The 57,032-nt window shown below is 65.2% G+C and carries 54 protein-coding genes and 2 tRNA genes (2 of these 56 cut by a window edge); 20 read left to right on the forward strand and 36 right to left on the reverse strand.

Going from position 1 to position 57,032, the window contains the following annotated elements; translation table 11 throughout:
* Positions 1-238: the 3' portion of an enoyl-CoA hydratase/isomerase family protein gene (locus CH305_RS24260; RefSeq protein ID WP_094705078.1), read on the forward strand. Its footprint begins 557 nt before the window's first position; the window shows 238 of its 795 coding nt (coding positions 558-795); its start codon lies off the left edge, out of view; it ends in the stop codon at positions 236-238.
* A 5-nt stretch (positions 239-243) separates the two neighbouring features.
* Here CH305_RS24260 and CH305_RS24265 read toward each other — a convergent pair whose 3' ends face one another.
* The 3 genes from CH305_RS24265 to CH305_RS24275 are packed head-to-tail and all read right to left on the reverse strand — an operon-like array spanning position 244 to position 2,504.
* Positions 244-936: a uracil-DNA glycosylase gene (locus CH305_RS24265; RefSeq protein ID WP_094618669.1), complete on the reverse strand. Its 693-nt coding sequence runs from the start codon at positions 934-936 to the stop codon at positions 244-246.
* Complete coding sequence (locus CH305_RS24270) at positions 933-1,457, reverse strand: gamma carbonic anhydrase family protein (protein ID WP_094705080.1); 525 nt, start codon at positions 1,455-1,457, stop codon at positions 933-935. The genes CH305_RS24265 and CH305_RS24270 overlap by 4 nt, the downstream gene beginning before the upstream one ends.
* Before the next feature lie 39 nt (positions 1,458-1,496).
* Complete coding sequence (locus CH305_RS24275) at positions 1,497-2,504, reverse strand: thiamine-phosphate kinase (protein ID WP_094705318.1); 1,008 nt, start codon at positions 2,502-2,504, stop codon at positions 1,497-1,499.
* A 172-nt stretch (positions 2,505-2,676) separates the two neighbouring features.
* On the opposite strand from CH305_RS24275, the gene CH305_RS24280 reads away from it, so the two are divergent.
* Both CH305_RS24280 and CH305_RS24285 read left to right on the forward strand, forming a co-directional pair.
* On the forward strand, positions 2,677-2,925 hold the full coding sequence (locus CH305_RS24280) for an Lrp/AsnC ligand binding domain-containing protein (protein WP_032377015.1): 249 nt from the start codon (positions 2,677-2,679) through the stop codon (positions 2,923-2,925).
* 3 nt (positions 2,926-2,928) lie between these two features.
* Positions 2,929-3,540 carry a DUF3515 domain-containing protein gene (locus CH305_RS24285; RefSeq protein WP_032377014.1) on the forward strand — a complete coding sequence of 204 codons (612 nt, stop codon included), beginning with the start codon at positions 2,929-2,931 and terminating at the stop codon, positions 3,538-3,540.
* A gap of 9 nt (positions 3,541-3,549) precedes the next feature.
* Here CH305_RS24285 and CH305_RS24290 read toward each other — a convergent pair whose 3' ends face one another.
* Together CH305_RS24290 and CH305_RS24295 are read right to left on the reverse strand one after the other, a co-directional pair.
* Positions 3,550-4,656, reverse strand: a complete 1,107-nt coding sequence (locus CH305_RS24290; RefSeq protein ID WP_032403163.1) for a D-alanine--D-alanine ligase family protein — start codon at positions 4,654-4,656, stop codon at positions 3,550-3,552.
* Between the two features lie 73 nt (positions 4,657-4,729).
* Entirely contained in the window at positions 4,730-5,728 is a 999-nt protein-coding gene (locus CH305_RS24295) for an NAD(P)H-dependent glycerol-3-phosphate dehydrogenase (RefSeq protein ID WP_032403162.1), read from the reverse strand.
* Between the two features lie 122 nt (positions 5,729-5,850).
* Here CH305_RS24295 and cofC point away from each other — a divergent pair, with 122 nt between their 5' ends.
* The 3 genes from cofC to CH305_RS24310 all read left to right on the forward strand — a co-directional run bounded on the left by cofC (position 5,851) and on the right by CH305_RS24310 (position 9,834).
* Positions 5,851-6,621, forward strand: coding sequence for a 2-phospho-L-lactate guanylyltransferase (gene cofC, locus CH305_RS24300; RefSeq protein ID WP_094705082.1), 771 nt, complete (start codon positions 5,851-5,853; stop codon positions 6,619-6,621).
* Between the two features lie 157 nt (positions 6,622-6,778).
* Positions 6,779-8,899 (forward strand): RNA degradosome polyphosphate kinase, encoded by a 2,121-nt coding sequence (locus tag CH305_RS24305; RefSeq protein ID WP_230592509.1) that lies wholly within the window; start codon positions 6,779-6,781, stop codon positions 8,897-8,899.
* Positions 8,899-9,834, forward strand: coding sequence for an NUDIX hydrolase (locus CH305_RS24310; RefSeq protein WP_037155617.1), 936 nt, complete (start codon positions 8,899-8,901; stop codon positions 9,832-9,834). The genes CH305_RS24305 and CH305_RS24310 overlap by 1 nt, the downstream gene beginning before the upstream one ends.
* Before the next feature lie 92 nt (positions 9,835-9,926).
* Here CH305_RS24310 and CH305_RS24315 read toward each other — a convergent pair whose 3' ends face one another.
* From CH305_RS24315 to leuC, 3 genes are all read right to left on the reverse strand, one after another.
* Complete coding sequence (locus tag CH305_RS24315; RefSeq protein ID WP_032377009.1) at positions 9,927-10,613, reverse strand: HU family DNA-binding protein; 687 nt, start codon at positions 10,611-10,613, stop codon at positions 9,927-9,929.
* A gap of 150 nt (positions 10,614-10,763) precedes the next feature.
* Complete coding sequence (gene leuD, locus CH305_RS24320; RefSeq protein ID WP_037155620.1) at positions 10,764-11,381, reverse strand: 3-isopropylmalate dehydratase small subunit; 618 nt, start codon at positions 11,379-11,381, stop codon at positions 10,764-10,766.
* Positions 11,382-11,426: 45 nt separating this feature from the next.
* On the reverse strand, positions 11,427-12,851 hold the full coding sequence (gene leuC / locus CH305_RS24325; RefSeq protein WP_032403158.1) for a 3-isopropylmalate dehydratase large subunit: 1,425 nt from the start codon (positions 12,849-12,851) through the stop codon (positions 11,427-11,429).
* Positions 12,852-12,995: 144 nt separating this feature from the next.
* Here leuC and CH305_RS24330 point away from each other — a divergent pair, with 144 nt between their 5' ends.
* The gene (locus CH305_RS24330) at positions 12,996-13,724 is read left to right on the forward strand and encodes an IclR family transcriptional regulator (protein ID WP_032403157.1); all 729 of its coding nucleotides are present in this window, start codon (positions 12,996-12,998) and stop codon (positions 13,722-13,724) included.
* Between the two features lie 117 nt (positions 13,725-13,841).
* Positions 13,842-14,009 (forward strand): DUF5302 domain-containing protein, encoded by a 168-nt coding sequence (locus tag CH305_RS29195; RefSeq protein ID WP_165430210.1) that lies wholly within the window; start codon positions 13,842-13,844, stop codon positions 14,007-14,009.
* Between the two features lie 62 nt (positions 14,010-14,071).
* On the opposite strand, the gene CH305_RS24340 is transcribed toward CH305_RS29195, so the two are convergent.
* Positions 14,072-14,144 (reverse strand) — tRNA-Glu (locus CH305_RS24340).
* Between the two features lie 90 nt (positions 14,145-14,234).
* Positions 14,235-14,306: transfer RNA gene (locus CH305_RS24345), tRNA-Gln, on the reverse strand.
* Between the two features lie 245 nt (positions 14,307-14,551).
* Between CH305_RS24345 and CH305_RS24350 the strand changes: the two genes are divergently transcribed.
* Entirely contained in the window at positions 14,552-16,117 is a 1,566-nt protein-coding gene (locus tag CH305_RS24350) for a bifunctional 3'-5' exonuclease/DNA polymerase (RefSeq protein WP_094705084.1), read from the forward strand.
* Here CH305_RS24350 and CH305_RS24355 read toward each other — a convergent pair.
* From CH305_RS24355 to CH305_RS24365, 3 genes are read right to left on the reverse strand one after another with little or no spacing between them, the layout of a single operon-like run.
* Positions 16,075-17,079 carry a YihY/virulence factor BrkB family protein gene (locus CH305_RS24355; RefSeq protein WP_037155627.1) on the reverse strand — a complete coding sequence of 335 codons (1,005 nt, stop codon included), beginning with the start codon at positions 17,077-17,079 and terminating at the stop codon, positions 16,075-16,077. The two genes, CH305_RS24350 and CH305_RS24355, sit on opposite strands and share 43 nt — an antisense overlap.
* Positions 17,080-17,125: 46 nt before the next feature.
* Complete coding sequence (gltX, locus tag CH305_RS24360) at positions 17,126-18,601, reverse strand: glutamate--tRNA ligase (protein ID WP_094705086.1); 1,476 nt, start codon at positions 18,599-18,601, stop codon at positions 17,126-17,128.
* 7 nt (positions 18,602-18,608) lie between these two features.
* Entirely contained in the window at positions 18,609-19,382 is a 774-nt protein-coding gene (locus CH305_RS24365) for a fumarylacetoacetate hydrolase family protein (RefSeq protein ID WP_032377001.1), read from the reverse strand.
* Positions 19,383-19,418: 36 nt separating this feature from the next.
* On the opposite strand from CH305_RS24365, the gene CH305_RS24370 reads away from it, so the two are divergent.
* On the forward strand, positions 19,419-20,750 hold the full coding sequence (locus tag CH305_RS24370) for an MFS transporter (RefSeq protein ID WP_373454580.1): 1,332 nt from the start codon (positions 19,419-19,421) through the stop codon (positions 20,748-20,750).
* An 80-nt stretch (positions 20,751-20,830) separates the two neighbouring features.
* On the opposite strand, the gene CH305_RS24375 is transcribed toward CH305_RS24370, so the two are convergent.
* The 5 genes from CH305_RS24375 to CH305_RS24395 all read right to left on the reverse strand — a co-directional run bounded on the left by CH305_RS24375 (position 20,831) and on the right by CH305_RS24395 (position 27,190).
* Positions 20,831-21,841, reverse strand: a complete 1,011-nt coding sequence (locus CH305_RS24375) for a 3-isopropylmalate dehydrogenase (protein WP_094610567.1) — start codon at positions 21,839-21,841, stop codon at positions 20,831-20,833.
* Positions 21,842-21,884: 43 nt separating this feature from the next.
* A complete protein-coding gene (gene serA, locus CH305_RS24380; protein ID WP_032403151.1) occupies positions 21,885-23,480 on the reverse strand; it encodes a phosphoglycerate dehydrogenase in 1,596 nt (531 codons plus the stop codon).
* Positions 23,481-23,667: 187 nt separating this feature from the next.
* The gene (gene ilvC / locus CH305_RS24385; protein ID WP_170944858.1) at positions 23,668-24,669 is read right to left on the reverse strand and encodes a ketol-acid reductoisomerase; all 1,002 of its coding nucleotides are present in this window, start codon (positions 24,667-24,669) and stop codon (positions 23,668-23,670) included.
* Positions 24,670-24,731: 62 nt separating this feature from the next.
* Entirely contained in the window at positions 24,732-25,235 is a 504-nt protein-coding gene (ilvN, locus tag CH305_RS24390; RefSeq protein ID WP_008717436.1) for an acetolactate synthase small subunit, read from the reverse strand.
* Positions 25,232-27,190, reverse strand: coding sequence for an acetolactate synthase large subunit (locus CH305_RS24395; RefSeq protein ID WP_032376997.1), 1,959 nt, complete (start codon positions 27,188-27,190; stop codon positions 25,232-25,234). The genes ilvN and CH305_RS24395 overlap by 4 nt, the downstream gene beginning before the upstream one ends.
* 365 nt (positions 27,191-27,555) lie before the next feature.
* Between CH305_RS24395 and CH305_RS24400 the strand changes: the two genes are divergently transcribed.
* Both CH305_RS24400 and ilvD read left to right on the forward strand, forming a co-directional pair.
* Positions 27,556-27,981 (forward strand): PH domain-containing protein, encoded by a 426-nt coding sequence (locus CH305_RS24400; RefSeq protein WP_032403586.1) that lies wholly within the window; start codon positions 27,556-27,558, stop codon positions 27,979-27,981.
* A 59-nt stretch (positions 27,982-28,040) separates the two neighbouring features.
* Positions 28,041-29,882 carry a dihydroxy-acid dehydratase gene (gene ilvD, locus CH305_RS24405; protein ID WP_032403150.1) on the forward strand — a complete coding sequence of 614 codons (1,842 nt, stop codon included), beginning with the start codon at positions 28,041-28,043 and terminating at the stop codon, positions 29,880-29,882.
* A 67-nt stretch (positions 29,883-29,949) separates the two neighbouring features.
* On the opposite strand, the gene CH305_RS24410 is transcribed toward ilvD, so the two are convergent.
* On the reverse strand, positions 29,950-30,975 hold the full coding sequence (locus CH305_RS24410; RefSeq protein WP_256983979.1) for a DoxX family protein: 1,026 nt from the start codon (positions 30,973-30,975) through the stop codon (positions 29,950-29,952).
* Positions 30,976-31,058: 83 nt separating this feature from the next.
* On the opposite strand from CH305_RS24410, the gene CH305_RS24415 reads away from it, so the two are divergent.
* Complete coding sequence (locus CH305_RS24415) at positions 31,059-32,207, forward strand: sorbosone dehydrogenase family protein (RefSeq protein WP_094610569.1); 1,149 nt, start codon at positions 31,059-31,061, stop codon at positions 32,205-32,207.
* Between the two features lie 56 nt (positions 32,208-32,263).
* Here CH305_RS24415 and gatB read toward each other — a convergent pair whose 3' ends face one another.
* Positions 32,264-33,775: an Asp-tRNA(Asn)/Glu-tRNA(Gln) amidotransferase subunit GatB gene (gatB, locus tag CH305_RS24420; RefSeq protein WP_094705088.1), complete on the reverse strand. Its 1,512-nt coding sequence runs from the start codon at positions 33,773-33,775 to the stop codon at positions 32,264-32,266.
* A gap of 94 nt (positions 33,776-33,869) precedes the next feature.
* Here gatB and CH305_RS24425 point away from each other — a divergent pair, with 94 nt between their 5' ends.
* A complete protein-coding gene (locus tag CH305_RS24425) occupies positions 33,870-34,334 on the forward strand; it encodes an acyl-CoA thioesterase (RefSeq protein WP_256983987.1) in 465 nt (154 codons plus the stop codon).
* Positions 34,335-34,352: 18 nt separating this feature from the next.
* Here CH305_RS24425 and CH305_RS24430 read toward each other — a convergent pair whose 3' ends face one another.
* From CH305_RS24430 to CH305_RS24440, 3 genes are all read right to left on the reverse strand, one after another.
* Complete coding sequence (locus CH305_RS24430; RefSeq protein WP_032376991.1) at positions 34,353-35,384, reverse strand: ATP-dependent 6-phosphofructokinase; 1,032 nt, start codon at positions 35,382-35,384, stop codon at positions 34,353-34,355.
* A 101-nt stretch (positions 35,385-35,485) separates the two neighbouring features.
* The gene (locus CH305_RS24435) at positions 35,486-36,148 is read right to left on the reverse strand and encodes a response regulator transcription factor (protein ID WP_032376990.1); all 663 of its coding nucleotides are present in this window, start codon (positions 36,146-36,148) and stop codon (positions 35,486-35,488) included.
* Between the two features lie 10 nt (positions 36,149-36,158).
* Positions 36,159-37,394 (reverse strand): sensor histidine kinase, encoded by a 1,236-nt coding sequence (locus CH305_RS24440; RefSeq protein ID WP_371828258.1) that lies wholly within the window; start codon positions 37,392-37,394, stop codon positions 36,159-36,161.
* 165 nt (positions 37,395-37,559) lie between these two features.
* Between CH305_RS24440 and CH305_RS24445 the strand changes: the two genes are divergently transcribed.
* Entirely contained in the window at positions 37,560-38,207 is a 648-nt protein-coding gene (locus tag CH305_RS24445; protein WP_141215885.1) for a hypothetical protein, read from the forward strand.
* The gene (locus CH305_RS24450) at positions 38,204-39,604 is read left to right on the forward strand and encodes an alpha/beta-hydrolase family protein (protein ID WP_094705092.1); all 1,401 of its coding nucleotides are present in this window, start codon (positions 38,204-38,206) and stop codon (positions 39,602-39,604) included. Before CH305_RS24445 ends, CH305_RS24450 begins: the two co-directional genes overlap by 4 nt.
* Before the next feature lie 59 nt (positions 39,605-39,663).
* Here CH305_RS24450 and CH305_RS24455 read toward each other — a convergent pair whose 3' ends face one another.
* From CH305_RS24455 to gatC, 3 genes are read right to left on the reverse strand one after another with little or no spacing between them, the layout of a single operon-like run.
* Positions 39,664-40,746 carry an esterase family protein gene (locus tag CH305_RS24455; RefSeq protein WP_094705094.1) on the reverse strand — a complete coding sequence of 361 codons (1,083 nt, stop codon included), beginning with the start codon at positions 40,744-40,746 and terminating at the stop codon, positions 39,664-39,666.
* A 6-nt stretch (positions 40,747-40,752) separates the two neighbouring features.
* Positions 40,753-42,225: an Asp-tRNA(Asn)/Glu-tRNA(Gln) amidotransferase subunit GatA gene (gatA, locus tag CH305_RS24460; RefSeq protein WP_032403144.1), complete on the reverse strand. Its 1,473-nt coding sequence runs from the start codon at positions 42,223-42,225 to the stop codon at positions 40,753-40,755.
* The gene (gene gatC / locus CH305_RS24465) at positions 42,222-42,521 is read right to left on the reverse strand and encodes an Asp-tRNA(Asn)/Glu-tRNA(Gln) amidotransferase subunit GatC (RefSeq protein ID WP_032378172.1); all 300 of its coding nucleotides are present in this window, start codon (positions 42,519-42,521) and stop codon (positions 42,222-42,224) included. Before gatC ends, gatA begins: the two co-directional genes overlap by 4 nt.
* A gap of 306 nt (positions 42,522-42,827) precedes the next feature.
* Here gatC and CH305_RS24470 point away from each other — a divergent pair, with 306 nt between their 5' ends.
* Entirely contained in the window at positions 42,828-43,478 is a 651-nt protein-coding gene (locus CH305_RS24470; protein WP_032376988.1) for an amino acid-binding protein, read from the forward strand.
* A gap of 15 nt (positions 43,479-43,493) precedes the next feature.
* Here the strand turns inward: CH305_RS24470 and ligA are convergent, their stop codons facing one another.
* The 10 genes from ligA to CH305_RS24520 form a co-directional block, all read right to left on the reverse strand.
* Positions 43,494-45,545 carry an NAD-dependent DNA ligase LigA gene (ligA, locus tag CH305_RS24475; protein ID WP_373454585.1) on the reverse strand — a complete coding sequence of 684 codons (2,052 nt, stop codon included), beginning with the start codon at positions 45,543-45,545 and terminating at the stop codon, positions 43,494-43,496.
* Positions 45,546-45,705: 160 nt separating this feature from the next.
* Positions 45,706-45,888 carry a hypothetical protein gene (locus CH305_RS24480; RefSeq protein ID WP_032378171.1) on the reverse strand — a complete coding sequence of 61 codons (183 nt, stop codon included), beginning with the start codon at positions 45,886-45,888 and terminating at the stop codon, positions 45,706-45,708.
* A gap of 66 nt (positions 45,889-45,954) precedes the next feature.
* Complete coding sequence (locus tag CH305_RS24485) at positions 45,955-47,142, reverse strand: diguanylate cyclase (RefSeq protein ID WP_052058833.1); 1,188 nt, start codon at positions 47,140-47,142, stop codon at positions 45,955-45,957.
* A 133-nt stretch (positions 47,143-47,275) separates the two neighbouring features.
* Positions 47,276-48,295, reverse strand: a complete 1,020-nt coding sequence (locus CH305_RS24490) for a methionine synthase (RefSeq protein WP_032376986.1) — start codon at positions 48,293-48,295, stop codon at positions 47,276-47,278.
* A complete protein-coding gene (mnmA, locus tag CH305_RS24495) occupies positions 48,292-49,380 on the reverse strand; it encodes a tRNA 2-thiouridine(34) synthase MnmA (RefSeq protein WP_037155651.1) in 1,089 nt (362 codons plus the stop codon). Before mnmA ends, CH305_RS24490 begins: the two co-directional genes overlap by 4 nt.
* Entirely contained in the window at positions 49,380-50,618 is a 1,239-nt protein-coding gene (locus tag CH305_RS24500) for a cysteine desulfurase family protein (RefSeq protein WP_052058834.1), read from the reverse strand. The genes mnmA and CH305_RS24500 overlap by 1 nt, the downstream gene beginning before the upstream one ends.
* Before the next feature lie 83 nt (positions 50,619-50,701).
* On the reverse strand, positions 50,702-51,613 hold the full coding sequence (locus tag CH305_RS24505; protein ID WP_256983980.1) for a 1-acyl-sn-glycerol-3-phosphate acyltransferase: 912 nt from the start codon (positions 51,611-51,613) through the stop codon (positions 50,702-50,704).
* A complete protein-coding gene (locus tag CH305_RS24510) occupies positions 51,610-52,428 on the reverse strand; it encodes a GNAT family N-acetyltransferase (RefSeq protein WP_032403138.1) in 819 nt (272 codons plus the stop codon). The genes CH305_RS24505 and CH305_RS24510 overlap by 4 nt, the downstream gene beginning before the upstream one ends.
* A 148-nt stretch (positions 52,429-52,576) precedes the next feature.
* Entirely contained in the window at positions 52,577-53,533 is a 957-nt protein-coding gene (locus CH305_RS24515) for an electron transfer flavoprotein subunit alpha/FixB family protein (RefSeq protein ID WP_037174086.1), read from the reverse strand.
* A gap of 42 nt (positions 53,534-53,575) precedes the next feature.
* Complete coding sequence (locus CH305_RS24520; protein ID WP_032376980.1) at positions 53,576-54,376, reverse strand: electron transfer flavoprotein subunit beta/FixA family protein; 801 nt, start codon at positions 54,374-54,376, stop codon at positions 53,576-53,578.
* Between the two features lie 220 nt (positions 54,377-54,596).
* Between CH305_RS24520 and CH305_RS24525 the strand changes: the two genes are divergently transcribed.
* The 3 genes in view from CH305_RS24525 to CH305_RS24535 are tightly spaced (at most 23 nt apart) and all read left to right on the forward strand, a layout consistent with a single transcriptional unit that may run on beyond the window.
* Positions 54,597-55,385 carry a bifunctional 2-polyprenyl-6-hydroxyphenol methylase/3-demethylubiquinol 3-O-methyltransferase UbiG gene (locus CH305_RS24525; protein WP_080734605.1) on the forward strand — a complete coding sequence of 263 codons (789 nt, stop codon included), beginning with the start codon at positions 54,597-54,599 and terminating at the stop codon, positions 55,383-55,385.
* Positions 55,386-55,408: 23 nt separating this feature from the next.
* A complete protein-coding gene (locus CH305_RS24530) occupies positions 55,409-56,941 on the forward strand; it encodes a glycoside hydrolase family 57 protein (RefSeq protein WP_094705326.1) in 1,533 nt (510 codons plus the stop codon).
* Positions 56,938-57,032 carry the 5' end (the start) of a glycosyltransferase family 4 protein gene (locus CH305_RS24535; protein ID WP_094705098.1) on the forward strand. The gene runs 1,153 nt beyond the window's last position, so only the first 95 of its 1,248 coding nucleotides appear in the window; its start codon is at positions 56,938-56,940; its stop codon lies off the right edge, out of view. Before CH305_RS24530 ends, CH305_RS24535 begins: the two co-directional genes overlap by 4 nt.

A 57,032-nucleotide genomic window follows, 5' to 3' on the forward strand; every position in this document is an offset into this window, starting at 1 on the left:
CCGCCTCGTGGGCGACGACATCGTGGACAGCGAGGCCGAGCGCCTGGCTCGAACCCTCGCCAACGGGCCGACATCAGCGTACAAGGGAATCAAATCGCTGCTACAGGCGTCCGAATCCGCAACTCTGACAGAGCATTTGGATGCCGAAGCCGCATCGATTTCGGCGGCCGCATCCTCGCCGGCCGGACGAGAAGGCGTCGACGCGTTCGTGGAGAAGCGTCGTCCCGACTTCTCCTGATCCGATCACGGCAACGTCCAGTCGATCGGCTCGTCTCCCCCCTCGACCAACAACTCGTTGACTCGACTGAAGGGCTTGGACCCGAAGAACCCGCGTGACGCGGACAGCGGTGACGGGTGCGCAGATTCGATGTACGGCACAGATCCGAGCATCGGCTTCAGAGTCGCAGCGTCGCGTCCCCACAGAATCGCGACGAGACCCGGCGCGTCGGGATTCTCGGCTCGCGCGACGAGAGCCCGAATAGCCTGCTCCGTCACCGCTTCCCACCCCTTCTTCCGGTGCGATGCGGCCTGCGAAGGTTCGACGGTGAGCACCCTGTTGAGCAGCATCACGCCACGGTCCGACCACGGTGTGAGATCTCCGTTGCTGGGCGTGGGTAACCCCAGGTCGTCGGAGTACTCCTTGAAGATGTTGCTCAAGCTGCGCGGCACGGGCTTTACTTCCGGTGCGACGGAAAAGCTCAGTCCCACTGCATGTCCCGGTGTCGGATACGGATCCTGACCGACGATGAGGACCCGGACACGGTCGAAGGGATAGCGAAACGCGCGCAGAACGTTCTCTCCCGCAGGCAGGTAGTGCCGACCGGCGGCAAGCTCTTCCCGCAGAAAGTCGCCCATCGCGGCAACATTCGACTCGACGGGCGAAAGAGCATCCGCCCACCCCGATTCGACGCTCTCGGCGAGCGGCCGGGGCGTCATCGGTCGATCCGGCGCAGCGCGCCACGGTAGTACGCGGCATTGGCCGAGTACATCTGTACGTTGATGTCCACATGCCCTTCGGGGACCTGGTACCCCTCCCGGATCTTCGCGGGAACACCGAGCGCCATGGAACGTTCGGGAACGACGAACTTGAACGGCACCACTGCTCCCGCCCCGACGATCGAACCCGCCCCGATCTTCGAGCCGTTCAGCACCACCGAGCCCGAGGCGATGAGGCAGTTGTCTCCGATGACCGCACCTTCGACGTGTGCATTGTGCCCGAGTACGCATCCGGAGCCGATCACCGTCGCGTCGATCGGTGTGCAGTGCACCACGGTCCCGTCCTGGACGTTGGTCCCCGCGCCGATGGTGATGGTGCCGTAATCCGCCCGCAGAACTGCGGTGGGCCACACGGACGATCCGGCCGCGAGGGTCACCGCTCCGATGACGACCGCGTCGGGGTGGACGTAGGCGTCGGGATGAATGTCGGGTTCACGATCACCGAGTGCGTAGATAGCCATCTCAGCAACTTAGCCGACTCGATCGGACGTCGGCCGCGTTCACTCGCTCTCGAAGCTCGTCCACCCCGATCTACCCGAATGAACGCGTCCGTCGACCGTCACCCGACTCGCCCGGTCGTCAACGACGTGCTCGACACGGCCGATCACCGTCCATTCCGCCGGAACGGCACTGTGATCGCCGAACGTTCCTACGAGAGCATGGTCCTCACCGCCCGTGAGTACCCAATCCAGCGGATCGACTCCCATTACCGTTGCTGCCGAACGCAATTCGACTGGAATTTCCAACAGCTCGGGATCGATGTCCATTCGGACGTTCGACGCATCGGCTATGTGGCCCAGATCGGACAGCAATCCATCGGAGACGTCGGTGAGTGACGTCGCGCCGGCCTCGGCGGCCCCGACCCCGGCGCGGTACGGCGGGACGGGAACTCGGTGTGCGTCGAGCACAGCGTCGTGGCCCGTTCTGTCCGTGTCCGCAAGCAGTAGAGCCAGTCCGGCGGCCGACCAGCCGAGCCGCCCCGCGTAAGCGATCACGTCACCGACACGCGCGCCCGATCGCAGCACCGGCGCCCTGCCCTGCAGATCACCGAGGGCGGTGACCGAGATCACCAGCTCTGGTGACTGCACCACATCGCCACCGACGATGGCCGATCCCGCGGCCACCGCCTCGAGCCACATGCCCTCGTTGAGGCCGTCGGTCACACGCACCGGCGTATCGGCCGGGCATCCGAGAGAGACGAGAAAACCCGAGCACCGAGCGCCCATCGCGGCGATGTCCGCGCCGTTCTGCGCGATCGCCTTGCGGCCGATCTGCACCGGACTGGACCAGTCCAGCCGAAAATGCCTGCCGTGCACCAACATATCCGTCGATGCCGCGATTCTTCCGTCGGGCGCGGCGACGACGGCCGCGTCGTCACCGGGCCCGACGATGGTCGACGGAGGTTGCACGCGGTCTGCGACGGCGCGGGAGATCACCTCGAACTCGCCGAGCTGCGCGACGGTGGGTTCGGTGTCTGCGGCCGACTCGGTGCCGGGGTCGTCGATGATGTTCCTCCTCGAGAACGCGGTGCGTGCGCGACGGACTCGCGCGGAGCGCGTGGCCCGCCTGCGGTACCTTTCAGAGGCGGCCGGGACAGCTCCGACGCTGCAGGTTACGTGCACAGAGAACGTAGTCGACCCAACTTACAGTCGAGAAGTCCGGCAGGGAAAGGGACCACCGATGGTGCAAGCATTCGTTCTCGTTCAGACCGAGGTGGGCCGCGCGAGGGCCGTCGCGCAGCAGATCGAGGCCGTCGACGGAGTGGTCTCCGCGGAGGCCGTCGTCGGACCCTACGACGTCATCGTGCGCGCCGACGGTGCATCCGACGCCGAGGTCGCCGAGATCGTCTCCCGCATCCAGAAGGTGGACGCCATCACTCGGACTCTCACCTGTCCGGTCGCTCCGCAGCCGACCGCATCGGTCGGATAGCTCGTGAGCTCGACCGACGCAGGCAACGACGCCCACGACGACAACACCGACGGCAAGACCGACACCGACGGCACCCGCGAACAACGACACCCCGCCGTGATAGCCACCGCGATCGCGTTGCCGGTTGCGCTGGTGGTCGGAGTTCTGGTCGCCGCGATTGCGGTGAACCGTTCGCCGGTCCACGATCCGGTCGCGTTGGGCCCGGTCGACTCCCCGGACGCCACGAGTGCGCAATGTGCGTCGTTGCTCGACGCCCTGCCCGAGGACCTGGGCGACTACACCGCAGCCGAGCTGGCCGACCCTGCGCCTGCCGGGGTTCGCGCGTGGGTCTCGGCCGAGGAGAACGCCGAGCCGGTCGTGCTGCGCTGCGGCCTGACCCGTCCGGTCGGGTTCGACGTGGCTGCGCCGCTTCAGGTCATCGACGGCGTCCAATGGTTCGAAGTGTCCGGGGAGGACGACGGAATCGACGCCAGCACATGGTTCGTCGTCGATCGAGGTGTCTACATCGCCCTGACCATTCCGGGTGATTCCGGTCCGACGCCCCTGCAGGATGCGTCATCGGCAGTGTCGAACGCACTACCCCAGCAAGCCCTCGATCCGGCTCCGTTGCAGTAGCGGACGGAACTAGCGCAACCCCGTCCCGCGGGCGAGCGCAGTGTCGATCAGGGTGGTGATCAGCGTCGGGTAGTCGACACCGGATTCCGCCCACATCTTGGGGTACATCGAGATGGAGGTGAATCCGGGCATCGTGTTGATCTCGTTGATGACCGGGCCGTCTTCGGTGACGAAGAAGTCCACTCGCGCCAGCCCCTGACAGTCCAGCGCCCGGAAAGCGGCAACGGCGAGTTCGCGGATGCGGTCGCTGGTCGCATCGTCGAGAGCAGCCGGGATGTCGAACTCGCTGACATCGTCGAGGTACTTGGTGTCGAAGTCGTAGAACGCGTGATCGTCGACCTCCGCATCCGGAATGCGGATTTCGGCAATGGCGCTCGCGCGCACGGTTCCGTCCGGAAATTCGAGGACCCCGCACTCGACCTCACGGCCGTGGATCATTCCTTCGACGATCACTTTGGGGTCGTGTTCACGCGCGACGGCTATCGCGGCGTCCAATTGATCCCAACCGGTGATCCGGGAGATACCGATCGACGATCCGCCTCTGGCCGGTTTGACGAACGCGGGCAACCCGATCCGGTCCCGCTCGACTGTGGTGAGGTTGTCGGCACCGCGGCGAAGTACGACCTGGCGACCGATCGGAAGCCCTTCGGCACCGAGCAGTTTCTTGGTGAATTCCTTGTCCATTCCGGCCGCGCTGGCCAACACCCCTGGCCCGACGTACGGGACGCCCGCCAACTCGAGCAGGCCCTGCAGCGTTCCATCCTCGCCGTACGGCCCGTGCAGTACCGGGAACACCACGTCGACAGATGTGAAGACCGTTGCGCCGTCTCCCTCGCCGAGAGCGATCAGCGCACCGGCGTGGCCCGGGTCGGTACTGAGGGTCAGTGCCGCACCGGCCTTGTCCACGGTGGGCAGCACCCGGTCGTGAATCGTCAGTGCACCGGCATCGGAGGAGCCGAGAACCCAGGCACCGTCCGGGGTGATGCCCACCGGGACCACCTCGTACTTGGCCGGATCGAGATTCTGCAGCACGCTACCTGCCGATACACAGGACACGGCGTGCTCGCTGCTGCGGCCACCGAAGACGACGGCGACTTTGATGCGGGGAGTACTCACGATGAGAAACCGTACCGTCGCTACCCGCTCGGCGCGGATTCGCCCTGTCGGTCGCGAGCGCGCGAACTTTGCCTCACTCGGGCTTGATACGTCGTCCCAACAGGTGACCGACCGCGTCCGGAACGGACATGCCCCCGTGACACACCCGGTGCACCGCATCGGTCAGCGGCATCTCCACGTCGTAGCTCTCGGCTAGCGCACGCACCGACGTGCAGGACTTCACACCCTCGGCAACCTGTCCGTGCGCTGCTTCCTGCGCGCTTTCGAGGGAACCACCCGAACCGAGGCGCTCACCGAACGTGCGGTTGCGCGAGAGGGGCGACGAACACGTGGCGACGAGGTCGCCTACGCCGGCCAGACCGGACAACGTCGACGGCTTGGCACCGAGTGCTACGCCGAGTCGGATGATCTCGGCCAAACCCCTGGTCATGATCGATGCGAGTGTGTTCTCTCCGTATCCGACGCCACTGGCCATCCCGCACGCGAGGGCGATGACGTTCTTGCAGGCTCCACCGATCTCGGCCCCGATGACATCGGAGTTCGTGTACGGCCGGAAGTAACCGGTGGCGCAGGACTTCTGGATCTCGAGGGCACGCTGGGAGTCCGAGCATGCGATGACGGTCGCGGCAGGCTGCCCCTCGGCGATCGGGCGCGCAAGGTTGGGCCCGGACAGACACGCCACCCGACTCGGATCTGCTCCGGTGACCTGAGCGATCACCTGGCTCATGCGCATGAGCGTGCCGGTCTCGATTCCCTTGGCCAACGACAGCAGTGTTGCGTGCGGCGGGATCGAGTCGGTCCACTCCCCCAGGTTGGCCCGCAGACTCTGCGACGGCACGGCCAACACCACGATGTCGGCTCCGTCGAGAGCACGAGCGGGATCGCTCGATGCGTGAATCGACGAGGGCAGCTCGATCCCCGGAAGGTAGTCCTTGTTCTCGTGGCCGTCGGTGATGGATGCAGCGAGCTCGTCACGGCGGGCCCACATCGTGACGTCGGTCCCGGCATCGGCCAGCACTTTGGCGAATGCCGTTCCCCACGACCCCGAACCCATCACCGCTGCTCTGCTCATGCCGCCAACCCCTCACCTGCTTGCCGATGCCCTCGTTCTTCGCGCGGCATCACCCTAACTCGCACACCGGCTCGGGCGGTCGGAGTCGGCACAGATCCGCGACGCTGGCAGGATCGAGCACCATGGGTGCACACCGATTCGACGACGGCGACCGAGTGGCCGCGTCGTCCGACCCTGCCCGCCGCGTTGTCGCCGTCCTCATCGCGGTGAAGGATCTCGCGGCGGCGAAGTCGCGGTTGGCGGCGGACTTCTCGGGTTCCGAGCGAACAAGTTTGGTGCTCGCGATGCTCAGCGACACCGTGGCCGCCGCAGACGCCGTATCGGTGGTGGATTCGGTCACGGTGGTCACCCCTGATCCCCTCGTCGCAGAGACCGCCCGCAGAATCGGCGCGCGAGTGTTCGACGAGCCGGTCGGCGATCCCGCACAGCCACCGGACGCACGTCTCAACCACGCGTTCGCGTCCGCGGCGGCCGTGTTGCGACGCGCAGAGGTCGTCGGCCGGCGACGAGAGCACGATGACGACGCCCGGATCGACATCATTGCGCTGCAAGCCGACCTCCCGGCCATGCGTCCCGCCGAACTCGCTCAGGCATACGCTGTTGCGCCTCGCGGAGGCCGATCACTGGTGGTCGATCACCACGGCACCGGTACCGCCGCGTTGATCCTCAAGGACTCCCCCGGCGAGCTCGCACCACTGTTCGGGGTGGATTCCGCACGCCGCCATGCCGAGTCAGGCGCACAGAAGCTCGACGGCACCTGGCCGGGTCTGCGGCTCGACGTCGACACTGCGGTGGACGTCCGCAGTGCACACCGGCTCGGGGTCGGACCCGCAACGGCTGCCGTCCTGCGCGCGCTCGGTTGGAGTGACGACGCATCGGCGACAACTGCGTGACCGAGTTTCGCCCATCGGAGTTTCACCCACGCCGGGTATGAGGGATGATCGTCCGGTGAGCAGAGACGACGCGCAGCCGGCCAACGAAGATCCGTCGAGGGAGACTGGGGAAGGCACCGGTTCGGAGCCGGTCTGGAGCGCTCCGATCGCAGCGACGATGCCGAGCATCCCCTCCGCGCTACCGGCCGCCACACCGGAGTCGGTGGACATCACCACCGTGCTCCCCGAAAATCGCTATCTCAATCGGGAATTGAGCTGGCTCGACTTCAATTCACGTGTCCTCGCTCTGGCGGAGGACTCGTCGCTCCCCCTGCTGGAACGGGCAAAGTTTCTCGCGATCTACGCGTCGAACCTCGACGAGTTCTACATGGTTCGAGTGGCCGGTCTCAAACGTCGCGACGAAACCGGTCTTTCGGTTCGATCCGCGGACGGTATGACTCCGCGCGAACAGCTCGCGGTGATCGGCCAGCGAACCCAGGAGCTCGCGCTCAAACATGCGCGAGTACTGCTGGATTCGATTCTGCCGGAGCTCACCGCAGAAGGCATCGCGATCATCCGGTGGTCGGATCTGGACAGCGACGAACGTGCCCGGCTCTCGGACTACTTCACCGAACAGGTCTTCCCAGTGCTCACACCACTGGCCGTCGACCCCGCTCACCCGTTCCCCTACATCAGCGGCCTGAGCCTCAATCTCGCTGTGACGGTTAAGGATTACTCCACAACCGGTGAGCATTTCGCTCGCGTGAAGGTCCCCGACAACGTCGATCGCTTCGTGCGGGTCAAGCGCGGCGAAGGCTCGCACCGCATCGACGCGTTTCTGTCGATGGAGGAGTTGATCTCGGCGCACCTCGACGTACTCTTCCCCGGCATGCAGGTCGTCGAGTCTCACGCGTTCCGCATCACGCGCAACGCCGATTTCGAGGTCGAGGAAGACCGCGACGAGGATCTGCTTCAGGCGCTCGAGCGCGAGCTGGCCCGTAGGCGTTTCGGCTCACCGGTCCGCCTCGAGATCGCCGACGACATGACCGAGCACATGCTCGAATTGCTGCTGCGTGAACTCGATGTCGACCCCGGCGACGTCATCCAGGTACCCGGACTGCTCGATCTGTCGTGCCTGTGGCAGGTCTACAGCGTCGACCGTCCCAATCTGAAGGACGCACCCTTCGTTCCGGCGACCCACCCGGCGTTCGGCGAGCGCGAGACCCCCAAGAGCGTCTTCTCGACGCTGCGCGACGGCGATGTCCTGGTGCATCATCCGTACGATTCGTTCTCCACCAGCGTCCAACGCTTCATCGAGCAGGCAGCGGCCGACCCGCAGGTGCTCGCCATCAAGCAGACGTTGTATCGCACGTCGGGAGATTCCCCGATCGTCAATGCGCTCGTCGATGCAGCCGGTGCGGGCAAACAGGTGGTTGCACTGGTCGAGATCAAGGCACGTTTCGACGAGCAGGCCAACATCGAATGGGCGCGCAAGCTGGAAAAGGCAGGCGTGCACGTGGTGTACGGGCTCGTCGGCCTCAAGACGCACTGCAAGACCTGTCTCGTGGTGCGCCGAGAGGGGTCGGTCATTCGCCGGTACTGCCACATCGGAACCGGTAACTACAACCCCAAGACAGCGCGCATCTACGAGGACGTCGGTTTGTTCACGTCGTCCCCGGAGATCGGTGCCGACCTCACCGATCTGTTCAACTCGCTCACCGGATACTCACGAAAGTCCAAGTACCGCAACCTACTCGTGGCACCGTACGGAGTGCGCCGCGGCATCGTCGAACGCATCGAGGCCGAGGTCGAACACCTCAAGCAGGGACGTGCGGCGGGGATTCGTCTCAAGGCGAACGCGTTGGTCGACGAGCAGGTCATCGATGCGCTCTACCGCGCGTCCATCGCAGGCGTTCCGGTCAAGGTGGTGGTTCGCGGTATCTGCGCGCTCAAGCCGGGAGTTCCAGGACTGTCGGAGAACATCGAGGTTCGCTCCATCCTGGGCAGGTTCCTCGAGCACTCGCGAGTTCTGCATTTTCAGGGTGCGGACGAGTTCTGGATCGGCAGTGCGGACATGATGCACCGCAACCTCGATCGCCGAGTCGAGGTGATGGCTCAGGTCAAGGACACACGACTGGCGAACCAGCTGAGCGAGATCTTCGATTCCGCCCTCGATCCCACCACGCGCTGTTGGGAGTTGGGACCGGACGGCGGCTGGGTCGCTTCACCCGCGCAGGGTGAGACAGTCCGTGAGCATCAGGTGGAGTTGATGCGTAGCCGGAGGAATCAGGCGTCCTGATGGGAACCTCCGATGGCTCCCCTCGCGCCAACATTTTTGCGGCCGGCTCTGTTCTGTGGCGACGATCTCCGCGCAGCGACGGTTCCGTCGAGATCGCGTTGGTACACAGGCCGAAGTACGACGACTGGTCGTTCCCCAAGGGAAAGCTCGATCCCGGTGAGACCGCTGTCGATGCGGCAGTCCGAGAAGTCAAGGAAGAGACCGGATTCGACTCGCGACTGGGGCGGTCACTGTCCTACGTCACGTACCCGATCCCGGGCCACCGTCGGATGAAGAAGGTCCTCTACTGGGCGGCGGAGGCAACCGGCGGCGAGTTCGTCCCCAACGAAGAGGTGGACGAGGTGCGCTGGATAGCACCCGCAGACATCGGCCGCGAACTCTCGTATCCCATGGACCACAAGATTCTTCGCCGGTTCGTGGCGAAACCTGCCGACACCTCGACGGTTCTGTTGGTCCGTCACGGTAGCGCCGGCTCGCGCTCGCGGTACAAGGGCAACGACGTGGATCGCCCGCTCGACAAGACCGGACGACGTCAGGCCGAGTCACTGGTCTCGCTGCTTCGGGCATTCGGGGGCGACGCGGTGTACGCGGCCGACCGTGCCCGGTGTGTTCAGACGGTCGCTCCGTTCGCAGAATCGTTGGGAGCGGAGATCGTCCCGGAGCACCTGCTGTCCGAGGAGGGGTATGCCGATGACCCGCGCAAGGGGCGTCATCGCGCTCGCGACATAGCCGAACTGCCCGGCACGCCCGTTGTCTGCAGCCAGGGCAAGGTGATCCCCGACCTGATGCGCTGGTGGGCCGAAAAGGACGGAATCACGTTGCCAGCCAACAGGAATCGAAAAGGCAGCGTGTGGGTGCTCTCGCGTCACGACGGCAGGCTCGTTGCGGCCGACCACATTGCCAGCCCCCTACCCACCCTCATTTCCGGCACCTAGGGGACGCAACACGAACGACAATAAGGCCCCCGACTCGGATATCGAATCGGGGGCCTTACTTGCGTTCGTGCGAGAGGTGAAGCCTGCGGGCTCTACTTCTTCGCTGCGCGCTTTGCGGGAGCCTTCTTGGCCGGAGCCTTCTTCGCTGGAGCCTTCTTGGCTACGGTCTTCTTGGCTGCCGTCTTGGCCGGAGCCTTCTTGGCGGGTGCAGCCGTCGTGGCAGCCTTACGAGCAGTTGTCTTGGCCGGAGCCTTCTTTGCAACTGTCTTGCGCGCGGTGGTCTTCGCGGGAGCTGCCTTCTTGGCGGCGGTCTTCGCGGGAGCTGCCTTCTTGGCGGCGGTCTTCGCGGGAGCTGCCTTCTTGGCAGCAGCGGTGGTTGCCTTGCGGGCGGTCGTCTTCACGGCTGCCTTCTTCGCAGCCGTCTTCTTTGCCGCCGCAGTCTTCTTGGCCGGAGCCGCTGCGGAACCGCGCTTGACGGCGGGACCGGTGGCAGGCAACTTCTGTCCGCCTGCGATGACTGCCTTGAACTGCGCACCCGGACGGAACGCCGGAACGTTGGTCGGCTTGACGCGAACGGTCTCGCCGGTGCGGGGGTTGCGCGCGACACGCGCTGCGCGACGACGCTGCTCGAACACGCCGAAGCCTGTGATCGTGACACTCTCGCCGCGGTGCACTGCACGCACGATGGTGTCGACGATGTTCTCGACAGCCTCTGTGGCGCTCCGCCTGTCAGACCCCAACTTCTCGGTCAGGGCGTCGATCAGCTCTGCCTTGTTCATGGAATTTCCTCCGCTATATGGTGGCCCATCGTCGGACCGACTACTACAACGGTAAACCCCAAGTCGTCAAGAGTCTATGCGCCACGCCAATTTTCATTTTGGTGTCGCGGAATGATTCACGGCCGCATAGCGTGTCGGACCCCCACCCGGTCAGCTTTCGGTCGGGGTCTCGATCCGCGCTGGGAGCGTCAGGGGTTTGTATGAAGGCCTTGACTTTTCATACTCCGCAATGGCCTCTACCTGGCGTAATGTCAATCCGATGTCGTCCAGACCTTCCAGCAGACGCCACCGGGTGTAGTCGTCAATCGCGAAGCGCACCACCAAAGTTCCAGCCGTTACGGTCTTGTCGACGAGGTCGACAATTATTTCCAGACCGGGCTGTTCTTCTAAGGCTTTCCACAGCAATTCGACGTCCGACTGTTCCACTTCGGCCGCCAGCAGCCCGGCTTTGCCCGAGTTCCCACGGAAGATATCGGCGAATCGGGACGCGATCACAACCCTGAAACCGAAGTCCGACAGCGCCCAGACGGCATGTTCGCGTGACGATCCCGTACCGAAATCGGGTCCGGCTACGAGTACCGAGCCCCGGTTGTACGGCTCGAGATTCAGGATGAAGTCCGGATCCGAGCGCCACGCGGCGAACAACCCGTCCTCGAATCCGGTGCGCGTCACCCGCTTGAGGTAGACCGCGGGGATTATCTGATCGGTGTCGACGTTGGACCGCCGAAGCGGAACTCCGATACCGGTGTGCCGGGTGAAAGCTTCCATCGAATTGTCTCCTATGGGTTCGATCGATCCGAGCGAGGACGCGTTCTACGCGAGATCCGCCGGAGAGGACAGGGTTCCGCGAATTGCGGTAGCAGCAGCAACCAGAGGCGAGACGAGATGAGTACGACCGCCTTTGCCCTGCCTGCCCTCGAAATTGCGGTTCGAGGTCGACGCCGATCGCTCACCCGCCACCAGTTGGTCCGGATTCATCCCGAGGCACATGGAACATCCAGCCTGGCGCCATTCGGCCCCTGCGGCAGTGAAGATGTCGCCGAGGCCTTCCTCCTCCGCCTGCGCTCGCACCCGCATGGAGCCGGGTACCACCAACATTCGCACTCCCTCGGCAACTCGGTGTCCCTCGAGAACCGACGCAACGGCACGCAGATCCTCGATCCGGCCATTGGTGCAGGAACCGACGAACACGGTGTCGACGGCGATCTCACGGATCGGCGTGCCGGCTTCGAGACCCATGTACTGCAGGGCCTTCTGCGCCGACAATCGCTCGCCCTCGTCGGTCATCGACTCCGGATCGGGCACCGTACTTCCCAGCGGCGCACCCTGACCCGGATTCGTGCCCCACGTGACGAACGGCGTCAACGTATCGGCATCGATGTGGACCTCGTTGTCGAACACTGCATCCGGATCCGTCGCCAGCTCGTTCCACGACGCCACTGCTGCATCCCAGTCGGCTCCCTGCGGTGCGTGCGGGCGACCCTTCAGGTATTCGTAGGTGATGTCGTCGGGTGCGATCATTCCTGCCCTCGCACCGGCTTCGATCGACATGTTGCAGATGGTCATTCGCGCTTCCATCGACAGCTTTCGGATGGCCTCACCGCGGTACTCGAGGACGTAACCCTGCCCGCCGCCGGTACCGATCTGGGCAATGACAGCAAGAATCAGGTCCTTGCTCGTCACGCCGGGTGCCAGTTCACCGTCGACGGTGATCGCCATCGTCTTGAACGGACGCAGAGAAAGAGTCTGTGTGGCCATCACGTGCTCGACCTCGCTCGTACCGATGCCCATGGCGATCGAGCCGAAGGCCCCGTGCGTCGACGTGTGACTGTCCCCGCACACGACGGTCATACCGGGCTGGGTCAAACCCAGCTGGGGTCCGATGATGTGCACGATGCCCTGATCGAGATCGCCCATCGGGTACAGCCGCACTCCGAATTCCTCGCAGTTTCGGCGAAGGGTGTCCACCTGGGTACGCGAGACGAGATCTGCGATGGGGGCGAAGATATCGGCCGTGGGGACATTGTGATCCTCGGTCGCGATCGTCAGATCGGGGCGGCGAAGCCCGCGGCCGGCCAACCGTAGACCGTCGAACGCCTGCGGACTGGTCACCTCGTGCACGAGGTGAAGATCGATGTAGATCAGATCGGGCTCACGAGCGCCGCCTTCTCCTCCGCCTCGGACCACCACGTGCTGGTCCCATACCTTCTCCGCCAAAGTCTTCGGTGTTTCGGACATCGGTGTCGTCGACCTCGCCTTCCTGTCGTCGCGTGGGCGAACTTCGCTGGTTCACCTCGCGTCTCGTCTCGACATCATGCCTCTCGGCACGCAGGAGATCTCACAGTTGTGCAATCTCAGCATTCGGGAGGCTAATATCGTTCTATGAGACAGCATAGCCTGGCCGGCCTCGTCGACAAATCGAGTGGCATCGGTGTACTCGACAAGGCAATGGCGGTGCTGCACGCGGTGGCCGAGAAGCCCTGCAATCTCGGAGATCTGTGCGCTCGCACCGCCCTCCCCCGCGCCACCGCTCACCGACTCGCGGTCGGCCTGGAGACCCACCGACTACTCGTTCGAGATGCCGACGGCCTGTGGCACACCGGGCCGGGCCTCGGGGAACTCGCAGCGAGCGCGTCCGACGCATTGCTCGACGCCGCCGCCTCCGTGCTCCCACGCCTGCGCGAAATCACCGGTGAAAGTGTGCAGATCTATCGGCGGGAAGGAACGGTACGTGTCTGCGTGGCGTCCATGGAGCCCCCGACAGGCCTTCGAGACACAGTGCTCGTCGGTGCGCGGCTGCCGATGACAGCCGGTTCCGGTGCCAAAGTTCTTCTGGCATGGGCAGACTCGCACACTCAAAGAACCGTTCTGCCCGACGCAGAATTCGGCGAGCGCGTCCTCATCGAGGTACGACGCCGCGGCTGGGCGCAGAGCGCGGGCGAGCGCGAACCAGGCGTCGCCAGCGTGGCGGCGCCGGTTCGCGACGGCAACGACACTGTGGTGGCGGCGATCTCGGTATCGGGACCCATCGATCGAATCGGACGCAAGCCCGGTGCGCGCTGGGCCGCGGATCTTCTCGCAGCAGCCGACGCGCTGCACAAGCGTCTCTGACCGATGCTCTCCGGCCACGGTCGGACAGCCGAAAAATTGGCTGAGCGCGCGGCGAGAATGGAGTACCTTCGTCTCGAGCGGCCCCACCGGCCGGTCGTCTACTGCGAGGAGTCACCCATGCCCGAATCCGGCAGTGAAGAATTGAAGAAGAAGTTCCGCGAGGTCCTGGAGCAGAAGAACAGCAAGGCCCACAATTCCGTCGAGCACAAAGACGGTGGACCGAAGGTCAACAGCACCCACGGACCGGCCGACCATCAGAAGATGTTCCGTCGCAAGAGCGTGTGAAGCATCCGGTCCGAAACGACAACACCCTCTCGATCCGAGGATCGAGAGGGTGTTGTCAGTTGTAGCCCCGACGGGATTCGAACCCGCGCTACCGCCTTGAGAGGGCGGCGTCCTAGGCCGCTAGACGACGGGGCCAGGAACTTCACCTGCATTGTTTCGAGCTTGTGAGTGCCGAGTCAGCTTAACTGCCTCGGCACCGGCGACAAAATCGCCACTACCTGCTCGCTGGGGTACCAGGACTCGAACCTAGAATGGCGGTACCAGAAACCGCTGTGTTGCCAATTACACCATACCCCAATGGACTTGAATCGAACTGCTCACCGACATCGGTGTGCACTGCGTTTCGAGCCGGGATAGAGACTATCAAAGGTGCATACCCATTCTCCAAATCGGCTGCTCAGAGCATCCAAAACAACGCTGCGGACCCGCTCCGACAGCGCTCGACCGGCGTCTGTCGCCGATGCACGAGCCCGCACTGCCCCTCGGGTCGCACGTACAGCAGACTTGGTCTCCGTGGCCGCTCGCACACATCGCACAGTCCGATGAAGGTCGTGCTCGTACCTCGCGGCGAGCAGGCGGTACTGACGTATCTCGACGACGACTGTGCGATCCGAGGCGTACCCACCGTGGTCGAGGATCCGGCTGCAGCAGTTGCCGATCTCGAGGCGTCCGAACGGCCGAGATGGGTATGGGAGGACACCAGCCGGATCTACCCTCGTCTCCTCGAACGTGGGATACGCGTGCGCCGTTGCCACGATCTCGCTCTGGTCGGTGCGATTCTGGCGATGCGAACCGGCTCCGCAGCTGCCCCATCCGCACCCGCAGACCTGCGACCGGGACTGTTCGACGCGGATCCGCACTCCGACCCTGCAGCAGTGGTCACCGAGTACCAGCGTCAGTTCGAGCACATCGGTGCCGACCGCGCACTGCACCTACTGGCGGCGGCGGAATCGGCCGGAGGTCTGGCCGCTGCGGAGATGACCCACAGCGGATTGCCGTTCTCGGCAGCGGCGCACCGGCGTCATCTCGAGTCGATGCTCGGGGCCCGTCCGGTCGATGGTTCCCTTCCCCCGGCTCTGGTTCGCCTGGAAAGCGAGATCTCGTCGACGTTCGGCCGACGCGTCAATCCTTCGTCTCCGGTGGAGGTGGTGGCCGCGTTCGCACGCTCCGGAATCGAACTGACATCCACTCGCGCCCACGTCATCCGCGAGATCGATCACCCTGCCGTCCCCCTGCTGTTGCGCCATCGCGATCTCTCCAAATTGCACAGTACGAATGGGTGGACTTGGCTGGACTCGTGGGTGCGGGGCGATCGGTTCCGGCCGGTCTACGTTCCCGGTGCCGTGGTCTCGGGCCGGTGGGCAAGCCGCGGCGGGGGCGGCCTACAGATTCCGAAACCGTTGCGAGCCAGCGTGATCGCCGATCCCGGACATACGTTCGTCGCCGCCGACGCCGGACAACTCGAACCCCGCATTCTCGCGGCGATGTCCGGCGACCCCCGCATGGTTGCCGCTGCCGGTACCGCTGATCTGTACGCACCCGTGGCAGCTGAGTCGTTCGAGGGTGATCGCGGCAAGGCCAAGGTCGCCGTTCTCGGAGTTCTGTACGGCGCGACGTCGGGTGAGGCTCGCGGTCTGCTGACACGGCTGCGGGCCAGGTTCCCCGGTGCGGTGGGACTCGTCGAAGAAGCCGCCCGCGCCGGCGAACGGGGTGAGGTCGTCCGCTCGTGGTTGGGGCGGGCCTGCCCACCGCCGTCGGCGCAGTGGTGGTCCGGTGGTGACGCGCACGCGCGCGGACGATTCACCCGTAACTTCGTGGTACAGGCCACCGCTGCCGAATGGGCGTTGTGCTTGTTGGCCGATCTGCGCGGACGGTTGCGGGACGAGATCGGAGCCGGAAGTAGCGAGCTGGTGTTCTTTCAGCACGACGAAGTGGTGGTGCACTGCCCGACGGTCGATGCAGACCGGGTGTCGGAAGCCGTTGCAGCGGCGGCATTGTCGGCTACCCGGTTGATGTTCGGCGATACGGCCGTGAGGTTTCCGATGGAGACGAGAATCGACCGCTTCTACGGCGTTTCGGCTTCCGAGTCGGAGTCGGAGGCCGACTGAGCACTCGGTGGGTCCTCGAACGTCACCTCGATTTCCTCGAATGCGGTGCTGCGCTGCGCTTCTGCCTGTCCGGTAAAGGTGAGCTTGTCACCCTCGGTCAGTTCCACGTCGTCGGTGAAGGGTGCCAGAAGGGCTCGTGGGAAGAGTCGATCGACGCGAACGACGTTGATCTCGATGCACATCACCACGGACAACGAGGTGACGTACAGAAACGCGAGCAGTCCGAGTACCACGGCGAACACTCCGTTGGTGACGGTCGCATTGCTCACCACGTACTTCACGTAGACGCTGCCGAAACTCTGCAGCAATTGCCAGATGATGCCCGCCGCGATGGCACCCGGCAGGACGTCTCGGATGGACAGGGGCCTGGCGGTCGCCAAGCGGAAGGCAACGACGAACACCGCGACGTACAGGAGGGTGGCCACGGTGAACACGATCGGGCCGGCCTCGGGACCGAAATATCCTGCGGCACTGAGCACATTGACAGCCGTGATCGTGAGGGTCGCGATCCCGACAGTACCGAGCAGGCCCAACCCGCGCACGCGGGCGCGAATCGGATCGGGGCGCACGTTCTTGGGCACTGCCCACGCGGTGTTGGTCGCGTTCTGTAGTGCCACCGACACACCGAGCCCGCCGTAGAGGGATCCGAGTCCACCGACGACCAAACCCACGACACCGCCGCTGATTCGATCCGGCTGACCGAGTTCGTCACCGATCACCGGAATCTGCCCCAGCGCCGAATCGAGGATCTGCTGCTGCAGTTCCGGGCTACCGACCAACACGATGCCCAGAACCGTGGAGAACAACAGGAGCGCGGGAAAAAGCGAGACGAAGGCGTAGTAAGTGATCAGGGCGGCAAGATACCCGCCCTGATCGTCGACGAACTTGTACACCACCGCAATGGGATATCCGAGAACCGGCCGCCTGCGCTGCAGTCGGTCGAGTCGATCGGCGACGCTCATGTGTCGAAATCTCCGACCGAGCGTGACGGCCAGCGACGAACCGCCGTCACGCGATACGAGTGCGTGCGGCAGCCAAGCGAGCGAGGGTCCTCTCGCGGCCGAGCAGTTCCATGGACTCGTAGAGCGGCGGACTGATGTGCGACCCTGTCACTCCGACTCGAACCGGAGCAAAGGCCTTGCGCGGCTTGAGCTCCAGCTTCTCGATCAACGCGTCCTTGAGAGTCGCCTCCAGGTCCGCCGTGGTCCAAGTCTGCAACGCCGTCAGTGCCTCGACAGTGGCGTCGAGAACGGGTGCGGCATCGGGGCCGAGGTTCTTGGCTGCAGCAGCGGGATCGATCTCGAAGTCCGCCTCGTCGACGAACAAGAATTTCAGCAGTCCCCATGCGTCCGACAGCACGACGATGCGGGTCTGCACCAGATCGGCCGCGACGGCGAAGATCTTCTCGTCGACCGGCTCGGTGAGATGGCCTCGAGCGACGAGGTATTCGCGCAAGCGCACCGCGAAATCGTCCGCTGCCAGCATCCTGATGTGCTCGGCGTTGATCGCGTCGGCCTTCTTCTGGTCGAAGCGCGCCGGGTTGGAATTGACCGACGAGATCTCGAACGCCGCCACCATCTCGTCGAGCGAGAAAACATCGTGGTCGTCCGAGATGCCCCAACCGAGAAGGGCGAGGTAGTTCAGCAACCCCTCGGGGATGAATCCCCGATCGCGGTGGATGAAGAGATCGGCTTCGGGGTCACGCTTGGACAGCTTCTTGTTGCCCTGGCCCATCACGAACGGCAGATGCCCGAACTCCGGGGTCCGATCGGCCACGCCGATTCGGATCAGCGCCTCGTAGAGGGCGAGCTGACGAGGAGTCGACGACAGGAGGTCTTCCCCGCGCAGCACATGGGTGATCTTCATCAGTGCGTCGTCGACGGGATTGACCAACGTGTACAGCGGAACTCCGTTACCGCGGGTCAACGCGAAGTCCGGTACGGTTCCCGCCTTGAACGTGGTCTCCCCGCGTACGAGGTCGTTCCAACTCAGATCGTGATCGGGCATACGCAGCCGGACGACGGCTCCACGCCCCTCGTCCAGAAAGCCCTGCCGCTGTTCCGGAGTCAGATCGCGGTCGAAGTTGTCGTAGCCGAGTTTGGGGTCGCGCCCGGCCGCCTTGTGGCGAGCTTCGACTTCCTCGGGCGTGGAAAACGATTCGTAGGCTTCACCGGCGTCGAGCAACTGGCGAACGACGGCCGTGTGCTGATCTCGACGCAAAGACTGACGGTAGGGCTCGTACGGACCGCCCACCTCGGGACCCTCGTCCCAGTCGAGACCGAGCCAGCGCAATGCGTCGAGCAGGGCGGCGTAGGACTCCTCGGAGTCGCGCGCGGCGTCCGTGTCCTCGATGCGAAAGACGAAAGTTCCACCGTGATGCCGGGCGAACGCCCAGTTGAACAGTGCTGTTCGGATCAGTCCGACGTGCGGGGTACCGGTGGGAGACGGGCAGAATCGAACGCGAACGTCTGCTGGAGTGGTCATCGTTGCCCTATTTCTTCGCTGCGACAGGATTGGTCAGGGTACCGATTCCCTCGACGGTGATCGACACACTGTCACCGTCGACGATGGGTCCCACTCCCTCGGGGGTTCCAGTGAGAATGACGTCACCGGGGAGCAGCGTCATCACCGCGGACACCCACTCGATGATCTTCGGAATGTCGTGCAGCAGAAGCGAAGTGCGGCTCCGCTGCTTGACGACACCGTCGACCTCGGTCTTGATCTCCAGATCGGAGGGATCGAGCGAGGTCTCGATCCACGGCCCCAGTGGGCAGAAGGTGTCGTGCCCCTTGGCGCGAGTCCACTGCCCGTCGTTCTTCTGGTGGTCACGGGCCGAGACGTCGTTGGCCACGGTATATCCGAGCACCACCTCGTACGCCTTCGACGCGGGAACATCCTTGCAGGGACGACCGATCACAATGGCCAGTTCACCCTCGTAGTGCACCTCGTTCGAAGACGACGGCAGCACGATGGCCGCACCCGGGCCGACGATGGAGGTGTTCGGCTTGATGAAGATCACGGGGTCCTTCGGTGCCTCACCGCCCATCTCGGCCGCGTGAGCGGCGTAGTTCTTGCCGATGGCGATGACCTTGCTGGCAAGGATGGGCGCGAGCAGTCGGACGTCGGCCAGTGGCCACGACCGACCCGTGAACGTGGGTGTGCCGAAGGGATGTTCGGCGATTTCCTTCGCAGTCTGCGAGTCACCGTCACCTTCGATACTCACGAATGCCACACCATCAGGACTTGCAATTCGACCGAGACGCATGCCGGAAGTCTATCGACCGTCGTTCTCCTCACGTCGATGCCGTCCGATCCGTGGATCGTTCGCCGGTGTAAAGTCTTCGACAAGTTCCACATCTCAAGATGTCCAGTCCACATAGTGGGAAGCTCAGAGAACAGAGAGAGCCGAATGAACACCACCGAGCAGTTGGCCGGCATCGGCGAAGCACGGCGCTGGTTCATGCTCGTACTCGGAATGCTTGCGCAGACTGCAGGTGCCGTCTTCATCAACGGTGCTGCCTTTCTCATACCTTCGCTGCACGACGACCGAGGACTCGGCCTTGCCACGGCAGGATTCGTCGTTGCGATGCCCACCGTCGGCATCATGTTGACCCTCATCGCATGGGGCGTGCTCGTCGACCGGATCGGCGAGCGTCTCGTCCTGGTGATCGGGCTCGGGCTCACTGCCGCCGCGAGTGTCGCTGCAGTGGTCAGCACCTCCATTCCGGTGCTGGCCGTTCTTCTACTGATCGGCGGTATGGCAGCCGCCAGTGCGAACAGCGCGAGCGGACGAGTCGTGGTGGGATGGTTCCCGCCGCATCGCCGTGGATTGGCGATGGGTATCAGGCAGATGTCGGTGCCGCTGGGCGTGGCCGTTGCCGCACTGGCCATCCCACCCATCGCCCGGGACCACGGCGTCGGAGCGGCATTGCTCGTACCCGCCGCCGTGTGCGCAACAGCCGCAGTCCTGTGTCTCGCGGTCGTCGACCCCCCACGTCCGAATCGCACCGATGCGGCGGAGCAGGGTTTGCTCGACAATCCGTACCGAGGCAGCAGACAACTGTGGCGCATTCACGCCACGTCGATCCTGTTGGTGGTCCCGCAGTACGTGGTCTGGACTTACGCGCTCGTCTGGCTGATGACCGACCGAGGATGGACGGCAGCAGCAGCGGGCGTCCTCGTCACGGTGACGCAAATTCTCGGCGCACTGGGCCGGATGAGCGTCGGCGCACTGTCCGATCGGGTCGGCAGCCGCATGCGGCCCCTGCGGTGGGTCGCGGTGACTGCCGCCGTCAGCATGCTCGGACTCGGGGTGGCCGACTGGTTCGACTCCCCCGTCGCGATCGTCATGCTCGTCGTCGCGTCGGTCGCCACCGTTGCCCCGAACGGTCTTGCCTTCACCGCTGTTGCCGAGATATCAGGGCCGTATTGGAGCGGACGCGCCCTCGGCGTGCAGAACACGAGTCAGTATGTGTTCGCGTCGGCCGTGCCGCCGGTGTTCGGGGCACTGGCGGCGGTCAGCTTTCCCATCGCATTCCTGGTGTCGGCGATCTTCCCCGCACTCTCCGTGCCGATCGTCCCCGACGATCCACGTCCCGAGGTTGCCGACGAGAAGGCCGACAGCACCGGCTGATCCAGCACGGCGCTATACCCGAGAAACACGACATGCCACGGTGGCCGGTCGGCCTACCGTGGCATGTCGTGTCGGTCCAGTTACAGGCGAGCGGCGATTCGTGCGCCGATGTCCTTCGTGGACGCGGTGGTGGTTCCTCGCTCGGCGAGGTCCGCTGCGACAGCGGCTTCCACACGCGCCGCTCCTGCCGCGTCGCCGAGATGATCGAGCAGCAGCGACACCGACAGGATGGCAGCGGTCGGATCGGCCTTCTGCTGCCCTGCGATGTCGGGAGCACTGCCGTGCACCGGCTCGAACATGCTCGGATTGGTACCGGTCGCATCGATGTTTCCGCTTGCGGCCAAACCGATTCCGCCGGTCACCGCCGCCGAGAGGTCGGTCACGATATCGCCGAACAGGTTGTCGGTGACGATCACATCGAACCGACCGGGATCGGTGACGAGGTGAATCATGGCGGCATCGATGTGCTGATACGCGACCTCGACGTCCGGAAATTCCGTGGCGACCTCGTCGACCGTGCGAGCCCACAGGCTGCCTGCGAAGGTCAGCACATTGGTCTTGTGCAGCAGCGTCAGATGCTTCCTCCGAGTGAGCGCTCGCTCGAAGCCGTTGCGCACCACCCGCTCCACGCCGTAGCGCGTGTTGACGCTGACCTCGGTAGCGACCTCGTTCGGCGTACCGACCCGAAGCGCACCACCGTTTCCGGTGTAGGGCCCCTCGGTGCCCTCGCGCACGACGACGACGTCGATCTCCTTGTCGCCGGCCAGCGGGCCGACAACTCCGGGATACAGCTTGGCCGGACGCAGATTGATGTGGTGATCGAGCGCGAATCGAGCGCGCAGAAGCAGCCCGCGTTCGAGCACACCACTGGGTACCGACGGATCACCGATGGCTCCCAACAGGATTGCGTCGTGCTCACGCAGTTCCGCCAACACCGAGTCCGGTAGCAGCTCCCCGGTGGCGTTGTAGCGGCGCGCACCGAGGTCGTACTCGGTCTTCTCGGTACCGGGCGCGACCACGTCGAGCACGGCAAGCGCCTCGGCGACGACCTCGGGTCCGATTCCGTCCCCGGCGATGACGGCCAGCTTCATCTCACTCCTCGTAGTTCGTGTTGGTCCGATCGGCTACGAGCGATCAGGACAGGTCGACCAGCTCGATGGTGGATGCACCGACCGCACCGGCGATGCTCGCACTGAGCTCGGCCGGAACGTCCTTGTCGACGCGCAACAGAATCGTTGCGCCGTCACCCTCGGAGTCCTGGCTCAGCGCAGCGGCCTGAATGTCGATTCCGGCGTCGCCGAGCAGCGTGCCGATCCGGCCGAGACTGCCGGGCTGATCCGCGTAGTTCACGATGAGGTTCTTGCCTTCGGCGCGCAGATCGAAGTTGCGACCGTTGATGTTGACGATCTTCTCGACCTGCGTCGTCCCGGTGAGAGTTCCGGCGACGTTCAGGACCGTTCCGTCGCCGTACACGGCCCGGACGTCGACGACGCTGCGGTGGTTCTCACTTTCGGACGCCGTGGTGACCTCGGCGGTGACGCCACGCTCCTCGGCGAGCGACGGAGCGTTGACGAACGTGACCGAGTCCTCGATGACCGCAGAGAACAAGCCCCGCAACGCCGACAGCTTGAGGATCTCGACGTCCTCGGCGGCCAGTTCGCCGCGTACGTCGACCGAGAGCGACGTGGGAAGCTCGGTGGACAGTGCGCCCAGCAGTACGCCCTGCTTGCGCACGATCTCGAGCCACGGCGAGACCTCTTCGCCGACGGCCCCACCCTTGACGTTGACCGCGTCGGGCACGAATTCACCTGCAAGAGCGAGCAACACGGACTTGGCCACATCGGTGCCTGCGCGGTCCTGGGCCTCGGTGGTCGACGCGCCGAGGTGCGGGGTCACGACGACCTGGGGCAGCTCGAACAACGGGCTGTCGGTGCACGGCTCGGAGGCGTAGACGTCGATACCGGCGGCGAAGACATGACCGCTGGTGATGGCGTCGGCCAGCGCCTGCTCGTCGACCAGACCACCGCGAGCGGCGTTGACGACGATGACACCCGGCTTGGTCTTGGCGAGGGCTTCCTTGCCGATGATGCCCTTGGTCTCGGGCGTCTTCGGGAGGTGAACCGAGAACATGTCTGCGCGCTCGAGCAGCTCGTCCAAGCTCACCAGTTCGATGCCGAGCTGCGCCGCGCGGGCAGCGGAGACGTAGGGGTCGTAGGCGATGATGTGGGTTTCGAATGCGGCGAGACGCTGCGCGAACAACTGACCGATGCGGCCGAGGCCCACGACACCGACGGTCTTGCCGAAGATCTCGACACCGTTGAACTTGCTGCGCTTCCACTCGTGCTGACGCAGGGTGGCGTCGGCAGCGGGAATCTGACGCGCGGCCGCGAGGAGCAACGTGACTGCGTGCTCGGCGGCGGTGTGAATGTTGGAGGTCGGTGCGTTGACGACGAGGACGCCGCGCTCGGTGGCTGCGGGTACGTCGACGTTGTCCAGGCCGACGCCGGCGCGGGCGACGATCTTGAGATTGGTCCCGGCAGCGAGCACCTCGGCGTCGACCGTGGTCGCGGAACGCACGAGGATCGCGTCGGCCTCGGGAACCGCGGCGAGCAACGCGGGACGATCCGGGCCGTCGACCCAACGGACCTCGACGCCGTCACCCAGTGCCTCGACGGTGGACTGCGCAAGTTTGTCGGCGATCAGAACGACAGGACGGCCTGGCTGGCTCACGTGAAGAACTCCCTAAGTCGGTTCGAGACTGTTGTCGGTGAAAATTCGGAGCTGGTGCAGCAGAAACAGTTTAGTGGCCGGCGACGTCGAGCTGCGACGCCACCGTCGGGCACGCACCGAAGGGCACCGCCACCTTGTGTAGCGGTGCCCTTCGATCAGTGTGCGTGCGAACGCGATTCGGCGAGAATCATGCCGTTTCGGTGATCGGACGATCGACCCAGCTCATCAGGTCGCGCAGCTTCTTGCCGGTGACCTCGATGGGGTGCTCGGCGTTGGCCTTGCGCAGGCCTTCGAGCTCGGTGTTGCCGTTCTCGACGTTGGCGACCAGGCGACGAGTGAACTCACCCGACTGGATGTCGGCCAGAATTGCCTTCATGCGCTCCTTGGTACCTGCGTCGATGACGCGAGGTCCCGAGAGGTAGCCGCCGAACTCCGCGGTGTCGGACACCGAGTAGTTCATGCGAGCGATGCCGCCCTCGTACATGAGGTCGACGATGAGCTTGAGCTCGTGCAGCACCTCGAAGTACGCCATCTCGGGGGCGTAGCCGGCCTCGACCATGACCTCGAAGCCGGTCTTGACGAGCTCCTCGGTGCCACCGCACAGCACGGCCTGCTCACCGAAGAGGTCGGTCTCGGTCTCTTCCTTGAACGTGGTCTTGATGACGCCTGCGCGGGTTCCGCCGATGCCCTTGGCCCACGACAGTGCGAGGGCCTGGCCCTCACCCTTCGGGTCCTGGTCGATGGCGATGAGCGCGGGAACGCCCTTGCCGTCGACGAACTGGCGACGCACGAGGTGGCCGGGGCCCTTGGGTGCGACCATGCCGACGGTGACGAACTCCGGAGCCTTGATCAGGTCGAAGTGGATGTTGAGGCCGTGGCCGAAGAACAGCGCGTCGCCGTCCTTCAGGTTGGGCTCGATCTCCTCGGAGAAGATCTTGGCCTGAGCGGTATCGGGTGCGAGCACCATGATCACGTCTGCCCACTCGGACACCTCGGCGGGCGTACCGACCTTCAGGCCCTGCTCCTCCGCCTTGGCGCGGGACTTCGAGCCTGCCGCCAGGCCGATGCGAACATCGACGCCGGAGTCGCGCAGGCTCAGCGAGTGCGCGTGGCCCTGGCTTCCGTATCCGATCACAGCGACCTTACGGCCCTGGATGATCGACAGATCAGCATCGTCGTCGTAGAACATCTCGACTGCCACTGGTTGTTACCTTTCCTCTTGGGTTTTACGCGTGTTCGTCACCGGGGCCGCTACCGCGACGCAGTGATCGATTTCGGTCCACGTCCGACGGCAACGACTCCCGACTGAACTATTTCTCGAATTCCATAGGGGTCCAACATCTTCAGCAACGCATCGAGCTTCGAGCGGGTGCCCGTCGCTTCGACCGTGACTGCCTCGGGCGAGACATCGATCACCTTGGCGCGGAACAGGTTCACCGTTTCGATGACCTCGCTGCGGACGCTGGCGTCGGCTCGGACCTTGATCAGCACCAACTCGCGAGCCACCGAGGAATCGTCGTCCTGCTCGACGATCTTGATGACGTTGATGAGCTTGTTGAGCTGCTTGGTCACCTGCTCGAGCGGGAATTCGTCGACGGTCACGACGATGGTCATGCGTGAGATGTCGGGAATCTCGGTTCCGCCGACGGCGAGCGAGGAGATGTTGAAGCCGCGACGCGAGAACAGTGCGGCGACGCGGGCCAGCACACCTGGCTTGTCCTCGACGAGAACGCTGAGGGTATGGCTCGTGCTCACAGGTCGGTGCCTTTCACGTCGTTGTTCATCGGGTGCGGCGCCTGCTCGCGTTCCATCGCGTCGTCGATTCCCGGCTCGCTGCCCACGGTCTCGTCCTCGTCGAACAGCGGCCGAATTCCGCGGGCGGCCATGATCTCGTCGTTGCCCGTTCCGGCGGCCACCATCGGCCACACCTGGGCATCGGCACCGACGATGAAGTCGATGACGACCGGACGATCGTTGATCGCGCGTGCCTGAGCGATCACGGCATCGACGTCCTCTTCCCGCTCGCACCGCAGACCGACGCAGCCCAATGCCTCGGCAAGCTTGACGAAATCGGGGATACGGACGGCACCGTGCGTACCGAGGTTGGTGTTGGAGTAGCGCTCCTCGTAGAACAAGGTCTGCCACTGCCGAACCATGCCGAGGTTGCCGTTGTTGATGAGCGCGACCTTGATCGGGATGCCCTCGACCGCGCAGGTTGCGAGCTCCTGGTTGGTCATCTGGAAACAGCCGTCACCGTCGATGGCCCACACCTCGGCGTCGGGCAGGCCCATCTTGGCTCCCATGGCGGCCGGAACCGCGTACCCCATCGTGCCGAGGCCACCCGAGTTGAGCCACGTGCGCGGCTTCTCGTAGTTGATGAACTGCGCGGCCCACATCTGGTGCTGGCCGACACCGGCACAGTAGATCGCGTCGGGACCGGCGAACTTGCCGACCGAGGAGATCACGAACTCGGGAGACATGGAACCGTCGGACGGACGGTCGTAGCTCAACGGGTACGTCTTGCGGATGCCGTCGAGGTAGACCCACCACTGCTCGAGATCGAGAGTCGTTCCGGTCGCGCGATCGGCCCGCAGAGCCTCGATCAGCTCGGTGATGACCTCGCCGCAGTCGCCCACGATCGGCACGTCCGCGTACCGGTTCTTACCGATCTCGGCGGGGTCGATGTCGGCGTGGATGACCTTGGCATCCGGTGCGAAGGACGAGAGTTGACCGGTGACGCGGTCGTCGAACCGGGCACCGAGCGTGATCAGCAGATCGCTGCGCTGCAGAGCAGCGACCGCAGCGACCGTGCCGTGCATACCGGGCATGCCCAGGTTCAGCTGGTGGGTGTCGGGAAACGCCCCACGCGCCATCAGCGTGGTGACAACCGGAATGCCGGTCAGTTCGGCGAGCTCGAGCAGTTCTGCCGAGGCGTTCGCCTTGATGACGCCGCCGCCGACGTACAGCACCGGCTGCTTGGCATCGGCGATGTAGCGCGCTGCTTCACGAACCTGCTTGCCGTGCGGCTTGGTGACCGGGCGGTACCCGGGCAGACGCATTTCCGGTGGCCACGAGAACGTGGTCTGTGCCTGCAGCACGTCCTTCGGAATGTCGACGAGCACGGCTCCGGGACGACCCGAGGCCGCGATGTAGAACGCCTCGGCCATGATGCGCGGAATGTCAGCGCCGTCGGTGATCAGGAAGTTGTGCTTGGTGATGGGCATCGTGATACCCGAGATATCGGCTTCCTGGAAGCCGTCGGTGCCGATGAGGCTGCGCGCGACCTGACCGGTGATCGCGACGATGGGCACCGAGTCCATCTGCGCATCGGCCAACGGGGTGACGAGGTTGGTCGCACCCGGGCCGGAGGTCGCCATGCAGACGCCGACCTTGCCCGTCGCCTGGGCGTAGCCGGTCGCGGCGTGGCCTGCACCCTGCTCGTGACGCACCAACACATGGCGCACCTTGACGGAGTCGAAGAGCGGGTCGTAGACCGGGAGAACCGCGCCACCGGGAATGCCGAATACGGTGTCGACGTCGAGTTCTTCGAGGGCTCGAACGACCGACTGTGCGCCGGAGACCTTCTCGGGCGCGACGTGACGTCGCGATCCGTTGGTCGCCGCTTCTGCGGACGGGCTGCTGGTCGACGGGCTTGCGGCCGGCCCCGACTTACGAGTCGTGGGCCCCGGGCGTGCGGTTGGTGCGCTCACTGATTGCTTCCTCAGGAATGTGAAATTGCTGGGCGATCTCTGGGCAAGAAAAAACCCCCGTCAGCGAGTGCTGTACGAGGGTGGCGCGTCGATGCGAGTTTGAACAACCGGCTCAGGCGTTGACGCGCCGGCCGATTACGAGTATCCAATTCCGCTTCACGCGCTCGACGGTAGGCGCGCGCACAGGGAAGAGTCAAACTCGTCACGACGCAATCCCATTATGTGAGATCGCGTAGATGCAATGCGAAGATGAATGGGTGTCGTCTCCGCAGCAGTCCGAACCACCTCGGCCATCATCCCACACTGCCTCCGAGGCACCGAACGGTGCCGAGGGTCAGCAACCGCCGACCACGCAGGTCATTCGCATGCCGCGCCTTGCACTGCTCGGCGTGGCGCTGCTGCTGTTCGGCACAGCACTGCCGGCGTTCAGCTGGCCTGCGGCTCTGGGCTGGCTGCTGATCCTGCCGGTCGTTGCGTTCGTCTGGGTGCTTCGGGTGCGCACTGTCGTCACTCCGGACGCGATCACCGCTCGACGGTTCGTGGGTTCGGACGTGATCGACTGGAATTCGGTGACGGGTCTGCATTTCCCGGATCGCCGCTGGGCGCGCGTCGTCCTGAGCGACAAGAGCGAGAAGTCGCTGCCGCTGGTGCGGTTCGATCTCCTCCCCCAACTCGCGGCTGCCAGCGGCGGCCGCATCACCGATCCGTACGCCGCTGCCGCTGCTGCAGAAGACAAGGCCCGAGCGGAAGCCGACGACGCCGAGGGCGAGCAGGCACCGACCGACCGGTAGCCGACGGCGAGTAGCCTCGTCCGTGCGAGAAACCGCTGCAACGAACGAGGACTACGCACATGCCGCCGCTACGCTCACGGGTCACCACTGTCGGACGCAACGCCGCGGGCGCACGCTCGCTGTGGCGCGCCACCGGAATGACCGATTCGGATTTCGGTAAACCCATCGTCGCCATCGCGAACTCGTACACCCAGTTCGTCCCGGGCCACGTGCACCTGAAGAACGTGGGCGAGATCGTCGCCGACGCCGTCCGCGCGGCCGGTGGCGTTCCCCGTGAATTCCACACGATCGCCGTCGACGACGGCATCGCCATGGGCCACGGCGGCATGCTGTACTCGCTGCCCAGCCGCGAGATCATCGCCGATTCCGTCGAGTACATGGCCAACGCGCACACCGCCGACGCGCTGGTGTGCATCTCCAACTGCGACAAGATCACTCCCGGCATGCTCAATGCCGCCATGCGCCTGAACATCCCGGCCGTCTTCGTCTCGGGCGGACCGATGGAGGCGGGTAAGGCCGTCGTCGTCGGCGGCGTCGCGCAGGCACCGACCGACCTGATCACCGCGATCTCCGCCAGCGCGAACGACGCGGTGTCCGAAGAAGGCCTCGACGAGGTCGAGCGCAGCGCGTGCCCCACGTGCGGTTCCTGCTCCGGCATGTTCACGGCTAACTCGATGAACTGCCTGACCGAGGCGCTCGGCCTGGCATTGCCCGGCAACGGTTCCACCCTGGCCACTCACGAGGCCCGCCGAGCGCTGTTCACCCGCGCCGGCACCACCATCGTCCAGGCAGCGCTGAAGTACTACCGCGACGAGGACGAGTCCGTTCTCCCCCGCAACATCGCCACGCCGGCCGCGTTTCGCAATGCCATGGCACTCGACGTGGCGATGGGCGGCTCGACCAACACGGTGCTGCACACCCTCGCTGCCGCGCAGGAAGGTGAGGTCGACTTCGACCTCGAGACCATCGACGCCATCAGCCGCAAGGTCCCCTGCCTGGCAAAGGTCTCCCCCAATTCCGATTACCACATGGAAGACGTGCACCGCGCCGGCGGAATTCCGGCTCTGCTCGGCGAACTGCGTCGCGCGAACCTGCTCGAAACCGACGTCTCGACCGTGCACACGAAGAGCTTCGACGAGTGGCTCGACACCTGGGACATCCGATCAGGAAAGGCGTCCGACGAAGCAGTCGAGTTGTTCCATGCTGCGCCCGGTGGCGTCCGCACCGTCGAGCCGTTCTCCACCAGCAACCGCTGGTCGTCTCTCGACACCGACGCCGCCGGCGGCTGCATCCGCGATCTCGAGCATGCGTACACGGTCGAAGGTGGCCTGGTGGTGCTGCGCGGCAACATCGCAGTCGACGGTGCCATCCTCAAGACCGCAGGCATCGACGAGGACCTGTTCGCCTTCCAGGGCCCGGCTCTGGTCGTCGAATCGCAGGAAGAGGCCGTCTCCGCCATCCTGCAGAAGAAGATCCAACCCGGCGACGTGCTGGTCGTTCGCTACGAGGGACCCAAGGGCGGCCCGGGCATGCAGGAGATGCTGCACCCGACGGCGTTTCTGAAGGGTGCCGGCCTGGGCAAGGTCTGCGCGCTGATCACCGACGGCCGCTTCTCCGGCGGAACCTCGGGCCTGTCCATCGGGCACATCTCGCCCGAGGCCGCAGCCGGCGGAGTCATCGGGCTCGTCGAGAACGGTGACCAGGTTCGGATCGACGTCGCCTCCCGCACCCTCGAAATTCTGGTGGACGACGAGACCCTCGAGACGCGCCGAGCGAAGATGCTCGCGTCCGAGCGTCCGTGGCAGCCGGTGGACCGCCAGCGCACGGTCACGACCGCCCTGCGCGCGTATGCGGCCTTGGCGACGTCGGCCGACAAGGGTGCCGTCCGCTACGTGCCCTGAGAACAACAGAACCCATGTGCGTGGTGCTACGAAGTGCCACGCACATGGGTTCGATCGGTATCGGGAATCAGCGAACGACGGGATTGGCTCCGTTGAGGAAGATCCAGATGCAGACGCCTGCGGCGATGCCGACGACGAGTGCCAGCAGCGATCCGATTCGCGGTCGAGTGGCCCACCCGCGGCGACCGTCGAAGGCGATCTTTCCCGGGCCCGTGAGAATGATTGCGGCCGCGGCGAAACCGAGAACGGTCTCGTACTCGACGCCGCTGCTACCGGAGAACTGCAACCCGGGCTCTGCGGCCTGCTTGAAGCACCACGCGTTGATGATGGTCGCGAGCACGGCTGCACCCGCAAGCGGTGTCGCCAGACCGAGGATCAACAACGCGCCGCCGAGCGTCTCCCCCGCAGCAGCCGCGATCGCGAGAATCTCCGAGTAGCGAAAGCCCGAGGTCTCCAGCAGATTCTGGAATCCGTCGAGTCCCGGCCCATTCCACAGGCCGACCAGTTTCTGCAGGCCGTGACCGAGGAATACCGCCCCTATCGCCACGCGCAGGACGAACAGGCCGAGATCGGTGCTACCGCGACGAGCAGGAACCTCGACGGTCTCGGTACGAACCTCGGGCTCGGGGGTGACTGCAGCTCTGGGCGCTGCGGCTCCCGCACCCGCCGAGGTGCCGAGGTACTCGGTGGAGTGATCGGAGTATGCGGTCGAGGACGTGCTGTCGGCCGACGCACCGGTGGTGGGCGAATCGGCGTAAACCGACGGCCGATAGGCCTGGATCTTCTCGGTCGGTTGCGCGTCGGTCGACCTCGTATCGGACGAACGTGCGTCGGACGAACGTGCGTCGGACGAACGTGCGTCGGACGTCGACGAGTACGGGAAGTCGAGCTCGTCGTCGGTTCGAGGCAATCGATCCGAACGCTGGGCACCGAACGCAGCGGTCGATGCGCCGGAGGTATCGGCTCGGTCCGAGGCGGATGTACCGGACGCAGAGCGCGAGGGTGGGATCTGTTCGGTGGGATTGTCGTACGGGCTCTCGGCCGGTTCGTACGACTGGTCCGGCCGGTTGGGGTCGCGCGGTGTATCGGTCACCTCCCCACAGTAGAGCCGATATGCGCCGATTCCCCTCATGGCCGCGTGGCGAGTCCGCACCCCTGTTCCGTACCGTTCGAAGGATGAAGCCGGTCGGAGCGTCACCTCGAAGTGCCACTGCCGCTGTCGTCGCACTCTCCATGACGGCCGCCATGCTCGCCGGGTGCGCCCGCTTCGACGACTCGAATTCGTCGCCGTTCACCCCTGCACCCGAGGTCGGTGCCGCCGAGTTGCAACCGACGACCCCCAGCGAGGCACCGCCGTCGTCGGATCCGAATGCTCCGCCCCCGCCGTCGGGACCCTGCGTCGATCCCGACGCGTCGGTGATCGCGACGTGCCTGGACACCACCGGCGGCCTCGTGGCACTGCCCGACGGACAGAGCGCGCTGGTGGCCGAACGCAGAACCGGTCGCATCATGGAGGTCGCGGCCGGCCGAACACCGCTCGAGGTGGCCCGGATCGCGGTCGATGGCACCGGTGATGGAGGACTACTCGATATCGCGCTCTCCCCCACCTACACCGAGGACAGGCTGCTCTACGCCCTCGTCACCACGCCCTCGGACACCAGAGTGGTTCGGCTCGCTCCCGGTGACGTCCCCAAGGACATCTTGACCGGCATTCCTCGCGGCACGACGGGCAATCGTGGGTCGATCGACTTCTACACCCCGACCGAGCTGCTCGTCCTCACCGGCGACAACGGCGACCCGGCCGCAGCCCAGAATCCGGATTCCCTGTCCGGCAAGCTGTTACGGGTGACGTCGTTGTCCCCGACGTCCAATCCCCCGCGTCCGCAGATCGCACTGAGTGGAATCGGGACGGCAGGCGATGTGTGCACCGACGGCGCCGGGAACATCTATGTCACCGACCGCACAGCGATCGAAGACCGCTTGCAGCGCATCGACAAACTCGGCGCGGTGTTCTCGCCGGTGTGGACGTGGCCGGACCGCCCCGGCGTGGCCGGGTGTGCAGCAGGCGACGGCGGTGTGGCTGTAGCCCTCACGACAGCGAAAGCTGTTGCAGCACTGACCACCGATGCAAACACCGGAGCCGTATCGGCCGAACCGACGCTGCTGATCCAAGACCGTTACGGACAGCTGAACGGGGCAACGAGCTCGGCGGACGGTCAGATTCTGGTGGGAACGGTGAACAAGAACGGCGCGGAGCCCGGCCCCACCGACGACCGCGTCGTCAAGGTGCCCTTCCCCGGTGGAGGCGGAGGCGGAGTCGACTGATCTATAGACGACTGCGGCCGAGCGCAATCGCGCTCGGCCGCAGTCTTTTTCGACGATCAGGACTGGCCGCAGGCCTCGAGCACGAGCTCCTTGACGCGGGCCGCGTCGGCTTGACCGCGTGTCGCCTTCATCACCGCACCCACGATGGCCCCGGCAGCTTGAACCTTGCCGCTGCGGATCTTCTCCACCACACCAGGATTGGCGGCAAGTGCCTCGTCGACGGCGGCCTGGAGCTTCGTGTCGTCTTTCTCCAGCACGAGGTTGCGGTCGGACATGACCTGAGCCGGCTCGCCCTCGCCTGCCAGCACCCCGTCCACCACCTGACGAGCACCGTTGTTGTTGAGCTTGCCGTCCGAGACCAACGCGGCCACTTCCGCCACCTGCGCCGGAGTGATCGCCAGATCGGCCAGCTCCACTCCGGCCACATTGGCTTGCTGCGACAGGTACGACACCCACCAGGACCGCGCGGCCTGCGGAGACGCACCGGCATCCACCGTTGCCGCAACGAGCTCGAGCGCCCCGGAGTTCACCAGGTCGCGCATTTCCTCGTCGGAGACGCCCCAATCCTTCTGGATCCGGCCGCGTCGCAGCCACGGAAGCTCGGGCAGGGTCCCGCGGAGCTCCTCGATCCAGTCCGCGTTCGGGGCGACTGGCGCAAGATCGGGCTCGGGGAAGTACCGGTAGTCCTCCGCGGTCTCCTTCTTGCGGCCCGGGGTGGTGGTGCCGTCGGATTCCTGGAAGTGGCGAGTCTCCTGCGTCACCTCTCCGCCGGCTTCGAGAACCGCTGCCTGACGGCGCATCTCGTACCGAACGGCAACCTCGACGCTCTTGAGCGAGTTGACGTTCTTCGTCTCGGTGCGGGTGCCGAATTCGGTGGCGGTCTTCCTCATCAACGACACGTTGGCGTCACAGCGCAGCGACCCCTGATCCATCCGTACATCGGACACGTTCAGTGACTTCAACAGATCTCGGAGTGCGGTGACGTAGGCGCGTGCCACTTCGGGCGCGCGCGCTCCGGTCCCCGTGATCGTCTTCGTCACGATCTCCACCAACGGCACACCGGCACGGTTGTAATCGAGCAGCGAATGCGACGCCCCCTCGATGCGGCCGGTCGCTCCGCCGACATGCGTCGACTTGCCGGTGTCCTCTTCCATGTGCGCGCGTTCGATCTCGACGCGGAACGTGCTGCCGTCGTCGAGCAGAACATCGAGGTAGCCCTCGGTGGCGATGGGCTCGTCGTACTGCGAAATCTGATAGTTCTTCGGCTGATCCGGGTAGAAGTAGTTCTTGCGAGCGAACCGACCCCACGGAGTGATCGAGCAATTGAGCGCCAACCCGATACGGATCGCAGATTCCACGGCAGCGGCGTTGACCACCGGTAGCGCGCCGGGAAGGCTCAGGCACACCGGGCACACCTGAGTGTTGGGCTCGGCACCGAACGCGGTGGGGCAACCGCAGAACATCTTGGTCTCCGTACCCAGCTCCACGTGGACCTCCATGCCCAACACGGGGTCGAACGTGGCGAGCACATCGTCGTAATCGATCAGATCGACGGTTGCAGCAGTCATGGTCCGTAGTTTATGCATTGCATACGACGCGCGAGTAACCACGTGCACTGGTTACCGTGCACGGGTGACGCACACCGAGAAGCAGACGCTGTCGATGACCGTGCTGATGACCCCGGACATGGCGAATTTTTCCGGCAACGTCCACGGCGGCACCATCCTCAGATTCTTGGACCAGGTGGCGTATGCCTGTGCCAGTCGCTACGCCGGGGCGTACGTGGTCACTCTGTCGGTCGATCGAGTCGTCTTTCGCGAGCCCATCCACGTCGGTGAACTCGTCACTTTTTCGGCATCGGTCAACTACACCGGCCGCACCTCGATGGAAGTCGGGATTCGCGTGGAAACAGAGAACATTCAGCGCGGTGAGCTACGGCACACCAACAGTTGCTACTTCACCATGGTCGCGATCGGCGACGACGGCAAGCCTAAGACACTCCCTCAGTTGACGCCGACCACCGACGTCGGTGCTCAGCGTTTCGAGGCAGCGCGGCGACGACGCCGACTGCGCCGAGAGACAGAAGCACGCGAGGCCGAGATCCAAGAGGCCGCCAGTCGAATGTGACCTCCCGGGGCCACCGGTTCAGCCGAAGAACGCGGCGGCGTCGTCGTATCGGGTCTGCGGTACCCGTTTGAGCTGCTTGGTCGCCTCGGCCAAGGACACCAGGCCGATCTCGGTGCCCCGCAACGAGACCATCTTGCCGAAGTCGCCGGCGTGCGCCGCGTCGGTCGCGTTGACGCCGAACCGCGTCGCGAGTACGCGGTCGTAGGGCGTGGGGGTTCCACCGCGCTGGACGTGCCCGAGCACGGTGGTACGAACTTCCTTGTTGATGCGACGTTCGATCTCGACACCGAGCTGGTGAGCGACTCCGGTGAATCGAACGTGCCCGAACTCGTCGATGCCGCCGTCGAGAAGCTTCATCGAGCCCTCCATCGGCTTGGCTCCCTCGGCGACGACGCAGATGAAGTGTGAATCTCCACGCTGAAAACGCTTGCGCACCAAGGTGCATACTTCCTCGACGTCGAACGGCTGCTCCGGGATGAGCGTCATGTGCGAGCCCGACGCCAATCCGGCGTGCAGCGCAATCCACCCCGCGTGCCGACCCATCACCTCGACGAGCATCACCCGCTGATGGGATTCGGCGGTGCTGTGCAAACGGTCGATCGCGTCGGTGGCGATCGTCAGTGCCGTGTCGAAGCCGAACGTGACGTCGGTGCAATCGATGTCGTTGTCGATGGTCTTGGGCACCCCGACCACAGGCACTCCCTCTTCGGACAACCACGCGGCAGCAGTGAGGGTTCCTTCGCCACCGATCGGAATCAACACGTCGATGCCGTTGTCTTCGAGGGTCTGCTTGACCCGATCGAGTCCGGCACGCAACACATCCGGGTTGGTGCGCGCGGTGCCGAGCATCGTGCCACCCTTGGTGAGCAACCGGTCGTTGCGGTCGTCGTTGCGCAGTTGCACGCGGCGATCTTCGAGTAGGCCGCGCCATCCGTCCTGGAAGCCGACGACCGTGGAGCCGTACCGCGCGTCAGCGGTACGAACGACTGCGCGGATCACCGCATTGAGCCCTGGGCAATCGCCGCCTCCGGTCAGAACTCCGATGCGCATCGATTTTCGCCTCTCTGCTTACGGATCCGTGAAGTGGACCCGATGACGGTCGTCAGCCTAATGGGGCGTGGTGTGGTGCGCGCGTCGGTACCGCCCGCCGCTCACTTCGGCGTCACGACGCCGGTCTCGTAGGCCAGCACCACAGCCTGGGCACGATCGCGTAGGCCGAGCTTGGCCAAGACCTTGCCCACATGGGTTTTGACGGTCTGTTCGGCCAGGAACAGCGAGCCCGCGATCTCGGAATTGGACATGCCGGTGGCAATGAGTTCGAGCACCTCGCGTTCGCGCGGAGTCAGGTCGCTCAGACGCGGCGACGTGTGGCGGCGCGCTCCGCGACGGGCGGTGACGTCCGCGATGAGCCGTCTGGTCACCGACGGTGCCAGCAGAGCATCGCCGGCCGCGACGACGCGCACACCTCGAATCAATTCCTCGGCCGGCGCATCCTTGAGCAGAAAGCCGCTCGCGCCGAGTGCCAGCGCCTCGTAGACATAGTCGTCGATGTCGAATGTCGTCAGCATCAGGATGCGCACCGGCGACGGGAGGGAGGCGGAGAGGATTGCTCGCGCGGCATCGAGACCGTTCATCTCCGGCATCCGAACGTCCATCAGCACCACATCGGGCAACAGGCGAGCTACCTCGCTGACCGCCGTCCTGCCGTTGTCGGCGTCCCCGATCACCGAGATGTCGGCCTGAGCGCCGAGCAGGGCCCCGAACCCCTGCCGCACCATCGCCTGGTCGTCGGCGATGAACACCGTGGTAGCCACGCTCGTCAGCCTAGGCGAGTTCGTCCGCGACCGTCCATGCCGTCGAGGTCGGCATGCCGTTCGGAACGTGCACCGCCACCTCGAATCCGCCGTCCGGTAGGGCGGAAGCGTGCAGCCACCCGTGTGCTGCCCGCGCTCGGTCTCGCATGCCCGCTATCCCGTGCCCGCCGGTATCCGATCCAGCGGTAGGTCCACCGATCTTCGGTGACGGCGCATTGACCACGGTCATCACGACGGTGCTCGGCGTGACCGTGATGTCGACGGTCACGGCAGCCTCGGGGGCATGGCGCGCAGCATTGGACAACGACTCCTGGAGGATTCTGTAGAGTGCCAAACCTGTTGTGTCGGAGATCGATTCGATCGGTCCGGTGATGTTCCAGCGCACGTCCATCCCGGCCTTGCGACTCGCGTGTAGGGTGCGTTCGAGATCGAGTGCGTTCGGTGCCGGTGCGTCCTGCCACGGCTGCCCATCACTGCGGAGCACACCGAGCATTCCCCTGATCTCGTTGAGTGCCTCGCGCGCCGTGGCACCGATCGACGCGAATTCCAGCGCGGCGGCCTCGGATACGTCGTCGAGTCGATACGGCGCACTCTGCGCCTGCACGACCACCATCGACATGTGATGCGCAACGACGTCGTGCAGATCCCGAGCGATCTTCGCCTTCTCCTCGAGAACCGTGCGCCTGGTGCGCTCGAGTTCGCTGACCTCCTCCTGCTGGGCAAGTTGCCTGCGGGAGAGGACGAGCCAGCGGATCAACAGTCCGAACACGACGACCGCCGTGAGGCCGACCGACCAACCGACTCCGTCCGAGCCCGGCATGTACGCGAAGAACACCAGCATGCTCGCCAACCAGGCCAGCAGCAGCACCGAAGGCGGAGACCGCAACGCGACGGCGAACAACAGCGCCAACAGGACGAGAATGTGTACCACTTGCCACGGATAGTCGTAACCCGGAGTGCGGTCGAACGCTATCGGAATGACCAGAGCGGACAGCGCCGACACCGCCCACCCCAACGCGGGATTGACTCGAATCAGCACGAACGGGAAGGCCGCGAGTGCGCCGACGATAGGCATCAACGGCCCCGAGACCTGATGGGTGACCGGCAGTGTCGGCCATGCGATCGAATACAGCACCGCACCGACGACAACGATCAGCACGTCGACCGAACGGACGCCGGCAATTCGAGTCGGTATCCGACGCCTCGCCGTTCCGGGCTTCGATTCTCCTGATCTGTTTTTGCGCACGGACCGAGCCTAGGGAGTGTGGGCCGACGAGGACGTCATACCTGAGTATCAGCTCCGCACACACCTACGGTATCGAACCGGCCGCAGACCGAGACCGCCAGTCACCGCAGAACGAGACCTCGGCGCGATGCTCGTCGAGCGTCTCGCTTCGTAGCGTCGAAAGCCATGAACAGGAACACTTCTCGCATCCTGATGTGCATCGCCGCGGCCACGACAGCAGTGATTGCTACCACCGGTGCCGCGTCGTCCCCGCCGTCCCCACCCGACAGGACATCGCCCGTCGCCGTAGCGGTGCACGCGCTCGTCGCCGAGTCGGCAGACGCGGCGACCCGAGCGATCCCCGCCGACTTCGCATCGGTGATGGGCTACAGACCGATAGTGCTCGACGCCATGGCAGAGAATCCTCACGGGGACTGTTCTTCGCCCGTGCCACTGCCATCGGAATTCGAACCCTCCTGCAAGGCACACGATCTGGGCTACGACCTCTTACGGTATGCTGCTGCGACAGGCAAGACCGTGGACCCGCACTGGCGCCGAGCCATCGATGGTCAGCTGGAAAGCCGTCTGCACGCCGCCTGCATCGAGCGAACCGATGACGGATCACGACGGGCTTGCGACGCCGCCGCATCGGTGGCCGCGGCGGCCGTGGACATGAATTCGTGGCGGCAGTCGTTCGGCGTACCGGTGGCCGAACCCGCACTGCCGATCGCGCTGGGCGGCGCAGCCTTTGCCCTGATGACGCTTTCGGCTCTACTGACGGGCCGATACGTGCGCACACGAGTATCGGTACCCGAGATCGGCGAACACGCATGATCGCCTCGATCACCGGATCCTCCGGGCGAATCGGCTTCGCTGGGACTGCTGTTGCACCGCCACTCTCGACGGGAATACGGCTGCCACGAATCGGGACCTCGATTGCGCTCACAGCTGCAGTGTCGGTGTCGTCGGCTCCTGCGCTGCTCCCCCGTCCAGCCGTCACCCAGGCACTGTTGGTCGGCGTATCGATGGCGATCGCGCTCGCCCTCGCATGGTCGGCCCGGCACGCTCTCGGCACGCGGCGACCCGCTGGATTCGGCGCGCGGGCGTGGGCAGCGGGCACTGGAACGCTGATCTCGATCGGCGCGGTGTACTCGAATATTCTGTGGCAGAACACATTACGAGCTGCGATGGCCACCCGAGCAGTGGACTGGCACTACGCCGTCGACGTCGTCGGTGGAGCGGCGTGCGTCGCTCTCACCCTGTGGGCAATCGGTTTCGCCATCAGGAGAGTGTGCACTGCGCTCGGTGGTGTGCGATCGGTCGTTCTGATCGCGGTCGTCGGCGTGCTGTCGTACGTTGTTGCCGCGCCCGCGCTCTGGTCGGCCATGCCCAGTTCTTTCTCGGCTTCGAACTCGGTGATGGACGATACGGTGACCGCTCCGATTGCGAAAACGAGATCAGGTGGTCCCGACTCGCTCGTTCCGTGGGGCACGCTGGGCAGAGAGGGCAGAAAGTTCGTGTCCGGCGGCTTCGTCCCCGGTTCCGTGCGCACGTACGTCGGCCTCGACTCGGCACCCACGCTCGATCGACGCGTCGCGTTGGCCGTCGCGGACATGGAACGCGCGGGCGCTTTCGATCGCAGTGTGGTGGTCGTCGCGATACCGACCGGATCGGGCTGGGTGGACGAGAACGCGGTCACGGGTGCCGAAAGCAGATTCGGCGGGGATGTCGCGACCGTGGCGGTGCAGTACTCGAACAAGCCGAGCTGGGCGACGTTCATGTTCGCCGAGGACGATGCACGCAGCTCGGCCGAGGCAATTGCACACGCAGTCGCTGCGCGGGCAGCCACGAAATCGACACCGCCGCAGATCGTCGTGTACGGCCAGAGTCTGGGGGCGGTAGCGGGCAGCGACACCTATCTGGCTCTTCGTCGGACCGATCCGCTCGTCTGCGGAGCAGTCTGGGCAGGTCCACCCGCCGGAGCCGTGAACACCGACGGCGCAACGGTGCTCGCCAATTCATCGGACCCCGTCGTCCGATGGTCTGCAGATCTGCTGTGGTCGGCTCCCGATCCAACGGCAACTCGTCACGATGCGCCGACGCCGATGTGGCTACCGCTCGTCAGCTTCGTCCAGACGTCCGTCGATCTGGCAGCGGCTCTCGACGTGGACGCCGGTCACGGCCATCGTTACGGAATCGACCAGGGCACCGAGATGCCACTGTGCCGGTGACGACCGGCCTCATGCCACTGTGCCGGTGACGACTGGCCTCATGTCGCTGTGCCGGTGAGTCAGTCGAGCAGTCCCAATCGTCCTCCGAGCCAGTCCATCTCGTGTTCCAAGGCCGGAGCCCATACCTGCATCGAGTGGCCGCCGGGCAACTCGCTGTAATGAACGTCGAGACCGGCAGCCGCAGCAGCCTCGAAGGCCCGCTCGGTCTGCGGCCTGAATTCTTCGTCGTCGGAACCGGCGACGAAGGCACCGGCCGAATCGGGAAAGCTGTTACGCGACAATATGTTCAATGGCGTCGAGCTTTCGAATCGAGCCTCGTTCGCCGGAGTGTCCGCTCCGAATGCTGCGGCAACCGATTCGCTTCTCGTGCCGCGACGTTGCTCGTCCTCACCGGAGATATCCAGAAACGTCGGGTACACCGACGGTGCAGTCACCGCAAGCTGCAGGGCGCAGGTTCCTCCGTAGGAGTACCCGCCGACCGCCCATGCCCGTGGATCCGGGGACGCCCGGAAATTCGACCGAACCCATTGCGGCACATCGACAGAGAGGTAGGTCGCTGCATTTCCGAGGTCCGAGTCCATGCACATCGGATTGGCCTCGGTGTCACCGAGACCGTCGGCAACGACGACGATCGGGGCAGCACCCTCGTGACGGGCCGCGAAAGCGTCCATCGTCTGCATCAAGCGGCCACCCTCGATCCAGTCGACGACGTGACCGGGTTGGCCGGTGAGCAGCACCAGCACCGGCAGGTCGTCGGCACCGGCGTCGTACGAGGCCGGAAGGTAGATGGTCGCGGGCCGAGCGTCGAAGTGCGACACCGTGCCGGGCACCTCGAGATCGACCAGTCTGCCGTGGCCCTCGACCGGGACGACAGGTTGACGCCCCAGAGCGAGTGCCGCCGTCGGATACCGGGTGACGGTCAGATTGGTGATCACGGCGGCTGCAACCAGTACCGCCACCAGCAGACCGAGGGCGCTCAGCGAACCGAACAACGGCCCGAGCCCCGAGCCGCGCCGAACCCGCACGACGACGGCACCGATCGTGGCCAGCAACAGTACCGCCGCCACCGTCAGTGCGACTGTCGGCACGGCACCGGAGAGCAGAGGTAGATGAGCCAGGTCTGCAGCCCACCGATGCAGCACCTCGTACTACCTCAGATCGCCGCGAGCGGCCTCGTAGGCGGCGCCGACACGGTAGAGACGTTCGTCCGCGAACGCTGGAGCCATGATCTGAAGTCCCACGGGTAGACCGTCCTCGGTGGCAAGACCCGACGGCACCGACATCGCGCAGTGGCCCGCGAGGTTCGTCGGCAGCGTGCACAGGTCGTTGAGGTACATCGCCATCGGATCGTCCACCTTCTCCCCCAACGGGAATGCCGTTGTCGGGGTCGTCGGCGACACCAGCACGTCGACCTTCTCGTAGGCGGCATCGAAGTCGCGTGCAATGAGTGTGCGCACCTTCAGGGCCGAACCGTAGTAGGCGTCGTAGTATCCGGCCGAGAGTGCGTACGTTCCGATCATGATGCGGCGCTTGACTTCCGGCCCGAACCCTTCGGCACGGGTGATCGCCATGACCTGCTCGGCGCTGTGCTTGCCGTCGTCACCGGCCCGCAAGCCGTATCGCATCCCGTCGAATCGAGCGAGGTTGGACGACACCTCGGACGGCAGAATCAGGTAGTACGCGGCCAACGCGTGCACGAAATTGGGGCACGAGACCTCGACGACCTCGGCACCGAGTTCGGTGAGTGCGGTCACCGCGGCATCGAAGGACGAGATCACACCGGGCTGGTAACTGTCGGAATGCAATTCCTTGACGACCCCGACGCGAACGCCCGACAGGTCGCCGCGAGCACCCTCTCGTGCCGCTGCGACGACGGGCCGAACTGCCGTGTCGACGGACGTGGAGTCCCGCGGATCGTATCCGGCGATCACCTCGTGCAGCAGCGCGGTATCGAGCACCGTGCGCCCGCACGGACCACCCTGGTCGAGAGAGGATGCACAGGCGATCAAACCGTAGCGCGAGACACTGCCGTAGGTCGGCTTGGTTCCCACGGTGCCGGTCAGTGCGGCCGGCTGGCGAATGGATCCGCCGGTGTCGGTGCCGATCGCCAACGGTGCCTGGTACGAGGCGAGCGCCGCCGCGCTGCCACCCCCCGAGCCACCGGGGATCCGGGTGGTGTCCCACGGATTCTTGGTCGGCCCGTACGCAGAGTTCTCGGTGGACGAGCCCATCGCGAACTCGTCCATGTTGGTCTTGCCCAGCACCGGGATACCCGCTGCGCGCAGCTTCGAGGTCAGTGTCGCGTCGTACGGCGAAACCCAGCCGTCGAGGATCTTCGAGCCGGCCGTCGTCGGCATGTCGGTCGTGGTGAATACGTCCTTGAGAGCCAACGGGACCCCGGCCAGAGCTGACGCGGGCGCACGACCTGCAGACAGTCCCGCGTCGACGTCGGTCGCCGCGGAGAGTGCCTCGACCGATGCGACATGCAGGAATGCGTGCAGGTCTCCATCGACCTCCGAGATCCGGTCGAGATGCGCCTGGGTCACCTCGACAGCGCTGATCTCGCGCGCGTGAATTCGGGTGGCGAGCTCGGATGCATCGAGCTTCGTCAGGTCGGTCATTCGCTCTCTCCCAGAATCTGCGGTACCGCGAAACGGCCCTCTTCCGCGTTCGGTGCGCCGGCGAGCGACTGCTCCGGCGTCAGTCCGGGAACAGTCGTGTCGGGGCGCGTCACATTGACGATCTCGCTGGGGTTGGCCGTCGGCGGAACATCGTCGGTAGCCACCTCCGCCACGGCTTTGACGTGATGGAGAATCGAATCCAGCTGACCGGCGAACTCGTCGAGTTCGGCGTCGCTGAGAGCCAAGCGCGACAGCCGGGCGAGGTGAGCGACCTCGTCGCGGGAGATGTCAGGCACCGCGTGGACCCCTTTCACACTGTAGGAGTGGAGCCGAACGAAACGACCCCATGTTTGTGCAGAGCGAACCGAACGGGTCCGCGAACGCCGTCCAGCCTAGTGCGGAACGTCGCGCAGGCTGCACGCACTCCTCGTGGGTGCCCCTGGTGTCAGAATTGTCACTGCCCGCGTTGCGGGACGTGCCGAACAGGTCGAAGATGCAAGGATTGCTCGCGCCGGGGTGCACATGTTCCCTTTCCGCCCGTCAGCATCGATTCGCTGCGCGGGGGTGGCCGTAGTACGCCAGAAGCCGAAAGGGAGCGTGACATGTCCTACCTGCTCCGCGTTCAACTGCCGGACCGGCCGGGCAGTCTCGGATCGTTGGCCGTCGCCCTCGGTTCGGTCGGCGCAGACATCCTCTCCCTCGACGTCATCGAACGCGGTGACGGATACGCGGTCGACGATCTGGTGGTGGACGTCGCGCCCGGTTCGCTTCCCGACACGCTGATCACCGCCGCCGAGAACCTCGACGATGTCCGGGTCGATTCCATCCGGCCGTACACCGGAGTCCTCGACACCCACCGCGAACTGGAACTGATCGATCGCGTCGCCGCTGCATCCGACGATCGACTGCAGGTCTTGGTCGACGGTGCCCCTCGGGTTCTGCGAGTGGGGTGGAGCACGGTGGTGGCCACCAACGCGCACGGCCCGTTCCGCCTGGTGGGTAGCTCCGGAGCACCCGAGACCCACGCCGCGGAGCTGCCGTGGTTCCCGTTGGCGGCTCCCGCTGCGCTGGACGCAGATGCGGAATGGGTTCCGCAGGTGTGGCGAGACATGGACACCCAGATCGCCGCCGCTCCGCTCGGAAACACCGGCACCGTACTCATGCTGGGAAGGCCGGGTGGGCCGGAGTTTCGACCGTCGGAGGTTGCCCGGCTCGGTTACCTCGCCGGCATCGTGGCCACCGTACTGACCTGACGCTGTCGCATCAGGTCAGTCGTCCGATGCAGGTTCCGGTTCGGTATCGGCAGGTGCCACCGCCTGAGGTCCCTCGGTCAACAACCGTGTGAACCCCGACTCGTCCAGTACCGGTACGCCGAGCTCGATCGCCTTGTCGTGTTTGGACCCCGGGGACTCGCCGACGACGACGAACGCAGTTTTCTTCGACACCGAACCCGCCGCCTTCCCGCCGCGCAGCAGGATCGCCTCTTTGGCCTCGTCACGTGAGTACGAGGTCAGCGACCCGGTGACGACGATCGACAGCCCTTCGAGATTTCGATCGATGGAGGCATCGCGCTCGTCTTCCATCCGGACGCCCGCGGCCCGCCATTTGTCGACTATGGCTCGATGCCAGTCGACGTCGAACCACTCCGAGACAGCGGCCGCGATGGTGCCACCCACCCCGTCGACCGCAGACAGTTCCTCGACAGACGCCGCCTCGATACGTTCGAGACTGCCGAACTCTCCGGCCAACGCACGGGCCGCCGATGGCCCCACGTGCCGGATGGACAGGCTGACCAGGACGCGCCAGAGCGGCTGGTTCCTCGCTACGGCCAAGTTGTCGAGCAGCTTGCGACCGGTCGCCGAGAGCGCCCCCGATTTGGTGCGGAAGATCGCCGTCTTCATCAAGTCCGTCTCGGTGAGCGAGAACAGATCGCCCTCGTCCTCGATGGCACCGGTGGTCAACAGGTCGGATGCGGCCTCGTACCCGAGTCCCTCGATGTCGAATCGCTGCCGCTCGGCCACGAAGAACACCCGCTCGCGCCGCTGCGCCGGGCAGAACTGCGAGTTGGGGCAACGCAGGTCTGCATCACCCTCCTTGGCCGGAGCAAGTGGCGTCGAGCACTCCGGGCATTCGGTGGGCATGACGAATTCGGTCTCGGCACCGGTCCTGGCGTCGACGACAGGTCCGAGAACCTCCGGAATGACCTCACCCGCCTTGCGGATGGTCACCGTGTCGCCGATCAACACGCCCTTGCGCTTGACCTCGGAGGCGTTGTGCAGAGTTGCCAACGACACCGTCGAGCCGGCTACGAGAACCGGAGTCATGTACGCGAACGGGGTCACTCGGCCCGTCCTGCCCACGCTGACACGGATGTCGAGCAGAGTCGTGGTGACTTCCTCGGGTGGGTACTTGTAGGCGATGGCCCACCTCGGTGCTCGAGACGTCGTTCCCAACCGCCGATGCAGCGACATCTCGTCGATCTTGACCACGAGCCCGTCGATTTCGTGTTCGACGTCGTGTCGGTGCTGGTCCCAGTAGACGACCTTGTCGACGACCTCGTCGATCCCCCGCACGCGTGTGGTGTGCGTCGAGATCGGCAGGCCCCACGCTCGGAGCGCCTCGTAGGCGTGCCACTGCGAATCGGGGGTGAAGCCCACCATGCGCCCGAACCCGTGGCAGATCATTCCCAGGCGTCGCTTGGAGGTGACGGCAGGGTTCTTCTGTCGCAGCGACCCAGCCGCGGAGTTTCGCGGATTGGCGAACGGGGGCTTGCCCTCCTCCACGAGGGAGGCGTTGAGAGCCTGGAAATCCTCGAGGCGGAAGAAGACCTCCCCACGCACTTCCAGCACCTCCGGCACCGGGTACTCCGCACTGCCCGTCAGGGTGTCCGGGATGTCGTCGATAGTGCGTGCGTTGAGGGTCACATCCTCGCCCGTACGTCCGTCTCCGCGGGTGGCACCACGAACCAGAGTGCCGTTCTCGTACACCAGATTCAGCGCGACGCCGTCGATCTTGACCTCACACAGATAGTGCAGATCCGGCCCGGCCTCGGTCTCGACTCGTTTTGCCCAAGCACGAAGCTCGTCGTGGTCGAACACGTTTTCCAGGCTCAGCATTCGTTCCAGATGGTCCACGGCGGTGAATTCCGTCGCGAAGCCGCCTCCGACGAGTTGGGTCGGCGAGTCCGCGGTCCGTAGATCCGGGTGTGCATCTTCCAGATCGTTGAGCTCACGCAGCAGAGCATCGAATTCGCCGTCGGACACGATGGGCGAATCACGAACGTAATAGCGGAACTGGTGACCGCGCACTTCCTCGGCCAGCGTCTGCCATCGGTCGCGATCGGCAGAGGACGCGGCATCGAGTTCTACACCGACTGTCCCTGCGCTGTCGTCGGTTCCTGCGGGTAGTTCGGTCGGCTCAGGCACGTCTCGAAGATTATCCGACCCCACCGACAGTGACCCATCGGCCGACACCGTGGCCCTAGCGACCCATGAGTCCCAGCAACAGCGTCGCGGCCACGAGCGCCACCGCGCAGATACCGGCGGTCAGTGCGAAACCCGTCACGAAGGAGTCGGAGTAGATGCCGCCGAGCACGGAGGCCATCACAGACAACAACACTCCGGCGGGCAAGCCCCGTCGTTGGGCATCCGATAGCCGATACATCGGACGATCATCGCAGAGGTCTCGGGCGAGCACACCGGCGCATCGCGCTACGGGCACAGTGCGGACTCAGATCTCGTCGATCACCAGACTGTTGCCGCCGGACTGCTTGGACCGGTACATCGCGGCGTCCGCCGTGCGTGCCGCTCTACCGACCACCGACGTTCCCACGTCCCACAGGGCCGAGTCCTCCCGCAGCAAAGCCATGCCGACGCTGACGGTGACGGGGATGTCGTCCCGGTGGTCGCAGAGCACCCGAACGATGTCGAAGCCGAGATCGACCATTCCCCGCGCGTCACCGACCAGGGCGACGAGGAATTCTTCGCCGCCGGTTCGGGCGAGGACTCCCCCCTGGTGCCGAACCAGGCGGCGCAGTCGGTCGGCGACTCGAACGATCACGTCGTCGCCGCGGCTGTGCCCGAATCGGTCGTTGACGGACTTGAACTTGTCGATGTCGACGACCATGAACGCCATCGACATATCCCGATAGTGGGCTTGCTGCCACAGGTCCAGCAGTTCGCTGTCGATGCCTCGCCGGTTGTACACGCCGGTCAGCGGATCGAGGACCGAACGCTTGGCGTCGTTGGACAGCGTCGTCCACGCCACCTGAGCGAACACCGGAACTCCCACGGTCGCCAGGAGCAGCACCACGGTGGCGGTCGCGACAGCGGGCCCGTCGATGTAGTCCACATCGTCGTTCATCACCGTCACGAAGGTGCGAATGCCGAAGCCGACGATGCACGTGGCGGTCCACACCAAGTGCGCCACCAGCAGTCGTGGACTCAGGAAGTAGGTGCACAGTGCGCCCGTGATGGCGAACAGCACCGTTCCGATGAGTGAGGCGATGGGGTCGTACAGAATCAATACCGAGGTCGTGAGGATGTCGCCGAAGGCGAGAAAGCCGATGAACCATTTCTTGCCGGGGATCGGCCCGAGCACACACCGAGCGGCGACGGCAACCTGGATCACGAGCACCAGCGCGACCCAACCGATCGCAGTCGTTCCGCGAGGCCCGAGGTCACTGAAGAGCATCAGGATCGACGTCAGCGCGTACATCACCGTTGCCGTGCCGAACACGACGCGAATGATTCCGGTCAGCGGGCGGGTCGATCTGTGGTTGAGAATCCACTCGAAATCGTGCGGCGCTCGATACCAGTCGGAGGTGGCAGCAGCGAGTTTGGCCAACACACCTCGACGGTGTCGGCCGGAACGCCGGAGGGAGGCAACCTGATCGAAGTCGCGACCGCCTGATGCCATGTTCCGAACTCCCACCGATTCGATAGACCCCCGACGGCCATGTGAATAGTGTCACACCTGTTCGACGTCCCAATACTCGTGGGGCGCGAGGTGGAGGAGTCAGTGCCCGGTCACTCGAAGCGACTGTGCGATCTCACAACGAATCGGGCGAGTCGGCGAATGCGGCGGCCACGTCGCGGGCGAGTCCTGTTGCGCGACGGGCCCACTCCGGCGTGCTGCCGGCCAGACCGCAACTGGGCGTCACCGAAATCTGTGATGCGAGCACAGAACGATCGAACCCGAGGCGGTCGATCAAGGTCACACCCGGCTCCGCGAGTTCCCGCCAACCCGTGGGCCGCTCGGGGGCCGCCGCTGGAATCAAGCCGAGCATCAGCGTCTTTCCCGTCTGCAGCAACTCGCCGATCCCGTCGAAGTCGGTGCGGCGCAGTCCGGTCGCGTCCACGGCAACCGCAGCAGCTCGCGAGCGGCGAAGCAGATCGAAAGGGACATCGGAGTCGCAGCAATGCACCACGACTGGGAGCGCAATGGTCTCCATGAGCGAGTCGAGCAGTTCGAGTGCGTCCGGTTCGGGAACCGAACGCACGGTATCGAGCCCGGTGATTCCCGTCAGGCTGCCGGCCAGAACGGCTGCGAGACTGGGTTCGTCGAGCTGAACCACGACGTCGACGCCGAGCCGACGCGCCACCTCCGCACAGTGCACCCGAAGACCCTCACCGAGGGCTTCCGTGAAATGCCGGACGGCTCCCCGGTCGGTCAAAGCCCGATGCCCGTGCCGAAGTTCGACATTGGCTGCCATCGTGAACGGTCCAGCGGCCTGAACCTTGATCGTGCGGCCGCTGCCGCGAAGCCCCGAGACCTCCCACAGTTCCTCGAGCACATCGAGGTCCTCGGCGAGAAAATCGCCGGCTCGACGACCGGCGAGCATCGGACGTGGCACGACCCGATATCCGGACGTGCGCACGTCGAGTTCGACGTCGACCATGATGGCTCCGGTGCGCCCGATCGTGTCCGCACCCAGTCCGCGTGCCGGGAGCTCGACGATGTGCGGTAGCTCGTCGAACTCACCGAGGACGATTGCGGCAGCCTCACGGATGTCGGTACCCGGCCAGGAACCGATACCGGTTGCCAGTCCTGCGAAATCGCTCGCGGTCACTCGCGCTCGGATCGAGTGCCCGAGATGGTCGAGCTACCGATGACGATGTCTCCGTGAATGTCCTTGCGGTACAACACCGCTGCCTGCCCCTTGGCAACTCCGGTGAGTGGAGCGCGCAACTGGATCTCCACCCCGTCGCCCACTGCCTCGGCGACGGCGTCGGTCAGCCCGCCGTGCGCGCGAACTTGGACGACGCACTCGATGGGACCGGTCGGGGCAACGCCTTCGGTCCACACCGCACGGTCTCCGCTGATGGCCCAGACATCGAGCTTCTGCGCGGAACCGACCATGACGGTGCCGCTCTCGGGCTCGATCGAGGTGACATAGCGCGGGCGGCCGTCGGCGGCAGGCCCTTCGACTCCGAGTCCCTTGCGCTGTCCGATGGTGAAACCGTGCACACCGTCGTGGTCGGCCAGTTCGACTCCGGTGTCGGAGTCGACGACCTTGCCCGGGCGCACTCCGATGTGTGCGCCGAGGAACGCGCGTGTGTCTCCCGAGGGGATGAAGCAGATGTCGTGACTGTCCGGCTTGTCCGCAACAGCCAACCCGCGCTCGGCTGCCTCCTCGCGGATCTCGGACTTCGGAGTGTCGCCGATGGGGAACATCGCACGCGAGAGTTGGCCCTGGTTGAGCACGGCCAAGACGTAGGACTGGTCCTTGTCCGCGTCCACGGCCCGGCGTAGCACTCCGTCGTGCAGCTGGGCATAGTGTCCGGTGGCCACGGCGTCGAAGCCCAGTGCAAGAGCCCGGTCCGCCAGCGCGGAGAACTTGATCTTCTCGTTGCACCGCAAGCAGGGGTTGGGAGTTTCGCCCGCTGCGTACGACGCCACGAAGTCGTCGATAACGTCCTCTTTGAATCGGTCGGCGAAATCCCAGACGTAGAAGGGTATTCCGAGCACGTCGGCGGCCCGGCGAGCGTCACCGGCGTCCTCTTTCGAGCAGCAGCCGCGCGAACCCGTGCGAAGCGCACCGGGAGCGGTCGACAAGGCCAGGTGAACGCCGACGACATCGTGGCCTTCGTCCACGGCACGAGCCGCGGCCACCGCCGAGTCGACTCCTCCGCTCATAGCAGCCAGAACACGCATCAGCGATTTCCTCCTCGAGCTCCGACGCCGGCCAATCCGGCGGCACGAGCACGTTCGACGACCTGCGGCAGCGCCGCAAGCACAGTGGTGACGTCTTCATCGGACGATCCGGTCCCCAGGGAGAACCGCAACGATCCACGGGCCACGCCAGGATCGAGGCCGAGCGCGATCAGTACGTGGCTGGCACTGGCCACGCCCGCAGTACAGGCGGAGCCCGTCGAGCATTCTATTCCCGCGGCGTCGAGCAGCATCAACAGCGAATCGCCCTCACAGCCGGGAAACGTGAAATGAACGTTTCCTGCCAACCGGTCGTCACCCTCGGGACCATTGAGGATGACGTCGGGAACGTTGTCTCGAATTCCGGCGATCAACCGATCACGCAATGCACTCAGTTCGGCACGGTGCCGTGACGCATTCTGGGTGGTCGACCGCAGCGCAGCTGCCATGGCGACGACGCCTGCGGTATCCGGAGTGCCCGAACGCACGTCTCGCTCGTGGCCACCGCCGTGGAACAACGGAACACACGAAACCTGACGACCCAGCAGGAGTGCGCCGACGCCCTGGGGTCCACCGAACTTGTGCGCGGCGATGCTCAGCGCAGACAGACCGCTGTCCGCGAAACTCACGGGCAGATGAGGGACAGCTTGGATCGCGTCACTGTGCATCGGGACGCCGTATTCGGCGGCGACGGCTGCCAGCTCGGTGATCGGCATAACGGTACCGATCTCGTTGTTCGCCCACATCACGGTGACGAGGGCAGTCTCGTCCGCGTGCAGGGCCAGTTCCGCTCTCAATACCTCAGGAGTCACCCGGCCGTCGGTGTCGACCGGGAGCCACGTGACAACCGCGCCGTCGTGGGCGACCAGCCATTCCACGGCGTCGAGTACGGCATGGTGTTCGACCGAGCTGGCGATGATTCTCGTCAGCGTGGGGTCGGAGTCACGGCGCGCGGCGAAAATGCCCTTCACGGCGAGGTTGTCGCTTTCGGTGCCACCGGAGGTGAAGATCACCTCGGACGGGCGCGCGCCGAGGTCCGCGGCTATCGACTCGCGAGATTCCTCCACCCGACGCCGAGCCGATCGGCCCGAGGTGTGCAGCGAGGACGCGTTTCCGACGGTGGTGAACACAGAGTTCATCGCCTCGATCGCACTCGGCAACATCGGGGTCGTTGCTGCGTGATCGAGGTACACCGGTGGCCGAGACGGGACGGTAGCAGTCGTACTGCGCACAGAAGGCATAACAGGCTAGACGATACCCGCTGCCCGGAGCGCGGACCTACCTGCGCAAGGCGGGTCCGCACTCACGTCGGTCGACGCTTCGGTCAGGCTGCCGCAACCGTCGGCGCACTCGGGCGGCGCTCGGCTTCGGCCACCACCTCGCGCACTGTGACCTGGTGCACTGTGGGGTCGTATACGTCGCCGCGACGAATCGCTACCTCACAGCGGCGTGCGAGGTCACGCCGGTCGCTGCCGGGTGCCTCCGGTGCCGTGAACTCCACTTCCGCCCGCAGGCCTCGAAGTCGGAAGATCCGGCCGATGGACGCGCCGATGGTTTCGTCTCCGACGAAGCAGGTCGCGGTGGTCTGTTCTCCGGTTCGGTCGAGGTACCGCAACCGGATCGGCTGCACCCACGTCTCGGAATCGATGGCCGCTTGCAACAACGCCGGGCGCAGCGAGCCGTAGGCGCGCCCACACCAGGTGGTGGCCTCGGGGAAAACGACGACCGATCCACCTGCTCGGACTCGTTCGGCCACCTGCTCGACGACACCGGGCAGCTGATGCAGGCGGGCTCGATCGATGGGGAGCACCTTCATGGCCCGTGCCAGCCGTCCGAGCACCGGCCAGTCGACCAGGTCGGCGCGCGCAACGAAGGTCGAGGGCCGGACAGCGGTGAGCACAACGACGTCGGTCCAGGAGATGTGCCCGGAGACATGCAGAGCTCCCCCGGATGTTCGAGATCGTTCCCGTTCCGAGCGGGCATCGAGGACTGTGAGGTCGATGCCGATGGCCAGCAACAGCATTCGAGAGCCGAGACGCGTCAGCGAACGACGAACCCGAGGAAAGGGCACGCCGAGTACGACCAACACCGGCAGCAATCCGAACGCAGTCAGTGCCAGCACGACGCGCAGGACGAGAACGATCCGTCTCACCGTCGGCGGGTTCTTCGGTAGACAACCGTCACCGCACGGCGACGACGGCATCCACGCATGAGCGTGCACGATCGGCTGCGTCACCGGGCACCCGACTCGAATGTCGTTGCAGCCGAACGTAACCGATCGAGGTAGCGGGTATTGGCCTCGTGCAGTCCGAGCAGCGCCACAAAATCCGCGACACCGAAATCGGGGTCGTGTGCAGGCTCCCCGCAGATGGAGGCCCCGAGTCGGAGGTATCCGTTCATCAACGGCGGCATGGATGTTCGCTTCGCAGGTGCGATGTCGACCAGGTCGACTCCGTCGACGACGACCGGAGCGTAGGGCCGGACCCGTCGATCGGGCGTCGTTGCATGCTTGTCCAACAGGCGATCTCGAACGCTTCGGACATTGGCCCCGAGAGGTTCACCCGGTGCGGATTGCATGGGAACCGACACACAGCCCATCACCCACTCGTACCCCGTCACATCGAGGTAGTGCAGTATTCCCGCCCACATCAGGCCGAGAACCGATCCGGATCGATGGTCGGGATGCACTGCGGCTCTGCCCATTTCGACGATGTTCATGCCGACGGGATCGAGTGCGGAGATATCGAATTCGGTTGCCGTGTAGTAGCCGCCTGCGGCCACCGCAGCCGGTGGCGGCAACATGCGGTAGCAGCCGACGAACGTGTCGGTCCACTGGTCACGGACGAGAAGGTGGTCACAGAATTCGTCGAACCGATCGGCGTCGAGGCCGTCGGGGTCGGTGGGAACAGCAAATCCCGGCTCGGACGCGAACACGTCGTAGCGCAAACGCTGCGCCGCGAGTCGGTGCTCCGGGTCGGTGGACAACACGAGTGAATAGCGGTCGGTGGCCGGGACGATCGATGCAGTCGAGCTCATGACGGAAGTGGTCATGAGGTGTGTCTAACGAGCCAGGAAGACTACCGAGCGTCGACAGGGGAACGTGTCGGAAGAGTTTGCATGAACAAGGTCGCCCCGACTCACGGGAGAAGGCCCCCACCGTCGACGCGGTGAGGGCCTTCTCGCAGAACAGCGACTGTCGCTATCCCTTGTGCTTCTTGACTGCGTCGGTCAGCTGCGGCGCGACGTTGAACAGGTCACCGACGATGCCGTAGTCGGCGATCTCGAAGATGGGAGCCTCTTCGTCCTTGTTCACTGCGACGATGGTCTTCGAGGTCTGCATTCCGGCCCGGTGCTGGATGGCTCCGGAAATGCCGAGTGCAACGTACAGCTGCGGGGAGACGGTCTTACCCGTCTGGCCCACCTGGAACTGGCCCGGGTAGTAACCGGAGTCGACGGCGGCGCGCGAGGCACCGACTGCGGCACCGAGTGAATCGGCGAGCTCCTCGACGACCGAGAACTTGTCGGCACTGCCGACGCCACGTCCACCGGAGACGACGACCGTCGCCTCGGTGAGCTCCGGACGGTCGCCGCCCACAATCGGGTCACGCGAGGTGACCTTGACGGTGCCGTCTTCCTGCGCCGGGACCTCGACGGTTTCGCGAGTTCCTGCTCCGGCCTTCGGCTCGGCCTCGACTGCGCCGGGACGCAGCGAGATGACCGGAACGTCGCCGTTGGCCTTGGCCTCGACGGTGAACGCGCCGCCGAAGATCGAGTAGACGGCACTGCCGTCGTCGTTCAACGACACGACGTCGTTGTGGTAGCCCGAGCCCAGGCGCGCTGCGAGCCGTCCCGCAACTTCCTTGCCCTCGATCGTGGCCGCGGTGATGATCGCCGCAGGCGAGACCGACTCCGCGAGTGCCGACAGCACGTCGACCTTCGGCGTGACCAGGAATCCGTCGATGTCGTCGGACTCGGCGGCGTAGATCTTCTCGGCACCGGCTTCGGCCAGCGCGTCGGCGACCTTGTCGGTGGTACCGACCGGACCGGTGACGACCGCGGACGGCTCACCCAGTGCGCGAGCGGCGGTGATCAGCTCGGAGCTGACCTTCTTCAGTGTTCCCTCGACGTGCTCCACGAGCACGAGTACTTCTGCCATGACTTGCTCCTCGTTTGTCTTCGATTGCTCGGTGGGGCGGGATCAGATGATCTTCTGGCCTACGAGGTAGGTGGCGATCTTGTCGCCGCCGTCGCCCTCGTCGGTGAGCCGCTCGCCGGCAGTCTTGGGAGGCTTGGGGGTCGACGAGGTAACCGTCGTGCCCGCATTGTCGACTCCGACGATGCCGTCCTCGACACCGATGTCGGCCAACGTGATGGTCTGCACCGTCTTCTTCTTGGCGGCCATGATGCCCTTGAAGGACGGGAACCGGGGCTCGTTGATCTTCTCGGTGACGCTCACGATGGCGGGCAGCGTGGCTTCGAGGCCGAAGATGCCCTCGTCGGTCTCGCGCTCGCCGGTGACCTTGCCGTCGGCGACGGTGAGCTTACGCAGCTGCGTCAGTGCCGGGATCTGCAGGTATTCGGCAATGATCGCGGGGACTGCACCGGTGCGTCCGTCGGTGGCCTCGTTGCCGGCGATGATGAGATCGGCCGGCTCGTCGTTCTCGAATGCGACGTTGCCCAACGCCGCGGCCAGGGCGTACCCGGTCTGGATGGCGTCGGAGCCGTGCAGGCTCGGGTCGTTGAGGTGCACTGCACTGTCTGCACCCATCGACAGCGCCTTGCGAATCGCATCGGTGGCGCGATCGGGGCCTGCGGACAGCACCTTGACCTCACCGCCCTGGGCTTCCTTGATGAGCAATGCCTCTTCGACGGCCCGCTCGTTGATCTCGTCGAGGACGGCGTCGGCGGCCTCGCGATCGAGGGTGTAGTCACCGTCGGTGAGCTTGCGCTCGGACCACGTGTCTGGAACCTGCTTGATCAAAACAACGATGTTCGTCATGGGTCTGCGTCGACCTCCTGGTCATGTTCTGCTGATCGTGAGTGTTCTAACGGTTCGTGCAGTTCTGGTGGTGCAGTTCTACCGCCTGGGACGAGGTTACCTCACCGTAGTTACTCATGGGTAACTTACCTCCTCGTCCGTCCGACCATACATCTGCGCCCCGACTGTTACGGAGACCACGTTGGCTTACCTCTCCTACGCCTCCACTAACCTTCCGTCGGTGAACGATTCTTCGGCTCAGGCACCGGTACCGGAACCACTCCCCCTCACCGGCGAGAGAACAGTGCCGGGTATCGCCGAGGAGAACTACTGGTTCCGCCGACACGAGGTGGTCTATCGAGCTCTGGTCGAGCGGTGCCGAGACTGCACCGTACTCGAGGCCGGATCGGGAGAAGGCTACGGAGCCAACATGATTGCCGACGTTGCAACGCATGTCATCGGTCTCGACTACGACGCCTCTGCGGCCACGCACGTGCGTGCGCGTTACCCCCGGGTGACAATGCTGCGCGGCAACCTCGACCGCCTTCCGTTCGCGGATTCCACCGTCGACGTCGTCGTCAACTTCCAAGTGATCGAGCACCTGTGGGACCAAGGCGCGTTCCTCGCCGAAGTGCACCGGATTCTGAAACCCGGCGGGACGCTCCTGATCAGCACACCCAACCGAATCACGTTCTCGCCGGGCCGCGACACACCGCTCAACCCGTTCCACACCCGCGAACTCGACGCCGCCGAGCTGACCGAACTTCTCGTCGACGCTCGCCTCGAGGTAACCCAACTCACCGGGGTCCGACACGGCAGTACGTTGGCCGCCCTCGATGCCAAACACGGTGGCTCCTTCATCGACGCGCAGATCGAACGGGCTCTGGCAGGCGAGCCGTGGCCGACCGAGCTGGCCGAGGACGTCGCGGCGATCACGATCGACGACTTCGAGATCGCCGCCGACCGCATCGACGAGAGCCTCGACCTGGTTGCAATCGCCAACAAGAGCTCGAGTTCGGTGATCGGGTGACATCCGGCACCACCGTGCCGGGCATGTTCTCTCTGGTGCTGCACTCCCACCTCCCCTGGCTGGCCAATCACGGCAGATGGCCCGTCGGCGAGGAATGGCTGTACCAGTCGTGGGCCGACTGCTACCTGCCGCTCACCGCGGCCCTCGAGCGACTGGCCGACGACGGACACACCGATGTGCTTTCGCTCGGTGTCACCCCGGTTCTGGCCGCCCAACTCGACGATCCACACTGCCTGTCGGGTATGCATCACTGGCTCGGAAATTGGCAATTGCGCGCCCACGAAGCCGCCGATCGCGCGCTGTCCGTTCGCGAACACCGAGGTGCGGCCGCTGCCCTCCAACAATTCGAGACCCGGTGGCGACATGGCGGCTCCGCGGTGCTTCGGCCGCTGCTCGACGCCGGGACGGTCGAGTTGTTGGGCGGCCCGCTCGCGCACCCGTTCCAGCCACTGCTCCATCCGCGTCTGCGTGAATTCTCCCTCCGAGAGGGCCTGCTGGACGCTCGCGCACGCTGGGGCACCGCCCCGTCGGGCATCTGGGCACCGGAATGCGGCTTCACACCCGGCATGGAAACCGAGTACGCGGCGGCCGGGGTCTCGCACTTCATGGTCGACGGCCCCGCAATGCGCGGTGACACCTCCCTCGGCAGGCCGGTGTGGGATTCGGACGTCGTCGCGTTCGGCCGAGATCTTCCGGTCAGCTATCGCGTCTGGTCACCCAAATCGGGTTATCCGGGACACGGTGCATATCGGGACTTCCACACCTACGATCACGACACCGGTCTCAAACCCGCCCGAGTCACCGGCCGCACGGTCGCCTCGAACGACAAGGCTCCCTACGATCCCGCACGGGCTGCGGCAACGGTGGATCGCCACGTCGAAGACTTCGTGGAGGTGGTTCGTCGACGCCTGGTCTCGGAATCGGATCGGATCGGCCGTGACGCTCTGGTCGTGGCCGCATTCGACACCGAGTTGTTCGGACACTGGTGGCACGAGGGCCCTCAGTGGTTGGAGAAGCTCATGCGCGCACTCCCGGCCGCCGGAATCACAGTCGGCACGCTGAACGACGCACGCGAGCAGGGGTATGTCGGTGCACCGCTCGAACTGCAGGATTCCTCGTGGGGATCGGGCAAGGACTGGCGAGTGTGGGCAGGAGACGATGTCGCCGACCTGGTTGCGCTCAATTCCGAGGTCTCCCGGACCGCGCTCGACGCGGTCGATTCCGCTCGGGAGCACCGACCCAGCCACGGTGGGCCGGAACTACGCAATCGGGTCAGCGATCAGATACTGCGTGAGACACTGATGGCAGTGGCCAGCGACTGGGCATTCATGGTCAGCAAGGACTCCGCCGCCGGTTATGCGCGGGAACGCGCGCACGTCCACGCGCACGCTCTGCGCGAGATCGCTGCCGCGGCCGTCGGCGGTTCGACAACCCGGGCGGCCGAACTGGCGAGGCAGTGGAACCGCGCGGACGGATTGTTCCCCGCGTTGGACGCGCGCCGCCTACCCGGTGCGCACAGTGGCAGCGAGCCTGAAACTGCAGGGGGACGTCGATGAAGATTCTGATGGTGTCGTGGGAATACCCACCCGTGGTGGTAGGCGGACTCGGTCGCCACGTCCATCACCTGGCGACCGAGCTGGTCCGCTG

Origin of the sequence: Rhodococcus sp. 15-649-2-2, from assembly GCF_002258645.1 — a bacterium.
Classification (GTDB): domain Bacteria; phylum Actinomycetota; class Actinomycetes; order Mycobacteriales; family Mycobacteriaceae; genus Rhodococcoides.

What these genes read in the sequence shown, in the direction of transcription:
- CH305_RS24425 (WP_256983987.1), top strand. Translation starts at nt 33,870, where the DNA reads ATGACCGTGCTGATGACCCCGGACATGGCGAATTTTTCCGGCAACGTC.
- ilvC (WP_170944858.1), bottom strand. Translation starts at nt 24,669, where the DNA reads ATGTTCTACGACGACGATGCTGATCTGTCGATCATCCAGGGCCGTAAG.
- CH305_RS24450 (WP_094705092.1), top strand. Translation starts at nt 38,204, where the DNA reads ATGATCGCCTCGATCACCGGATCCTCCGGGCGAATCGGCTTCGCTGGG.
- leuC (WP_032403158.1), bottom strand. Translation starts at nt 12,851, where the DNA reads ATGTCCGAAACACCGAAGACTTTGGCGGAGAAGGTATGGGACCAGCAC.
- CH305_RS24485 (WP_052058833.1), bottom strand. Translation starts at nt 47,142, where the DNA reads ATGGCATCAGGCGGTCGCGACTTCGATCAGGTTGCCTCCCTCCGGCGT.
- leuD (WP_037155620.1), bottom strand. Translation starts at nt 11,381, where the DNA reads ATGGAAGCTTTCACCCGGCACACCGGTATCGGAGTTCCGCTTCGGCGG.
- CH305_RS24430 (WP_032376991.1), bottom strand. Translation starts at nt 35,384, where the DNA reads ATGCGCATCGGAGTTCTGACCGGAGGCGGCGATTGCCCAGGGCTCAAT.
- CH305_RS24470 (WP_032376988.1), top strand. Translation starts at nt 42,828, where the DNA reads ATGTCCTACCTGCTCCGCGTTCAACTGCCGGACCGGCCGGGCAGTCTC.
- CH305_RS24500 (WP_052058834.1), bottom strand. Translation starts at nt 50,618, where the DNA reads ATGCCTTCTGTGCGCAGTACGACTGCTACCGTCCCGTCTCGGCCACCG.
- CH305_RS24350 (WP_094705084.1), top strand. Translation starts at nt 14,552, where the DNA reads ATGAAGGTCGTGCTCGTACCTCGCGGCGAGCAGGCGGTACTGACGTAT.
- cofC (WP_094705082.1), top strand. Translation starts at nt 5,851, where the DNA reads ATGGGTGCACACCGATTCGACGACGGCGACCGAGTGGCCGCGTCGTCC.
- CH305_RS24515 (WP_037174086.1), bottom strand. Translation starts at nt 53,533, where the DNA reads ATGGCAGAAGTACTCGTGCTCGTGGAGCACGTCGAGGGAACACTGAAG.
- ilvD (WP_032403150.1), top strand. Translation starts at nt 28,041, where the DNA reads ATGCCGCCGCTACGCTCACGGGTCACCACTGTCGGACGCAACGCCGCG.
- CH305_RS24375 (WP_094610567.1), bottom strand. Translation starts at nt 21,841, where the DNA reads ATGAAGCTGGCCGTCATCGCCGGGGACGGAATCGGACCCGAGGTCGTC.
- CH305_RS24270 (WP_094705080.1), bottom strand. Translation starts at nt 1,457, where the DNA reads ATGGCTATCTACGCACTCGGTGATCGTGAACCCGACATTCATCCCGAC.
- CH305_RS24480 (WP_032378171.1), bottom strand. Translation starts at nt 45,888, where the DNA reads ATGTATCGGCTATCGGATGCCCAACGACGGGGCTTGCCCGCCGGAGTG.
- CH305_RS24265 (WP_094618669.1), bottom strand. Translation starts at nt 936, where the DNA reads ATGACGCCCCGGCCGCTCGCCGAGAGCGTCGAATCGGGGTGGGCGGAT.
- CH305_RS24370 (WP_373454580.1), top strand. Translation starts at nt 19,419, where the DNA reads ATGCCGTCCGATCCGTGGATCGTTCGCCGGTGTAAAGTCTTCGACAAG.
- CH305_RS24530 (WP_094705326.1), top strand. Translation starts at nt 55,409, where the DNA reads ATGTTCTCTCTGGTGCTGCACTCCCACCTCCCCTGGCTGGCCAATCAC.
- CH305_RS24520 (WP_032376980.1), bottom strand. Translation starts at nt 54,376, where the DNA reads ATGACGAACATCGTTGTTTTGATCAAGCAGGTTCCAGACACGTGGTCC.
- CH305_RS24305 (WP_230592509.1), top strand. Translation starts at nt 6,779, where the DNA reads ATGCCGAGCATCCCCTCCGCGCTACCGGCCGCCACACCGGAGTCGGTG.
- CH305_RS29195 (WP_165430210.1), top strand. Translation starts at nt 13,842, where the DNA reads ATGCCCGAATCCGGCAGTGAAGAATTGAAGAAGAAGTTCCGCGAGGTC.
- CH305_RS24295 (WP_032403162.1), bottom strand. Translation starts at nt 5,728, where the DNA reads ATGAGCAGAGCAGCGGTGATGGGTTCGGGGTCGTGGGGAACGGCATTC.
- CH305_RS24510 (WP_032403138.1), bottom strand. Translation starts at nt 52,428, where the DNA reads ATGACCACTTCCGTCATGAGCTCGACTGCATCGATCGTCCCGGCCACC.
- CH305_RS24415 (WP_094610569.1), top strand. Translation starts at nt 31,059, where the DNA reads ATGAAGCCGGTCGGAGCGTCACCTCGAAGTGCCACTGCCGCTGTCGTC.
- CH305_RS24280 (WP_032377015.1), top strand. Translation starts at nt 2,677, where the DNA reads ATGGTGCAAGCATTCGTTCTCGTTCAGACCGAGGTGGGCCGCGCGAGG.
- gatB (WP_094705088.1), bottom strand. Translation starts at nt 33,775, where the DNA reads ATGACTGCTGCAACCGTCGATCTGATCGATTACGACGATGTGCTCGCC.
- mnmA (WP_037155651.1), bottom strand. Translation starts at nt 49,380, where the DNA reads ATGCGTGTTCTGGCTGCTATGAGCGGAGGAGTCGACTCGGCGGTGGCC.
- CH305_RS24315 (WP_032377009.1), bottom strand. Translation starts at nt 10,613, where the DNA reads ATGAACAAGGCAGAGCTGATCGACGCCCTGACCGAGAAGTTGGGGTCT.
- CH305_RS24310 (WP_037155617.1), top strand. Translation starts at nt 8,899, where the DNA reads ATGGGAACCTCCGATGGCTCCCCTCGCGCCAACATTTTTGCGGCCGGC.
- gltX (WP_094705086.1), bottom strand. Translation starts at nt 18,601, where the DNA reads ATGACCACTCCAGCAGACGTTCGCGTTCGATTCTGCCCGTCTCCCACC.
- CH305_RS24445 (WP_141215885.1), top strand. Translation starts at nt 37,560, where the DNA reads ATGAACAGGAACACTTCTCGCATCCTGATGTGCATCGCCGCGGCCACG.
- CH305_RS24365 (WP_032377001.1), bottom strand. Translation starts at nt 19,382, where the DNA reads ATGCGTCTCGGTCGAATTGCAAGTCCTGATGGTGTGGCATTCGTGAGT.
- gatA (WP_032403144.1), bottom strand. Translation starts at nt 42,225, where the DNA reads ATGACCGACCTGACGAAGCTCGATGCATCCGAGCTCGCCACCCGAATT.
- CH305_RS24355 (WP_037155627.1), bottom strand. Translation starts at nt 17,079, where the DNA reads ATGAGCGTCGCCGATCGACTCGACCGACTGCAGCGCAGGCGGCCGGTT.
- CH305_RS24400 (WP_032403586.1), top strand. Translation starts at nt 27,556, where the DNA reads ATGCCGCGCCTTGCACTGCTCGGCGTGGCGCTGCTGCTGTTCGGCACA.
- CH305_RS24330 (WP_032403157.1), top strand. Translation starts at nt 12,996, where the DNA reads ATGAGACAGCATAGCCTGGCCGGCCTCGTCGACAAATCGAGTGGCATC.